A 57,671-nucleotide genomic window follows, 5' to 3' on the forward strand; every position below is an offset into this window, starting at 1 on the left:
GCGGCGGCGCGGCTGTACGGTAACGGACGATTGATCGGACATGACAGGTCTCCATTGCTACGAGAAGCAAGATAGCCCCGCCGCCGCGTGCCCGCCCGTTAGTTGGCGTGATCTGGTGTGAGCGGCAGCAGAACTTCGCTTCGTGCGTCAGGCCCATGGAACAGGCGCTGCGTGGCCTTGACGTAATCTCCAGGCGCAGCACGGAGCACATTGGCGACGTAGCTCTGCGGGTTGCGGTCGTAGAGCGGGAACCAGCTGGACTGTATCTGCACCATGATCCGGTGCCCCGGCAGGAAGACGTGGTCCGCATCGGGCAGGACGATATCGTAGCGCTCTACCCGGCCGGGGATGATGGGTTCGGAATGCGCGGGGTCCTTGCGGTAGCGTCCGCGCAGGATGTTCATCGAGATCGGCAACTGGTAGCCGCCCATGGCGGGCTGCTCGGGCACGGCGTCCGGATAGACGTCGATCAGCTTGACCACCCAGTCGGCATCGCTGCCGGTGGTCGAGGCGTAGAGATGGGCGACCGGCTGCCCGGCAAGATGCTGGGGCGCCGTGAGCACGGGCGAGGTATAAGTCAGGACATCGGGGCGTGACGCAGCAAAGCGCTGGTCGTCCACCAGCCAGGTATCCCAGCTCGAATCCGGGCCATAGATGGAAAGGTCGGGCTGCGGGCGATAGGGCACCGGCTTGGCCGGATCGCTGATATATTCGTCGTAGCCCGGCGATATGTCCTTTCCACCGATGGACAGCCTGCCGCCCGCATCGAGGTAAAGCGGAAGCGAAGCGCCTCCCGCTGCAGGCCAGTCCGGCAGATCCTCCCATCGATTGTTACCGCTGGCGAAGGCGACGACCCGCGCGATATCGGCTTGCGGTGCACCGTCCTTGAGGTGTTCGTCGAGGAAAGGGATCAGGACATGCGCACGAAACCACTCGGCGGTGCGCTGGCCCCAGTCGAGCGGGCCAAGGCGCGCTCCCGAGCCGTTCTGCTGCCCGTGATACCACGGCCCCAGCACCAGATGCACTTCGCGGGCCTTGGCCTTGACCGCCTGATAGACCGCCGGTGCACCGTAATTGTCTTCCTGATCCCAGAGCCCGTCCACGAGCATGGTCGGTACCGTTAGCGGCTTGCGCGCCAGAATGCGGTCGAGCGCCTGATCCTGCCAATAGGCGTCGTAATCCGGGTGTGCCGCCAGCCGGTTCCAGAATGCCAACTGGTCCATGCCCATGGCCTTGGCCAATGCTCCCGCCGAACCGTAATGCAGGAACGTCTCATAATCGTCCCGCGCGGAGACCGGCCAACGCACTGCAGAATGCCTGTCCGCCGTCTGGTTGTAGATGTAGCTCAGCATCTCCTGGCGGAAGGCGCCGTTGTGGAACCAGTCATCGCCTTTCCAGGTGTCCACCATCGGGTTCATAGGCACCGAAGCCTTGAGAGCCGGATGCGGATCGACAAGGCTCATCAGTGCGGTGAAGCCATCGTAGCTGCCGCCGATCGTGGCGACCCGTCCGTTGCTTTCGCGAACGTGCCGGATCAGCCAGTCGATCGTGTCCCAGGCATCGGTCGAATGATCGGTCTGCGCCGGGTTCAAGGGGCCGCGCAGGGGCCGATTGAGCACATAGTCGCCGCCGGAGGCGAACTTGCCGCGCACGTCCTGCGCCACGATGATGTAGCCGTGCCGGGCAAGGTCGGCATAGCTCGGAAACAGGATATCGCCGAGCTTGGCGCCGTCCTGCTGCGTCGTCATCGCATCGGCACCATAAGGCGTGCGGTCGAGCAGCATCGGCGCCGACGTCAGCCCGTTCGGGACGATGACGACCGTGTGCAGCGTGACGCCGTCACGCATCGGGATTTCGTAAGTGCGGCGCTGATAGTCACGCTGGATCGCAGGCGGAACGAAGGCCGCGGGAATGTCGGAGGCGGACGCTCGCGCCTGCGCGATGGTCGGCAGGCCGGTCACCGCGACCGAAAGGGCTGCACCGAACCCGAGAAGGCCCCGGATATTGGCTTGATTGGGCCTGTGCATGGATTGCCTTTGCTGCTGTGGTGGCTGAGGCCTGCCAACTTGGCAAAGGACGGGTAAAAGCGCCCGTTATGGTCTGTTAGAAGCTGCGACGGCCTCTGCATCCACCGCCCGGGCCATGCTGCGGACCGCATCGACCAGAGCCAGCAAGGCCGAAGAGGTGTTGCGGTTATGGGGGTAGTAGAGGGAGAGAGGCGGTGTCTGCGGCATCCAGCCCTCCAGCACGCTGCACAGACGGCCGGCCGCCAGCGATTCCTCGCACACCGATCGGGCCAGATAGGCTATGCCCAGGCCCTTGCGAGCAGCTTCGAGAAGCAGCAGCTGGTCATCCAGCACCAGCGTTCCGGGCACATCGAGAGCCATGGCTTCACCTCCGCGCTCGAACTCCCAGCGATAGATTCCCCCGCCGGGCAGCATGGCCCGGAGACAAGGATGGTGCATCAGCTCGGCCGGATGCGTGAGCGCGGAGTGCATGGCCAGATAGTCCGGCGCCGCCACCACGCAGAAATCGAGGCCGAATGGCAAGGGCACCGAAACCATGTCGGCAGGCACCGAATCGGCGATCCTTATCCCCGCATCGCATTGCCCGTTCACGATATCGATCAGGCGCGTTTCCGTCGTGAGTTCGATGGCGATCTTCGGATATCGCTTCAGAAACGGCCCCAGGATCGATGAAAGAATCTGATAGGCACCCGTCACCGAACTGTTGATCCGCAGCACGCCCGAGGGTTCGGCGGCGTGATTGCTTGCCTCTTCGGCAGCACGCTCGATCTCCGCCAAAGCCGGAGAAACCCGCGCCAGGAAGGCCTTTCCCGCCGGTGTCAGCGCCACACTGCGCGTGGTGCGATTGAACAGCCGGACACCGAGCCGATCCTCCAGCGATCGTATGGTACTGCTGAGCGCCGTGGGCGAAGTTCCCAACGCTTCTGCCGCCGCCCTGAAGCTGCTCCTGCCGGCGACTTCGAGCGCGGCCTGGATTTCGCCCAGACTGTTCCGACCGATTATCCCGTTATTTCGCACGATGCATCCTGATTGAGCGGACTAATCAAGACAGTCTTTTGCGTCCATTTCCCTGTCCTCAGCAAGAGGCAGGACACTTACTCATGAAGACGAATCTGAATTCCCGCCGCGCCCTCGTGACCGGGGCATCATCCGGCCTTGGCGAAGCGATCGCTCGTATGCTCGCCGAGGAAGGGGCGGCCGTTGTCGTCCATGGCCGGGACGAGGCCCGAACGCACAGCGTCGCCGACGGCATCAGGGCCGCTGGCGGCCGGGCCGATATCGCGATCGGCGACCTTGTCACGGATGAAGGTGCCGACCGCGTTCTCGCCCAGGCGCTTGCCGGTGGCGAAGTGGATATCCTCGTCAACAATGCCGGCGCCTATCATCATCATGACTGGCACACGGCCATGCCCGACAAATGGAGCGAAGCATATGCCGTGAATGTCCTGTCCGGCGTCCGCATGATCCAGCGGATCGTCCCGGCGATGGTTTCGCGCGGGTGGGGCCGGGTGATCCAGATCGGCGGCGGACTGGCCGAACAGCCCACGGCGATGCTCCCGCATTATCAGGCCTCGCTGGCCGCGCGCCACAATCTGGCGGTATCGCTGGCACGCAGGCTGAAGGGCACGGGCGTTACCTCGAACGTCGTCGCGCCGGGCGCCATTCTGGTCCCGGCGGTGAAGACCTTTCTGGAGAATATGGCTCCGCAGCAGGGATGGGGAGAAACCTGGGACGAGATCGAGCAAGGCTGCGTTGCCGATATCGTGCCAAATGACGTCGGTCGGCTTGGACGGCCCGAAGAAATCGCCGCCGCTGTCACTTATCTTGCAAGCGGCTTGGCGGACTACGTGACTGGAGCAACTATCCGCGTCGACGGAGGAACCGTGAGATCGGCCTTCTAGGGCGGGAACTTCCACACGGCACCTTTGAGGTCCTGGCCAGCGATCGGGTGCCGGAAGGGACGTCACGAATGCAGCAGCTCCATCATGGCCAGGCTGTCCGACGAGGTCAGGAACAGCACCTTGCCGCCCTGCCCTATGCTGCAATTGGCGATGGCCTTGCCGGTCTCGATGATGCCGAGCACACGGGCATCGGCCGTGCAGACATGGACGCCGCCGGGGCCTGTCGCAAATACGTGGCCAGAGGCACCGACCTTGATGCCGTCCGGCAATCCGGGCCGGCCGGTGTCGAACTGCGCTTTCATGTCGAGAAACCGGCGGCTCGCGGTCGGCATGCCGTCCGCGCCAAGCGAATAGGCCAGCACTTCCGGCTGCCTTTCATCGGACAGCGAGAGATAGAGCATGCGTTCGTCGGGAGAAAGCGCCACGCCGTTGGGGCGGCGATGGCTGCGGTCGAGCAGATCCACCTTTCCTTCCGGAGAGAGCCGGTAGAGGCCGCAGAATGCCAGTTCGCGCAGCGGGGATTCGTCCCCTTCGGCAAGTCCGTAACTGGGGTCGGTGAAATAGATCGCACCGGACTTCGCCACGCAGACGTCGTTGGGGCTGTTGAAACGCTTGCCTTCGAAGCGGTCCGCCAGTGTCGTGCGCTTGCGGGATTTCAGGTCGATCCGCACAATCGCCCGCGATCCGCTGTCCGCGCCGATCAGGGCACCGCTGCCATCCAAAGCAAGGCCGTTGAGGCCCGGTTCCCGGATACTCGCAGGCACAGGCGTCTGAAGACCGGACGGGCGCAGGAACACTTCCACGCCCTTTGCCTTGCTCCAGCGATGGACCGTGTTCGCGGGGGGATCGGTGAAGAGCAGGCAATTCTCGCTGGGAACCCAGACCGGCCCTTCTGCCCAGCGGAATCCGGAGGCGAGGCGGCGGATCGAAGCGCCCGGCGCCACGATACGGTCCAGTTCCGGATCGAGGCGGCGCACGCTTCCGAAATCGGGCGCGTTTGCAGCAGCCCGTACCGAGTACTGCAAAGGCGCGATAGCGAGACCGGCCAGCATGGTGCGACGATCGATCATGCGGTCAGCCCGATCTCGCGCCGCTCCGCTGCCGAACGATAGATTGCCTCGATGATCCGCATGTCCGCCAACCCTTCCTCACCGGCGACGATCGGCGTCGCGCCGGTCATCACGCATTCCGCCAGATGGTCGAGCTGCGCGGCGAACTGGTTGCGGGCAGGCGACGGCAGAACTCTCGGCGCTGTCACGCCGTCCTTGCGGATCGTCATCGTCTGCCCTGTATAGGAGGTGGCCGGTTCCATCGCGATCCAGCCCTGCGTTCCGTTCACGCGGTAGCCGTTATGCGCCGAACTGTAGCTGGAGATGCAATTGGCCTGAATGCCCGACGGAAACCGCAGCACGAAACTCACGCGGTCCTCGACCCCGGCGAAGCGAGGATCGGAGCGGTCGGTCGTTTCCACCGCGCTTACTTCTGCCGGTTCTTCGCCCGCCAGATAGCGGGCCGCGTTGAGGCTGTAGATGCCGATATCCATCATCGAGCCGCCGCCGGAAAGCGCCTTGTCCAGCCGCCATTGGTTCGGCTGGATGGGAAAGCCGTGCTCGGCGGTGATCAGCCGTGTCGGGCCGACATGGCCGCCGCGCGCCAGTTCGATGGCGAGCCGGTTGTAAGGTTCGAACCGCGAGCGATAGCCGATCATCAGCTTCTTTCCGGCCTTGCTGCTGGCGGCGATCATCGCCCGGCATTCCGCCACCGAGGTAGCCATCGGCTTCTCGCACAGGACATGCTTGCCCGCCTGCGCCGCGCGAATGGAGTATTCGGCATGGAGGCTATTGGGCAGGACTATGTAGACCGCATCGATATCCGGGTTGTCGCGAAGGGAGTCGAACTGGGCGTAACTGTAGCGATGGGTCTTCGGGATGCCGTATTGCGCGCCGTACTGCTCCAACTTGGCAGGCGTCCCGCTAACCAACGCGACCAACCGCGAGTGTTCGCATCCGGCGAAGTTGGGCATGATCTGGCGGGTGGCGTAATAGCCCAGTCCGACGACGGCATAACCGATCTTGCGGCCGCTGCCGCCTTCCGCCGCGAAGGCTCTTGAGGCGAAGCCGGGCGCCAGACCCGCCACCGCCATGCCCGCACCGATGCTGAGGATTTCCCGCCGCGATCCCATGGCCCGTTCCCCCCTGCGAGATCAGGCGCGCGCCAATTGTCCAGCGGCGATCGCCACCTGGGTGCGGTTGCGCACGTTGAACTTGCGCATCAACGCCGTCATGTGAACTTTCACCGTCGCTTCGGCCATGCCGAGTTCGTAGGCGATCTGCTTGTTCAGCAGCCCCGAACGAACGCAGCGCAGGACCTTGAGCTGGGTAGGCGTGAAATGGAGCGTCGTGGCCAATGCCTCGCGCGCGCCTTTATCCTGACTGACGGGAACCGTGCACAGATCTGCAACGAGGTGCATCCCTTTTCTCCCTGACTGACTCGATTCTTGTGGTGCCGCACTGAACCGAAGACCCGCCGCACCGGAGTTCGTTACAGGCTGTGATAAGGGAATCAGTCAGACAGGTTCAAGCAAAATCTGCATCTACGACCTAATTCTTGTAGAATATGTCGATCTTCCAGCTATAACCTGTCCAACAGATTTCGGGTGGCACGACCAACCCGATGACAAGGCAAAGAAGGGAGAGGCGAGGGATGACGCCGTCATTTCGTCGAGCGCAGATGCTCGACCAGCGCAATCGTGCCGCTATTAACGGGTCTGCATCGGCCGATTCCGGATTTCCCCGTCGATGACGCCGGAGGATATCAGGCTCGTCCTGTCCGCGGTGGTCGGTATCGCGCTGTCCATCGCGCTCATCGTAAGATGCCGCTTCCACCCCTTCGTCGGCTTGCTCTGCGGCGCCTTCACGGTGGGCATTCTCGCCGGGATACCGCTGGAGGAGACCGCCAAATCCGTCGAAAAGGGAGCGGGCACGATCCTGGGCGGAACCGGGCTGGTGGTCGCGCTGGGGCTGGGACTCGGCGCCATGCTGCAACTTTCGAACGGCGCCGCCGGTCTGGCCCATGCTGCGCTGCGCATCTCGGGCGTGAAAGGAGCGCCCTGGGCCAGCCTGTTCACCGCATTGCTGATCGGGTTGCCGCTGTTCTTCGAGACCGGCCTCGTGCTGCTGCTGCCGATCGTGGCCTCCGCCGCCGCCGCCCTGCCCAAGGGCATGGATGACGACGAATCCAAACTGCGGCTCATGCTGCCCGCCCTATCCGGTCTCTCGGTCGTCCATGCGCTGGTGCCGCCGCATCCGGGGCCGCTGCTGGCCGTCAATGCCCTCGGCGCGAACCTTGGGCTGACCCTTGCCTATGGCCTGCTAGTCGGTATTCCCACGGCGATCATTGCCGGTCCCGTGCTCGCCCGCTTTACCGCGCGCGGGGTCAAGCTCAGCCCTCCCCTGCTCGCGCCCGAGACGGTCGATGTGCCGACACCCTCGGTTGCTCGCGCACTGACCGCCGTGCTGCTGCCGGTGGTGCTGATCGCCGCCGGGCAGGCCGTCGCGATCGCCCCTCCCGGCATCGCTGCCGGACTGGTCTGGCTCACCTGGATCAGCGATCCGGTGATCGCTCTGCTGCTCGCCAACCTCGCCGCCTTGCCGCTGTTGTTCGGCGGACGCTTGGGCGAGCGCCGCATCCAGGACGCGATCTGGCTGGAAGCCATGGCGCCTGCGGGCGGCATCCTGCTGGCGATCGGTGCAGGCGGCGCACTCAAGCAGGTTCTGGTGACGGCAGGTCTTTCGGAGATGCTGGTCCGCCTCGCAGGTGACGGCGCAATCTCCCCGATCCTGCTGGCCTGGGGCGTGTCGGTCTGCATCCGTCTCGCGACCGGATCGGCCACCGTCGCCACGATCACCACGGCGGGCGTGATGGAAGGCCTCGTCGCCACCTCCGGCGTCGCGCCCGAGTGGATGGTGCTCGCCATCGGCGCCGGATCGCTGTTCTTCTCCCACGTCAACGATCCCGGCTTCTGGCTGGTGAAGAGCTATCTCGGCACCGACATGCCCGGCACCTTCCGCACCTGGTCGATCATGGAGACCGTCGTTGCGGTGGTCGGCCTGCTGCTGGTGCTTGCGGCGAGCAGCGTCATCTAACAAAGGGGTGACATGATGGGCAGGCAGAAGCATCGATGAACCAGGCACGGCTTTCCGACCATGCCTATGCGGGCATCGTCGAGATCATCAAGTCGAAGGATCTGGAGGTCGGCGCGCGCCTGCCTTCGGAGGCACGGCTGGCTGAAATGTTCGGCGTGTCGCGCGCCATCGTGCGCGAGGCGCTGGTGCGGCTGGCCTCCGACGGCATCACCGAGGCGCGGCGCGGGGCAGGCTCGTTCGTCAAGAGCCGCCCTTCCGACCGGCTCGCCGCCTTCATGCCGATGAGCGAGCTTCCGGCGACGCTGGGCAGCTACGAAGTGCGCTTCGTGCTGGAGGCGGAAGCCTGCCGTCTCGCCGCGACCCGGCGTACGTCGATGGAGATGGCCCATGTCGATGAAGGCATGGCGATGCTGCGCGAGGCGCTGCTCTCCAATGCACCGGCCCATGCCGAGGACATGGAACTGCATCGCCGCATCGCCGCCGCGACAGGCAACCCCGCGTTCCTGATCGCATTCGATGCGCTCTGGTCGGATGTAGAGAAAGTCATGCGCGCGGGCGTCGACATCTCGCGCTCGCGCCCGCCGGAGATCATCGCCACGATGCTGCGCGAGCATGAGGTGATCGTCGACGCCATCCGTGCGCAGGACGCCGAAGGCGCGGCGCTGGCGATGCGCTGGCACTTGTGGGAAGGCCGCCGCCGCCTGATGCCCTGAGGGCGTTTCAGTCCGAGCGCAGTCTCCGCAGCACGGTGTCGCGCAGGATTTCAGGCGGCTGCTCGCTTGCCAGCACCACGGCCTGCTCACCGTCCAGCGGCACTTCGAGCGTGGCGAGCTGGCTGTCCAGCAGGCTTGCGGGCATGTAGTGGCCGGGGCGGTTCTCCAGCCGCGCGAAGAGGTTCTCGCGGCTCGTTTCCAGCAACACGAAATGCGCACCCGCACCTATCGCACTGCGCAGCCGGTCGCGATAGGCCAGCCGCAGCGCCGAGCAGGCGACGACCACCCGCCCCTTCTCCGAAACCGAGGCTGCTGCCGCCGCGCCCAGCCGGTCCAGCCAGGGCCAGCGGTCCTCGTCGGTCAGGGGATGGCCTGCACGCATCTTCGCCACCGCTTCGGGTGCATGGAACGAGTCGCCTTCGAGAAAAGCGCAGTCCAGCGCTTCGGCCAGCAATGCCCCGAGGGTCGACTTGCCGCAGCCGCTGACGCCCATGACGATGATCGCGCCGCGCGAAAAAGCGGCGCTTCCTGAGGATCTTGGCAAAACGGGGTCCTTGCAGCCCGGCGACGGCGCTAAGGCCCATCGCGATGATGGGCGAGCTATAGAAGCCCCGACCGCCCGCTGGGAACTACGACCTTTGTCGCAAGTGCCAAGCCCCTCCGCTCACATTAGCAAAAGGCGCGAGAACGAACCGACAGGGAGGCGGCAATGATCGGACGCAGCGGAATTACGGCGGCTCTGCTGGCAGCGAGCGCACTTGTTCCGCTTGGCAGCGCGCAAATTGCCAAAGCCGCGTCCGGCCCCTCGGTCTTTCCCGTCCCGCCTGCCGAACCCCGCGCCGTCACCGTGAAGGCTACCGGCGACGGTCGCACCGACGATACCGCGGCCATTCAGGACGCTCTGGACAAGGCTCGCGATGCAGGCGGCCACGGCATGGTGTTCCTGCCCTCCGGCCGCTACCGCATCACCCGCACGCTGGTGGTTCCCGCAGGCGTAAGGGTCTACGGCGTCGGACAGGAGCGCCCGACTATCGTTCTGGCCCCGCGCACACCCGGCTTCCAGAAGGGCGTCTCGACGATGGTCGTCTTCGCCGGGGACGACCAGTACACGGTCGGCCAGGTCCCCGTCCCGGTGCCGACCATCGTGCCGCGCGACAAGACGGTGCGGGACGCCAATTCCGGCACTTTCTACTCGGCCATGAGCAATCTCGACATCGAGATCGGCGAAGGCAATCCTGCCGCCGCGGGGGTCCGCTTCCGCATGGCCCAGCATGCCTTCCTCAGCCACATGGACTTCCGCCTCGGCACCGCCTTCGCCGGGGTCTATCAGGCCGGAAACGTCATCGAGAACGTCCAATTCCACGGCGGGCGCTACGGCATCGTCACCGAGAAGACCTCTCCCGCGTGGCAGTTCACCCTGCTCGATTCCAGCTTCAATGGCCAGCGCGATGCCGCCATCCGGGAGCACGAGGTCGGGCTGACCATGGTCAACGTCTCGATCCGCAACACGCCGGTCGGGATCGAGGTCGATCGCGGCTATGGCGACTCCCTCTGGGGCAAGGACGTGCGCTTCGAGAACGTCGGCAAGGCGGCCGTGGTCATCTCGAACGAGAACAACGTCTTCACCCAGATCGGCTTCGAGAACGCTCTTGCCAGCGGCACCCCGGTCTTCGCCCGCTTCCGCGACAGCGGACGCACGGTTGCGGGCAAGGGTGCGGCCTACAAGGTCTCCGACTTCTCCTACGGCCTTGCGGTTCCCACGCTCGGCAGCGACGGCGCCTACGCGACCAAGGCCGAGATCGAGGGCCTCCCTGCCCTGCCCGCCCCGCGCAAGGGCGCAATCCGCGATCTGCCGCCGATGACGGACTGGGTCAACGTGCGCAGCCAGGGCGTGGTGGGCGACGGCAAGGCCGACGATACCGCCGCGATCCAGCGCGCCATCGACGCGAACCGGGTGCTCTATTTCCCCGCGGGCTTCTACAAGGTGGCAAACCGCCTGACCCTGCGGCCCGACAGCGTGCTGATCGGCCTGCACCCGGCTATGACGCAACTCTATATCCCGGACGGCAATGCCGCCCATGCCGGTCTCGGCGCGGTCCTGCCGATCCTCGAAAGCCCGCGCGGCGGCGATAACATCGTCTCGGGCCTCGGCCTGTTCACCGGGCGCGTCAACCCGCGCGCCGCCGCGCTCCTCTGGCGCTCGGGCGAGAACAGCCTTGTCGAGGACGTGAAGATCATGGGCGGCGGCGGCACGCCCACTTCCGACGGCAAGCCGCTGGGTTCGCTCTCCGCCCGTAGCGGCGACCCCGTCGCGGACGGGCGCTGGGACGCGCAATATCCCAGCATCTGGGTGGACGGCGGTGGCGGCACTTTCGCCGACGTGTGGAGCCCGAACACTTTCGCACAGGCCGGTTTCATGGTGACGGACACCGAGACCCCCGGCCATGTCTACGAAATGTCGGTCGAGCATCACGCCCGCAACGAGATCGTGCTCGACAACGTACGGAACTGGGAATTCCTGGCGCCACAGACCGAGCAGGAAGTGGGCGACGGCCCGGACGCCGTCTCGCTGGAAATCCGCAACTCGCACAATCTCCTTTTCGCCAATTACCACGCCTACCGCGTGACGCGCAGCTACCATCCAGCCCGCAGCGCCGCGAAGCTGTTCAACTCGGGCGAGATCCGCTTCCGAAACGTCCACGTCAATGGCGAGAGCGGCTACGCCACTTGCGACGACGAAGGCTGCGGCACCTTCCTGCGCGCCAGCAAGTATCCCTTCGACAATGCCATCGAGGACGTGACCGGCAAGAGCCTGGTGCGCGAGCGCGAGTTCGCCAGCCTCGATATCGGGAAAGGCAGCACCGCTGCCGCCGCTGCGACATCCGCCGTGCCGGTGGAAAAACTGGCCGACGGCTTCTGGTCGATCTCCGGCGCGGCGACAGACGCGAAGGGCGCGCTTTACTTCATCGACCGCCGCTTCCAGCGCATCCACCGCTGGACCGGCGAGCGCGGTCTCGAAGTTGTGCGCGACAATGCGCTCGATCCGGTGAACCTCGCGGTGGACGCTTCAGGACACCTGCTGGTGCTGTCCTCGCTGGGCGCCAAGGGCGGGGTCTATTCGATCGATCCCGCCGGTCCCAAGGACCAGATGACCGTGATCGCGCCGACGCCCGTTCGCGACAAGCCTGCCGCCGAAACGCTGGTTCCGGTCAACTGGTGGGTCAACGGCGAATTCCGCGACCAGCTCGACCACAAGACCTACCAGTTCGCCACGCTGGCCGAGCTGTTCGCGCAGGATGCCGGTTCGGCCAAGGCGCAGGAATATGTCTCGCCGGACGGCAGCCTCGCGCTTCCCGCGTTCCGCGTGTGGCAACAGGGGCCGGTCGATCATGTCGGCTGGCGCTGGTCGCACAGCCTCAATGCCAATGGGCTGATCTCGGGCCGTCCGGGGGAGCGGGTCTTCGTCACCAACGGCTCGGAGAACCGGACCTACAGCGCCACGGTCGGCAAGGGCGGCGCCCTGCTCGGCCTCAAGCCTTTCGCAGATCGCGGCGGCGAGAGCGTCGCGGTCGACCGTCAGGGCCGGGTCTACGTCGCCAACGGCCAGGTCTACATCTACGCGCCGGACGGCAAGCCGCAGGGCCGCATCGATGTGCCTGAGCGCCCGCTCCAGATCCTGTTCGGCGGCGCCGATGGCCGCACGCTGTTCATCCTGACGCACCACGCGCTCTACGCAGCAACCACAAGAGAATAGACGGCCGCCTCGAAAACGAGCGGCCCGCAAAGGAAGAGGGGAAGGATCGATGAAAATGAGGACAGTCATGCATCGCCAGCGCGCCGGGGCCAGCCTCGTCGCGCTTGTCGCCATGTCGCTTGCGGGCGCCGCTCATGCGCAGGAGCAGAGCGCGGAGCCGCCGGCAACGCCCGAACCCGTCTCCGAACGTCAGGCGGCGGAAATCGTCGTCACCGGCTCGCGCATCACCACCAGCGGCTTCAACGCGCCGACGCCGACGACCGTGATCGGCGAAGAGCAGATCACCGCCAACGCCCAGCCCAACATCTTCACCACGATCGCGCAGTTGCCCTCGCTCCAGGGTTCGACCGGCGCTTCGACGGGCACCTTCAGCACATCGAGCGGACAGCAGGGCCTCAGTTCCTTCTCGCTGCGCGGTCTCCAACCGATCCGCACCCTGACCCTGCTCGACGGGCAGCGCGTGGTCGGTGCCAATGTGACCGGCGTGCCCGACATTTCCATGTTCCCGCAGTTGCTCGTCAAGCGCGTGGACGTGGTGACGGGCGGCGCTTCCGCGTCCTACGGCTCCGATGCGGTCGGCGGCGTCGTCAACTTTATCACCGACACCCGGTTCGAGGGCTTCAAGGGCAATATCCTCGGCAGCATCACCAAGTACGGCGATGACGAGACCGCACTGGTGCAGGCGGCCTGGGGCAAGTCATTCCTCGACGACCGCCTCCATGTCGTCGTCAGCGGCGAATACGACCACGAAGGCGGCGTCGGCGCGGGCGACTTCGGCACCGACCTTGCGGGCAGCCGCGACTGGTATCGCGCCACCACGCTGATGAACACCGGCCAGACCAACAACGGCTTGCCGCAGTTCAACTACCGCGACTACGCGCAGCCCTACCAGTATGCCCGCTACGGCCTCATCAACAATGGCCCGCTTCAGGGCATCGCCTTCGACGCCAATGGCACGCCCTACAACTTCAACTACGGATCGAACGGCCAGCCACTGGGCAACGGGCAGGTCAGCAACTGCTATCGCGGCAACAGCTTCTGCGAAGGCGGCGATCTGTCCGGCGCGCCCGGCTCGGGCGCCTCGCTCAAGTCCGCGCTGGAGCGCATCAACGGCTATGGCCGCATCGGCTACGACTTCGCCGAGAACAACGAAGCCTATGTCACCGTCAACATCGCCCAGGTGAAGACCAACAACCAGCCCAGCCCCGGCTATGGCAGGCCCTCGCTGACGGTGCAGTGCGCCAATCCGTTCCTGCCGCAACTGGTGCGCGACCGCTGCGCCGCCGCCGGGATCACCAGCTTCGGCTTCGGCACCAGCAACGCCTCGTTCCCCGACCCGCACGTCTATACGAACCGCAAGCAGTACCGCTTCGTCGGCGGCCTCAAGGGCGCGTTCGACGCCGCCGGAACCTCGTGGAACTACGATGCCTACTACGAACACGGCATCACCATCTCGGATATCCGGGTCCGCGATATCGTGCTCCAGAACCGCTACGTCGCGGCGACCAATGCGATCACGCTGAATGGCGCGATCGTCTGCGCCGATCCGGTGGCGCGTGCCAATGGGTGCCAGCCGATCAATATCTTCGGCAATTTCGCACCGTCCGATGCCGCCCTCGCCTATGTCGCGCCGCATGACAACGGGCCGTTCCAGCATACCAAGCTGACGCAGGACGTCCTCAGCGCCAATCTCTCGGGCAGTCCCTTCGATTCCTGGGCAGGTCCGGTCTCGGTGGCGTTCGGCGGCGAATACCGCCGCGAGTTCTACCGCGTGAATGCCGATCCCTATGGCGCGGGCGTTTCCGACCTCAGCCCCAACAGCGCCGACTATCCGGCCGATCCCCTGCTGAACTCCACGCTCGGCAGCAACTGGGCGGCGGGCAACTACAAGAACGGCCGCGGCAAGTACGAGGTCTACGAAGGCTACGTCGAAGTCGACCTGCCGCTGCTGAACAGCGACAGCTTCGGCCGCGCCAACCTCAACGGCGCCGCGCGCGCGACGCATTACAGCACCTCCGGCACCGTCTGGACCTGGAAAGTCGGTGGCACCTGGGACACCCCGCTCGACGGCATCCGCCTGCGCGCCGTGACCTCGCGCGACGTGCGCGCGCCGAACCTTTCCGAACTCTTCGCCGCGCCGACCGTCACCACAGTGCCCAACTTCAACGATCCGTTCAGCAACCAGGCGGTGCAAATCTTCCAGAACACGATCGGCAACCCCGACCTCAAGCCGGAAGTCGCGCGCAACACCGAACTGGGCATCGTACTCTCGCGTCCCTCGTGGCTGCCGGGCCTCAGCCTTTCGTTCGACTACTACCATATCAAGCTCGACGGCGTGGTCTCCACCCTCTCCGCCGACCAGATCGTGCGCTTCTGCTTCGACGGCAACCAGGCCTTCTGCGGCGGCTTCCAGCTGGACGGTCCGCAAGGCATCAACTTCGTCAACGTCCAGCCTTTCAACCTCGCCTCGTGGAAGACCAGCGGCTTCGACATCGAGGCGAGCTACCAGTGGCAGCAGCCGCTGGGCCTGCCGGGCAGCTTCACTGTCCGCGCCCTCGCCACGCATATCCAGAAGTTCATCGTCAATGCGGGTATCGCCGGGGTCGATCCGGTCGATCAGGCGGGCAACAACGCCGGGGCCACGCCCGACTGGAAGTGGCTGGCGGTGCAGACCTACGACAGCGACCGCTTCAGCCTGACCGTGCAGGAACGCTGGATCAGCGACGGCACATTCGGCAACCAGTATGTGGTCTGCCAGTCGTCCTGCCCGGTCTCGACCGGCAACCATCCGACCATTGACTACAACACGATGAAGGGCGCCTTCTACGTGGACGTCGGCGCGACGATCAAGTTCGGCGACAACCTGCAACTCTACGGCAAGATCGACAACCTGTTCGACAAGGACCCCACGGCCTCGCCGCAGACCAACACGGGGCTGGACGTCAATCCGGCGCTCTACGACACGCTCGGGCGGATCTACCGCGCGGGCATCCGCTTCAACTTCTGACAAGGGATGTCGTCCCGGCGAAAGCCGGGACCAGCCCACCTGTCAGTGTAAAACACCGGGGACTTCGACAGGATCAGCCTGAGCGGGTTTAGAGCCTGTTACACTACTTCCGCTCACCCTGAGCCTGTCGAAGGGTCAGGCTGAGCTTGTCGAAGCCCCTGCAGCAAATGCTGAGTATTACGGAGAGAATACATGAAGCGCGCGATCCTGGCAGCCTCCACGGCGACGTTGACGCTGCTCGCCGCCGCGCCGGTCGCCGCATCGCCGTCGGTCTACACCGTCGCGCCGGACGAACCCGCCGCCGTCACTGTCACGGCCAAGGGCGATGGTCGCACCGACGATACCGCCGCGATCCAGCAGGCGATCGACAAGGCCGCGCAGGGCCCCGCGGGTAAGGGCGTCGGCGGCGGCATCGTGTTCCTTCCGCAAGGCACCTACCGCATCAGCCGCACGCTGTTCCTCTGGCCCGGCGTGCGCATCTTCGGGGTGGGCGAGAAACGCCCCGTCATCCTGCTCGGCGCAAAGACCCCCGGTTTCCAGCGCGGCGTGGCGCATATGCTCGTCTTCGCGGGCTCGGCGCGGGAACGCGATCCCAAGGATGTCCGTGAAGTCGCTTTCCCGCCGCCCGGCTCCGTTCCGTTCAACAAGAACGTGGCCGACGCCAACCCAGGCACTTTCTACTCGGCGCTCGGCAATATCGATTTCCGCATTCTGGACGGCAATCCCGCCGCCAGCGCGATCCGCTTCCACTCGGCCCAGCACAGCTTCGTCAGCCATGTCGATTTCGATATCGGCTCGGGCCTCGCCGGACTCTACCACGTCGCCAACGAGGCCGAGGACCTGCACTTTCGCGGCGGCCGCTACGGCATTCTCGCCGAGAAGCCCTCGCCCGCCTGGCCTTTCGCGCTGGTGGATTCCACGTTCGAGGGCCAGCGCGATGCCGCCATTCGCGAGCACGAGGCCGGACTGACCCTGCTCAATGTCTCGATCCGCGACACCCCGGTCGGCATCGAGATCGACAAGGGCTACGGCGACTGGCTCTGGGGACAGGACGTGCGGTTCGAGAACGTCTCGAAGGCAGGCGTGATCGTCTCCAACGAGAACAACGTCTACACGCAAGTCGGCTTCCAGAATGTGGCGGCCTCGCGCACGCCGGTCTTCGCCCGGTTCCGCGAGAGCGGGCGGACGGTCCCCGGCGCGGGAGAGAGCTACAAGGTCGCCGCATTCAGCCATGGCCTGACCTTGCCCGCCTTCGGCAAAATGGGCGAATATCGCACCCAGATCGACGCCGCGCCGCTTCCGGCCGTGCCCGCCCCATCCGCTCCCGCAATCCGCGCGCTGCCACCCGTCTCCGAATGGGTGAACGCCCGCAGGCTCGGCGTCAGGGGGGACAACCTCAGCGACGATACCGCCGCCCTTCAGAAAGCCATCGACACCCACCGCGTCGTCTACTTGCCCGCCGGGTTCTACAAGGTCAGCGAGACCCTGCGCCTGCGTCCGGATTCGGTGCTGATCGGCCTTCATCCCAGCCTGACGCAGATCGTCCTGCCGGACGGTTCGCCCGCCTATGCAGGCATCGGCGCGCCGAAAGCCCTGGTGGAAAGCGCCTCGGGCGGAGACGCGATCGTCGCAGGGATCGGCCTCGATACCAATGGCAACAACCCTCGCGCCACGGCCCTGCTCTGGAAGGCGGGCGCCCGCTCGATGGTGAACGACGTCAAGTTCCAGGGCGGCCACGGCACCAACCGTTTCGACGGCACGCGGACCGATCCCTACAACAACAACGCGACCGCCGACCCCGACGCCTCGCGGCGCTGGGACGGGCAATATGCCAGCCTCTGGGTGACGCAGGGCGGCGGCGGCACTTTCGCCAATATCTGGAGCCCGAGCACGTTCGCCAACCCCGGCATCCTGATCTCCGACACCCAGACCCCAGGCCGCCTGATCCAGGCTTCGGTCGAGCATCACGTCCGAACCGAGATCGGCCTCAACCGCGTCTCCAACTGGGAACTGCTCGCCCCGCAGACAGAAGGCGAGGCAGGCGAAAGCGGCGATGCCGTAGCGCTGGAAATCCGCGATTCCAGCAATATCCTGGTCGCCAACCTCCACGCCTATCGCGTGACCCGCACGCGCAAGGCAGCGCCCGCCGCCGTCACGCTCTACAACTCGCACGACATCCGCTTCCGCAATGTCCATGTGAATGCCGAGAGCGGTCTCGGCACGTGCGACGAGAACGGCTGCGCCACGTTCCTGCGCCTGACCAAGTTCCCCTACGAGAACGCCCTGCGCGATGTGACCCACGGCCTCGACGTGCGCGAACGCGAGTTCGCGGTGCTGGATGTGACCGCCTGGCCCGCGCCGGTAACTCCCGTGACATTCGAAAACGTTCGAGTCGAGAGGCTGGCGGATGGCTTCCACTCCATCGGCGGCGGCGCGGTGGATGCGGCGGGCAAGCTCTACTTCATCGACCGCCATTTCCAGCGCATCTGGAGTTGGTCGGACGATCGCAAGCTGGAGATCGTGCGCGATGCCGCCCTCGACCCCGTCAACCTGACCGTCGACCGTTCGGGCAACCTGCTGGTGCTGTCCTCTTTCGGCCGCAACGGCACAGTCTACAGCCTCAAGCCCGGATCGCCCGATACCGAACTGACGATGATTGCAGCGCGCCCCACCAAATCCGCAGCTACTGCCGCAACGGTGCTGCCGGTCAACTGGTGGATCAACGGCGAGTTCAGGGATCAGATCGATCCGAAGACTTACACTTTCACCACGCTGGCCGAGATGTTCACCCGCAACATGGCCAAGCCGCAGTCTCTGGAATATGCTTCGCCGGACGGCAGTGTAGTGCTTCCGGCCTGGCGGGTGTTCCAGCAGGGACCGTCCGATCACCGGGGCTTGCGCTTCTCGGACTCGCTGGATAGCTATGGTTTCATCCAGGCCAGACCGGGCGAGCGCGTGTTCCTGACCAATGCTTCCGAAAATCGCACTTATAGCGGCATCGTCGGTGCCGGCGGCAGCCTCACCGGCCTGAAACCGTTCGCCGAACGTGGCGGCGAAGGCGTGGCCCGCGATGCCGAAGGCCGCGTCTACGTCGCCAATGGCCAGGTCTTCGTCTATTCGCCCGAAGGCCGTGAGATCGGCCGGATAGACGTGCCGGAACGCCCGCTTCAACTCTTGTTCGGCGGCCCCGACCTGCGGACGCTCTACATTCTCGCCCATCACGCGCTTTACGCAGCGAGGCCGGTACAATGATGCGCGTGATCCGGACACTGCTGCTGCTGATAGCGCTGGCGATGCCGGGAAGCGCCTGGGCCGATGCCCAATACAGGCTGCTCGTCCTCGCCATCGCCAACAAGTACCACTACGAATACATACCCGTTGCCCGCGAAAGCCTGGAACACCTCGCCCGCCTCCACGATTTCGAGCTGACTTTCACCAACGATCCGAGCGTGTTCGAGGGCGATTTGCGCCGCTATGCGGCAGTGATGTTCCTCAACACGCCCGGCGAGGAGCTGAACCCGGCTCAGCGGCAGAAGTTCGAAAGCTACATGCGTGGCGGCGGCAATGCGATCGTGGTCCACCGCGCACTCATCATGCCGCCGGACAACTGGCCCTGGTACGAGAAGCTGGTCGGCCGGAACTTCGTCATTCATCCGATGTACCAGACCGGCGTCGTCACCCTCGCCGATCCGGGCTTTCCGGCGACATTCGGCCTGCCCCGCCGCTGGCTGTGGAGCGACGAGTTCTATGTGACCTCGAACCCGCACGGCGTGAAGATCGAGACCGTGCTGAAAGTCGACGAGACGAGCTACGATCCTACCCGCATCTGGCCGGGGCAAGTGGCCCGGCCGATGGGCAAGGACCATCCCGTCGCCTGGTATCATCGCTATGAACAGGGCCGCGTCTTCGTCACCACGCTCGGCCACAACGGCGATGCCTATCGCGACCCGCAGTATCTTGCCCACCTGATGGGCGGGATACACTGGGCCGCCACCGGACTTGGCCAGGAACACTGATCCCGCGAATAGCGTCGAGGCGCGACATCCTGCTCGACAGAAGCAATTGATAGCGGTACCAAAAGCCGCCTCTTCGTGATCGCGGACCGGGGCAAGAGTTCCGGCGGGCTCGAAGGGAAAATGAGGATGCTCGTCTGGTGATCTGCGAATTTACTGTTCCGGCCTTGCCGGTTTCCGGAATGATTGCGCGGTCAAGCCCAGGTCGAACCATCGAGGGCCACTCGGCCCGCTCATGAAAATCCATTGCGCATGGGCTGACGCCTGAAAACTGCGCGCTGCACCCGAATTTCGGGAAAATGGCAACAGAGGGAGGATTTCGGAATGAAGGACAAGGCAACCGTCGGCAGGCTCGCACGCAAGGCGACCATCGCGCTGGGCCTGTCATGGCTGGCGCTGGGCGCTGCCGAGGCCGTTGCGGAGCCGATGGCCCTGCTCGATCGCCACGGCAGCCGCGTTGCGGTCGAGCCTTATGCGCCCAACATCGTGCGGGTGACGATCGCGCTCGATCCGGCGCTCGCCAGCGCCGCGCCGGGTGACGGCCCCAATGCGAAAGCCGACGCCACCGGCTGGTCTCACCGCACCGATGCCTCGGGCGATGTGTTCGCTTCCTCCGCCCTGACGCTTACGATCGACGCCAAGCCCTACCCGCCCGCGCCGACGATGATGCAGCGCTATTTCGCGCCCTCGCTGCCGCCGGTCAGCCTTTCGGTGACCGGGGCGGACGGCACGCTGCTGACGAAGATGACCGGCTGGGAAATGGCCCCCGTCACCGTCAACGGCGAGAAGACCTTCAAGATGGGTGCCTCGTTCGATGCCCCTGCCGACGAACACTACTACGGTCTCGGCCAGAACCAGGAAGGCATGCTGGACCTTCGGGGCCGCCAGATCGACTGCGCGCACAATTACGACGCACCGGCGGGCGAAACGGTCTGCGTGCCCTTCATGGTCACCAACAAAGGGTACGGCATCGTCTGGGACAACCCGGCCCGCACCACCGTCTGGCCGGGCCTCCACGGCAGCACCCGCTTCCAGTCGCAAGTCGGCGAGCGCGTCTCGTTCTTCGTCATCACCGGCAAGACCACCGACGAGCTCTATGCGGGCTATGCGAAGCTCACTGGCCAGACCCCGCTGCCGCCCAAGGCCGCCTTCGGCCTGATCCAGAGCAAGGCCCGCTACGAGACGCAGAAGGAACTGCTCGACATCGCGCAGGGCTATCGCCAGCGCAAGTTGCCGATCGACGTCATGGTGCTCGACTGGTTCTACTGGTCGCGCATGGGCCAGCTCGATATCGACCGCACCTACTTCCCCGACCCCAAGGGCATGAACGACCAGCTCAAGGCGATGGGCATGCGCTCCATCATCAGCGTCTGGCCGCGCTTCGAACGGGAATCGCGCTACTTCGACATGCTCGACACCAAGGGCTGGCTGCTCAAGGACAAGGACGGCAATGCGGTGGACGGCCTGCCGGTCCGTTCCGATCGCGCGGGCGCCCTGATCGACAGCACCAATCCCGAAGCGCGCGAATGGTTCTGGGGCAAGCTGCGCGACAATATCGCTTCGGAAGGCTTCGACTGGTTCTGGCTTGACGAAACCGAACCGGACCTGGTGCCGGACGGTTACTTCTACTCGATCGGATCGGGCGACCGCTATCATAACCTGTTCCCACTGGTGCACACCAGCGGCGTGGCGGCAGGCTCGGAGCGCGACCGCCCCGGTTTCCGCAACCTGATCCTCTCGCGCGCCGCCTATCTCGGCTCGCAGCGCACGGGCGGCCTGTTCTGGTCCTCGGACGTCAAATCGACCTGGGATGCACTGCAGCGGCAGGTTCCAGCGGGCCTCGGCTTCACCGCTTCCGGCCTCGCCTACTGGGGCAGCGACATCGGCGGCTGGCAGTGGCCCAACGGTCCGAAGGCGCAGCATCCGGTGCTCGTCGATCCGGCGGGCGCGACGGCGATGGGGGCGGACTATACCGATTACCCCGAACTCTTCGTGCGCTGGTTCGAATATAGCGTCTTCACCCCGACCCTGCGCATTCATGGCCAGCGCCCCGGCACCGCGCTGTGGGAATACGGCAAGGCGGCCGAGCCGATCCTCGCGGACTGGCTGCGCCTGCGCTATTCGCTGATTCCGTACCTCTATTCGCTGGGACGCGGCACTTACGAGACCGGCGCGCCGTTCATGCGCGCGCTGTTCATGGACTTCCCGAACGACCCGAAGGCCCCGACCATCGGCGACGAGTACATGCTGGGCAAGGCCTTCCTCGTCGCCCCGGTGACCGAGCAGGGCCAGACCAAGCGCTCGGTCTATCTCCCCACCGGAACCGCCTGGTACGACTACTGGACCAACCGCCGTTTCGAAGGCGGCCAGACGGTCGAGGTCGATACCCCGATCGAGCGCATCCCGGTCTTCGTGAAGGCCGGATCGATCGTCCCCATCGGCGCCCAGGTCGAAAGCACGGCCACGAAACAGCCGATCGAGAGCGTCCGCGTCTATCCGGGGGCCAATGCCACCTTCACGCTCTACGACGACGACGGTACCACCAATGCCTATCGCAAGGCCGGGGGCAAGAAGGCGGAACTCGTGTGGGATGACGCTGCGGGCAAGCTCACCAGCCGCCAGCCGCTGCCGACCGGGCAGAAACTGGACGGCCTCGTCAGGATCATGGGCGGGCAGTGACCCGCCGCTTGCAAGACTTCGGGAGATTACCAGAAATGACCGGAATCAACCGCCGCCAGCTCGGCATGGGCCTTGGCGCCGCCGCTCTCGGCGCGGCGCTGGGCGGCAGGAGCGCGGCTGCACAGGGTGTGGCGGCCCCAATGGCATCGCCGACGCCCGCGAAGAGCGGCGACAGCGCCGCCGAAGCGCTGTCCTTCCCCGCCGACTTCCTCTGGGGCTGCGCCACCGCCGCCTACCAGATCGAGGGCGGCGTCAAGGACGACGGACGCGGGGAGACCAATTGGGACGTGTTCTCCCACACGCCGGGCAAGACCACCGATGGCGGCACCGGCGATGTCGCCTGCGACAGCTACCACCGCTATGAGGAAGACATCGCCCTGCTCAAGGCGCTGGGCGCCAAGGCCTATCGCTTTTCCGTGGCCTGGTCGCGCATCTTCCCCGATGGCCGCGGCAAGCCGAACCAGAAGGGGCTGGACTACTACAACCGCCTGATCGACGGTCTGCTGGCGGCGGGTATCCAGCCGCACATGACGCTGTTCCACTGGGACCTGCCGACCGGGCTGAAAGGCGGCTGGCAATCGCGCGACACCGCCTACGCCTTCGCCGACTATGCAGGCTACATGGCGGGCAAGGTCTCCGACCGCGTGAAGCACATCATGACGGTGAACGAACTGCGCTGCTTCACCGACTTGTCCTACATGACCGGCGGCAAGGCGCCCGGCCTCAAGCTGCCGATGGATCAGGTGAACCAGGTCCGCCACCACGGCGTCCTTGCCCATGGCCTCGGCGTCCAGGCGATCCGTGCCGCGGCCCGGCCCGGCACCGAAGTCGGCCTGGCCGACAATGCGACGATCTTCGTTCCCGCGATCGAGACTCCCGAGCACATCGAGGCAACCCGGAAGGCCATGCGCGAGGAGAACGCGATGTTCCTCACCGCGATCATGGAAGGTCGCTACATCGACAGTTACCTCGCCGCACAGGGCAAGGATGCGCCCAAGGTCAAGGCGGGCGACATGAAGGCGATCGGTGCGCCGCTCGATTTCGTGTCGCTCAACATCTACACCCCCAACTTCGTGCGCGCGGCGGACACGCCGAGCGGTTACGAGATACTGCCTCACCTCGCCAACTCGCCGCGCATGGCCTCGCCCTGGCTCTATGTCGGGCCGGAGGCGCTCTACTGGGGCGTGCGCACCGTCAGCGAGCTGTGGAAGCCGAAGAAGATCTACATCTCGGAGAACGGCTGCTCGGCCGACGATCCGGTGGCGCAGGACGGCAAGGTCTACGACGCGGATCGCGTCATGTACTTGCGCAACTACCTGACCCACCTCCAGCGCGCGGCGCGCGAGGGCTATCCGGTGGAGGGCTACTTCCTGTGGAGCCTGATGGACAACTTCGAGTGGGAAGACGGCTATACCAAGCTGTTCGGTATCCACCATGTCGACTTCAAGACGCTGAAGCGCACGCCCAAGCTCAGCGCCGACTGGTACCGCGAACTGATCCGCACCAACCGGCTGGTCTAAGGGGTAATGACGCCGTCCCGGACAGCATTCGGGACGGCGTCCGAAAAAAAGTTCACGGAGGGGAAGAATGCTCAGGATCGGCCTCACGGCTCTTGCAACCGTTGCGCTGGCGCAACCGTCCATGGCCGCAGAAACGCGCGAAATCGCGATCGACGCCGCCGCGCCCACCGGGCCGGTGGACCGGTTCTTCGACCTTTCCGTGGGCTCGGACTATCCCGGCACGCTGATCCGCGAAGACAGTCAGGCGCAGCTCAAGCAGGCGTCCGACGAACTGGGCTTCCGCTACATCCGCTTCCACGACATCTTCCATGACGTGCTGGGCACCGTGCGCAAGGTGGATGGCAAGATCGTCTATGACTGGACGAAGATCGACCAGCTCTACGACGGGCTTCTGGCCAAGCGCATCCGCCCCTTCGTCGAACTCGGCTGGACTCCGGCGGTCATGCGCACCTCCGACCAGCAGCTGTTCTACTGGAAGGGCAATACCTCCCACCCCGATCCGAAGATGTGGCGAGACCTGATCCAGGCCTTCGTCACCCACCTGCGCGCACGCTACGGCGCCGAGGAAGTGCGCAGCTGGTATTTCGAGCTGTGGAACGAGCCCAATCTCGACGGTTTCTGGGAAAAGGCGGACCAGCAGGCCTACTTCGAACTTTACGGGAATACCGCCGCCACCATCAAGGCGATCGACCCCAGGCTGCGCGTCGGCGGCCCAGCCACCGCAGGCGCAGCCTGGGTGCCCGAATTTCTGAAGTATGCAGCGGACCACAAGCTGCCGGTCGACTTCGTGGCGACGCATACTTACGGCGTCGACGGCGGTTTTCTGGACGAGCAAGGCAAGCAGGATACCAAGCTCTCGCCCTCGCCCGACGCCATCACCGGCGATGTACGCAAGGTGCGCGGCGAGATCGAGGCATCGGCCTTCCCCGGCCTGCCGCTGTTCTTCACCGAATGGAGCACCAGCTACACCCCGCGTGACTTCGTTCACGACAGCTACGTCAGCGCGCCCTACATCCTCAGCAAGCTGAAGGCGACGCAAGGCATGGTCCAGGGCATGAGCTACTGGGCCTATACCGATCTGTTCGAGGAACCCGGCCCGCCGCCCACCCCGTTCCACGGCGGCTTCGGCCTGATGAACCGGGAGGGCATCCGCAAGCCCGCGTGGTTCGCCTACAAGTACCTCAATGCGGTGCGCGGGCAGGCCCTTGCCACCGGCGATGCGCAGGCGATGGCCGCGCGCGACGGCAAGCGCATCGCCGCACTCGTCTGGGATTTCCAGCAGCCGGTGCAGACCGTCAGCAACAAGCCGTTCTACACCCGCCAAGTACCCGCCACACCCGGCAAGCCGGTGACGTTCCGGTTCAGCCACATGGCCAAGGGCAATTACCGCCTGCAGGTCCACAAGACCGGCTATCGCCTGAACGACCCGCTTTCGTCCTACATCGACATGGGCATGCCTGCCGCGCTTTCACCAGCGCAACTGGCGCAGCTTCAGCAGGAAACCGCCGACCGGCCCGCGCAGGACCGGCTGGTCCGCGTCGGCAAGGACGCCGCGATCACGGTGGAAGTGGCGATGCGCAGCAACGACGTGGCGCTGGTCACGCTCGAACCCGTCTCGAAGTAAGGACATCACGATGGACGTTACCCGCCGCACGATGTTCGGGGGCGCCCTGGCCGGAGCGGCCCTCACTCCCTCGCTGGCAAATGCCCTCACCGGCGCGAAACCCGCCCCCGCCCAGCAATGGGGCACCGGCGCCGAAGACCAGCGCAAGGCCGATCTCGGCAATGGGCTCTATCGCAATCCGATCATCTCGGGCGATCACGCCGATCCGACGATCCTGAAGGACGGCAGCGTCTATTACATGACGCATTCGTCGTTCGATTCCTATCCGGGACTGGTGATCTGGCGCTCGACCGATCTGGTCAACTGGGCACCGGTGGGACCGGCACTGCACCGCAATCTCGGCACCATCTGGGCGGTCGATCTGGTGAAGCACGAGGGCCGCTATTTCATCTACATCCCCGCCGATCCCAAGGGCGAAGGCTGGTCGATCTACGTGATCTGGGCGGATGACATCGCCGGGCCGTGGAGCGAACCGATCGACCTCGGCATTCGCGGCGCCATCGATCCGGGCCATGTGGTCGGGGAGGACGGCAAGCGCTATCTCTTCACCAACGGCATCCGCCGCATCCGCCTGACCGACGACGGCCTCGCCACCGACGGCACGCTTGAGCAGGCCTACAACCCCTGGCGCTACCCGGACGACTGGGTGGTGGAGAACTTCGCACCCGAAGGCCCCAAGCTGCTGCGCAAGGGCGAATGGTTCTATCTCGTCACCGCCATCGGCGGCACGGCCGGGCCGGTGACCGGGCATATGGTGATCGCGGCCCGCTCGCGCTCGATCGACGGGCCGTGGGAGCACTGCCCTCGCAACCCGCTGGTGCGCACGGTCAGCGTGGACGAGCCATGGTGGTCGCGCGGCCATGCCACGCTGGTAGAAGGCCCGGCGGGCGACTGGTGGATGGTCTATCACGGCTATGAAAACGGCATGCGCACGCTGGGACGGCAGACCCTGCTGGAGCCGATCGAATGGACGGCGGATGGCTGGTTCCGTGCGAAAGGCGGCGACCTTTCGCTGCCCTTGCCCAAGCCCAAGGGCGGAACTCCCAGCACCTCGGCGCCGGGCCTGTCGGACGATTTCGCGAAAGACCGTTTCGTCGTGCAGTGGAGCTTCCACGCCCCCAAGCGCGGCGAAGCTGAGCGCGCGCGCTACGAAACGGGCGGACTGACGATCGCGGGCAGCGGCACGTCGCCTGCGGATTCCTCACCGCTGACCTGCATTGTGGGCGACCGCAGCTACGAAGCCGAAGTCTCGATCGACCTTGTCGGAGACGGCGAGGCGGGCATCCTGCTGTTCTACAACCACAAGGCTTTCGTCGGACTGGGCTTCACGCCCGAAAAGCTGAAGATCTACGAATACTCGGAAGACCTGCCCTGGGCGGGGGTGCCGCACAAGGCCCGCAGCCTACGCCTGCGCGTCACCAACCATGAGAACGTGGTCACGTGGTACTATTCGTATGACGAGGGCCGGAACTGGCAGCGCCACGGCACCCGCATGGAAGTGTCGGGCATCCATCACAATGTCTTCGGCGGCTTCCTCAGCCTGCGCTTCGGCATCTATGTGGCGGGCAGCGGCCAAGCCCGGCTGCGCGACTTCCGCTATCGGGCGGTGAACGGTTGAACTTGGGCAGCGCGCCGGTTCAACCGGCGCGCTGCCCCTGTCTCATGGCGCCTAACGGATCGGATAGGTCGCCAGCTTCACATGCAGCACTTGCGGGGCAGCGGTGAAGTTCAGACCCCAGTCCACCTGATCGCCGTTCCATACGCGCTGGAACTGCCATTTTCCTGCGGTATCGTAAGTGCCCTCCTCCACCCGGTCGAGGATGAGATTGGCGGCCTTCGGATCGGCGAGCACGAATTCCACGCGGGTGAAGTAGCCGGTGACGAGGTATTCGTCCGGGCCGATCTCGGCGATGGCGACGCCGCCTGAGGGCTTGGCATTGCCTTTGGGATCGGTGGGGCCAAAGTCTCCATTGCCGAAATTGGCGGTGGCGACGTATTTGCCCAGCGGGATCACCTGCTTGTGGCCATCGGCGGCGTCTTCGGGTTCGGACGCGCCCCAGACTTTGCCTTCGAAGGCCAGCTTTGCCCAGACGCGGGCCATCGGTGCGAACAGGGCGTAATTGGCCGCGAAAGGCGCGATCGCCTCGTCATCCAGCTTCGATGCCAGCGGCAGGCTGGGGCGATAGCGCAGCGGGTCGATGCCGAAGGGCGACCAGCCGATCGCGCCCTTGCCCAGCGCTGCGAAGAAGTGACGCGCATATTCGGGGGCGTGGCCGGTCTCCGGCACGAACAACGGATTGTCCGCACGGCGATAGGCGTCGAGGAAGCCGAGATAGGCCTTGTGCTTCGGGTTGTAGATGTCCGGCGCCACCAGATCGAGATGCGGGGCGGCAGCCTTGTAGACGTCGATCACCGTATTGGCCGGGCCGCCGCTGGCGTAAGTATTCGGGTCGTGCCAGGTGAAGGGATCGCCGGGCAGCGCGGCGTTGACGTACATGGGCAGCGGCTTCACCGCCTTGCCCGCCGCCGCCACTTTGTCGATGTAGCTGGCGACCTGCCAGGCATGAAAATAGAGTTCGGCATCGCGGCCGAACAGCGCGGTCCAGTTACCGGCAGGCTTGCCGAAACGCTTGCGCAGCGCTTCGGGTACGGGCGCGGCGAAGGCGGCATTGGCCTCGGGCGAATGGTCGCGGGCAAGGCCGTAGGAACCAGCCTCGTTCTCCACCTGCATCATGATGACGGTATTCTGCCGGTCTACCTCGACCAGATGGGTCATCAGCGCGGCGAAGGCCTTGCTGTCCGCCGCCAAGGTTGCCTTGCCGAAGGTGGACAGGGCGTAATGCAGGGTGCCGTCCGCGCGGCGCATGCGCGGGAAGCGGGCATTGTCCAGCTTCACCCAGCGCGGGGCATATTGCGGGTTGGTGTTCTTCCAGGTGCCGAACCACAGCAGCACCAGCCGCACATTTTGCGCACGGGCCTGTTGGAGCAGCTGGTCGACGAACGTGAAATCGAAGCGGCCTTCCTCCGGCTCGATCTGCTCCCAGCCGATCGGCACTTCGACGGTGTTGACGTGCATCGCCGCCATCATGGGCCAGACTTTAGGAAGCGTCGCTGGCCATGCGCTGGAGTTGTTGATCTGCGCACCCAGCATCAGGAAGGGAGCGCTATCAACGATCAGCGCATGACGGCCATCGCGGGTGACGATATGGGGCACCTCGTCGGATGCAGCCGACGCTGGTAACGGAGCAGCGGCAAGCGCGGCGCAGAGCATCGCGAGGGTTTTCCAGGTGCCTCTCATGTCGCGTTAGGTTCCTCTAGGTATCGCTCTGGGCGTTTAGGTTCAGGCGATCCCGCGCCCTTCGATCTTCACGACCGGCACCGTGCCGAGCCCTTGCGGCAGGTCGATTTCCATCGCCTCCGCCCCTTGCCGGAACGACACCGCGCCGCCGCCGAGCAGCTTGACTTTTGCCACTTGCCCCTTGCCTGCCTGCGCCATCGCGCGGCGGCCCAGCGCCTTCACGGAAAGCGGCTTCTTCGGCGCGGCCAATGCGAACATGTAGAGCGCACCGTCCTTGACGGTGAAGCGCACGTCGCCCTCGACAAAGCCCTTGAATCCGCCCTCGTTCTGCATGCCGACCGAGAGCACTGTCGGCCCCTCGCCATAAGTATGCCAGGGGCGCGATCCGAACACAGCCTGCCCGTTCACCCCCATCCAGCGGGCAAGGTCGTCGAGGATCTTCTCCTCCTCGCTATCGATGGTGCCGTCACCGCGCTGGGGGATCGAGAGCAGCAGGTTGCCGTTCTTCGAAATCACATCGGCCAGCCGCTGCAGCACGCCCTCAGCACCGACATAGCTCTTCTGCGTGAAGCGGTCGCGGTTGTAGAACCAGTCGCCGATGCAGGTGTCCGTCTGCCAGGGTTCGTCCCAGAGATGGTCGGTAAAGCCGCGCTCCACGTCCTGCACCAGTCCGAAGCGGGCATAGGACTTGAGCTGCTTGGCGGTGAGCACCACGTCGATCTTGCCGTGCCATTCGATCGAGCGGTTGTAGTAGTCCGCCGCCGCCGCGAGGCCGTACTGCCCGAACGGCAGTTCGTAGTTGTCGAAATAGCAGAAATCGGGGCGATACTTGGCCACGAGGTCCATCTGGCGCAGCAGCCACTGGCGCGCGAAAGTCTCGTCCCCCGGCGGCGCGGTTTCGATCCACTGGCCGTCGTTCTTGTCGTGCCAGGCGTTCATCGCCGCGATGGAATCGATGCCGTCGGGGGCGACCATATGGCGGCCGGTGTAGAGTTCCTGCGGGTCCAGCCCGTCCCACCACTTGCCTGCGCCATCGGCCTTGGTGAGGCGGTAGGCATCGTAGCGCTCGCCCTTGCGCGGGCCTTCGGGATCATAGGCATAGGCCGGCTGATACCAGTGCCAGGCGTGCGAGATATGGTTGGAAACGCCGAACTTCAGCCCCGCCGCGCGCGCGACCTTCTCCCAGGTGCCGATGATATCGCGACCCGGCCCCACGCGCTGCGAATTCCAGGCGTGGTGCGAACTGTCGAAACAGTCGAGATTGTCGTGGTGGCAGGCGAGCGAGACGAAATACTTCGCGCCCGCCTTCACGAAGCGCTGCATCAGCGCTTCCGGGTCCCAGGCTTCCGCCTTCCAGCGGTTCTGGATCTCCATCATGCCGGTATCGGCCGGATGGCCGTAGGTCTTCAGGTGATGTTCGTACATCGGATGCCCCTGCATATAGAGGAAGCGTCCGTACCAATCGCCCTGCTCGGGCACCGCCTGCGGGCCCCAGTGCGACCAGATGCCGAACTTGGCATCGCGGAACCAGTCGGGATAGCGATAGTGCTCTACCAGCGAGGCCCAACTGGCCTGGACCGGACCTGCAGCCGCGCCGGTCGTGGCGGCGGCGGCAGCCAGCGGCCGCGCAGAGGCCCCTGCGGCAAGCGCGCCCGCCAGAAAGCGGCGACGATCCGGCCTCAACCCCTTCACGGATTGCACCTGCTGCGAAGGAGTGCGCCAGCCATCGTGATAATCCTCTGCCCCTCCAGGCGCATTACTTCGAATAGAAGCCGGTGGTGACCTTCAGCACTTGCGGCCGGTCGATCAGGTTGATGCCGTAGTCGGTCTGGTCGCCGTTCCAGACGCGCGTCGTCGCCCACTTGCCGTCCTTGAACGTGCCTTCCTCCACGGCGACGATCACGCCGTTTTTCTCCCCCTTGGCGGGCGAGAAATTGACGCGGACATGATCGCCCATGACGAGATATTCGGTGTCCGAAAGCTGGGCCACGGCCACGCCGCCCACCGGCTGATCGGCCCAAGGCGCGGGCTTGGTGGGTATCCAGGTCCAGTCCTTCTGGCCGAACTGCCACTGGCCCCAGTCGGCCGAAATCTTCCACTTGCCCATCACGGTTTCACGCACCGCACTGTCGTCCGGCTTGGCGGCGCCCCAGGTGGGACGGTCATAGGCGATTTTCGCCCAGTCGCTGGCGATCGGTGCCAGCGCGCCATAGGGCAATGCGAAGGCGGCCAGCGTCTCCTTGTCCAGCGCGGTCGCGCCGAGCGGGTAGTTGAAGTAGCCGGTGTCATCCATGCCGAAGGGCGCAAAACCGATGCCGCCACGCCCGATGGTGGCCCAGAAGAAGCGCGCGAATTCCTTCGCATTGCCGATTTCCGGCACCATCAGCGCATTGTCCGGGCGGGCATACTGGTCGAGATACTTGACGGCGTTGGCGCTGTTGCGGTCGTAGATATCGGGCGCGGCGAAGTCGATCGCCGGGGCGCCCGCTTTCCAGATGTCCAGCACGTCCCACTGCGGGCCGCCGCTGGCGACGCCGGTGGGATCAGGCACGTTGGAAGGCCCGGCGAGCGAGGCGTTGACGTACATCGGCAGCGGCTTCACCGCCTTGCCCGCCTCTGCCAGAGCATTCACGAATTGGGCGACGTACCAGGTGTTGAACGCGCGCGGAGCCTGTTTGCCGAAGGCGGCGTCCCACGAACCGGACTTGCCGACCTTCTTCGCCAGCGCGGCCGGGATCGGCTTGGCGAAGAGCGCATTCGCCTCTGCCGAAAAATCGCGCGGCACGCGGTAGGACCCGGTCTCGTTCTCAGGCTGGACCATGATAACGGTGTTTTGCCGGTCATGATCGCGCAAGTATTCCATCACCTTCACGAAGGCGCGGCGGTCCGCCGCCATGGTGTTCTGCGACAGCGGCGTCAGCACATAGTGGTCCGAACCGTCCGGCGCCTTCATCCGGGGAAAGCGCTTGTTGTCCAGCTTCACCCACGACGGCGTGTAGCTGGGGCTGGTGTTCTTCCAGGTGCCGAACCACAGCAGCACTACCCGCTTGTCATGCGCACGCGCAGCGTCGAGCAGGTTTTGCAGGTAGGTGAAATCGAACTTGCCCTCGACCGGCTCGACTTGTTCCCAGGCGACCGGGATTTCCAGCGTATTGGCATGCATCGCATCGAGCACCGGCCAGACCGCATCGAGCATCGCGGGATAGTTGCTGGAATTGTTCGCCTGCGCGCCCAGCATCAGGAACGGCTTGCCGTCCACGATCAGCGCGTGGCGGCCGTTCTTGCTTTCGAGGCGCGGTACTTGCGTTGCGGCGTCCTGTGCCTGAACCGGCGCGGCCACGCCGATGGCGGCCGCGAGCATGAGCGATGCGATGAAGTCCCTGCTTTTCATTCTGTCCCCTTCCCGGGCCTGTTTGCGGGATCGCCATAGACGATCCCCCGGCCATCGGTTCCTATGTAGATGCGCCCGAACTGGCGCGGGTCGCCGGAAATCACGCGGATGCGCAGGCCCCATTGGTGGGCCTCGTCATTGATCCGCTGCCATGTCGCGCCGCCGTCGATGGAGCGCCACACCGCGCGCAGCCCGCCGACCGTGCCCAGCGCATAGAGCGCCGCGCTATCGCGGCCAGGCGCGGCCTTGCCAAGCCCGTAGCGCTCGATGGCGATGGTCTGTCCGGTCCGCTGCCAGTTGGTCCCGAAGTCGGTCGAACGATAAAGCGCACCGCCCAGATTGAGCCACAAGGCCCCGGCGCGGTTCGGATCGGCGAGAATCGGCGCCGGCGCTTCGCGGTTGCTGCTCTGGGCGGCGGAAAGGTCTGCGGGCAGGGCCTTGCCGGCGAGCGCTTGGAACCGGGCACCACCATCGTCGCTGCGCACCACGCGGTTGTTCGCGAAGTCGATGGCGTAGAAGCGCCTGGCGTCCTGCTTGTCAGACGTAACGCGGGTGCGGCTCGGCAATCCGGTCACCGCCTGCCATGTCGCGCCGCGATCGCGGGTAATGCGCGGCTGGTCGGTCTCGACAAGGAAGGTCTTGCCATCGGCCGAGACGGTGATCGCGGCATTGCCGGTCTCTTCCGGCAGCGGCGTGCCATCGGCATGCGGCGTGCCCTTGGGCACGTGCAGAGGGCTCCACGTCGCACCGCCATCGGCCGACCATGCCAGCGAGGTATCGGGCACCACGCGGGCATGGGTATTGCCGCTGCGCACCATAACCAGCGGCGCGCGGCCGCCGTAATCGAGCGTGTTGGTGTTCGACAGGAACGGGTTGATATGCTGGTGCGCGGGCGAGACGGTGAAGTCGTCATGGCGGAAACCGCCGATGTCGCCGAAGCCCGAAACCAGATGCGCGCCGCCAGTGGGGCTAACCAAGGTGATGATCGCGGTCTGCTCGATCCCCTGCGTCCACGGCGCCCACTGCATGGTGCCCGGCTTCTGCAATTCGCCCGTCGCATAGACCGTGGCGCCGGTCACATAGGCGGTGTGGTTCGCGTCGAAGGGATCGATGGCAAGGCCCGCGATCCAGTGGCCGAAGTTCGCCTTACCGCCGAAATCGAGGAAGGGCGTTGCCGAAACATCGCGCACCGAACGCTTCCAGAGTTCGTCCCAATGCACGCCGCCGTCATGGCTGAGCCAGACGGTATCGACTGGATTGCCCCGGTCCACCGTGCTGACGGCGATGGTCTGCGGATCGCTCGCGGCCACCGCAACGCCCATGTACCCGCCAATGGGCGCCTGCGCGCCCTTGATCGGCGTGACATCGCGCCATGCCCCGCGCACGGGATCGAAGCGCCAGACCGCGCCGCGGATGATGCCGTTGGGGCCGATGCCGTCACAATAGGTGATCGTCAGCACGCCATCGCTGCCGATGAGGGCCTTCACCGGCAGCATGTCGGCCGCCGGGCCGCCAGCAACCGCGCTCCATGTCTTGCCGCCATCGTCCGAGCGGAACAGGTGCCGCTCGCCCGGATCGGCACTGCCCACGAAAATACGTCCGCGCAGTTTGGCGTCGAACACCACGAATGACAGCCCACCATGCGTCTCGCGCCGGTTAGTCGGCAGGCCCAGCCCGGCGAGCGGGAAGCCATCCAGCTTGCGCCAGTTCGCCCCGGCATCGTCGCTGGCCCACAGACCCTGATGGCGCGATCCGAACAGCAGGCGGTCATGCGCGAAAGGATCGATGGCAAGCCGCTCGCCCAGCCCGCGTCCGTTCTCGTTGCCGCCCATCGCGAACGGCACGCGCGTCTCGCGCCAGGTCTTGCCGTAGTCGGTCGAACGGAAGATTGCGGCCGGTGCAGACCAGTTCATCCCGGCGGCAAGGTAGACCGTGCCGCCATCGACGGGATCGGCAGCAATGCTCTCGATCCCCATGAAGCTGCCTTCGGATACGCGATCCTGCAGCGGCACCCACTGCTTTGCGGCGGCATCCCAGCGATAGGCCCCGCCCATGTCGCTGCGCAGCCAGACCAGACCGCGCTCGACCGGGCTGAAGACGATGCCGGGCGTGAAGCCACCGCCTCCCACGCGCACGCTGCGCCAATCGTAAGCCACTTCGCGAGTTCGCGAAACAGCGATGGAAGAGGACGAACCGGAAGCGGCGCCGCCATCCGCAAGGATCGGCGCAGCGCTTGCAGCAAGAGCTGCTGCAATCATCCTGGCGAGTGCCGCAAATGGCGCTCTCTTTGCCCCGCTGATGCCCACGGCCTCCCCTGTTCCCTCTCGATTTTCCCTTGCGACTGCCGGATTCAGTAACCCCGATCCGATGTCGCGCAGTTCGTTATCGATACCGCTAACATAGCGGAATAGTGGCTGCAAAATAAATAGTTCGCGCGCGGATCACAGCCTCAAGAGTTCGGGCAATGCCGTCAATCGCCGGGTTCGGGAAGCCTTGCCCTGCCGATGCTATCCACAGCATCGCCCTGCATATTCGCCAATGCAGTATCCGGACGCGGCGGGGCATCGGATTGCCGCCGGACGAGCTGGTATTCGATTTCGATTCGCTGTTGCCCGATCTCGTCGCCGCGCTTGTTGCGCAGCATGGTGACGAGCAGTTCGACCGCCCGGCGGCTCATCGTGCCGATCGGCTGCCGGATCGTGGTCAGTTCCGGCCAGATCGTCGTCGCCAGCGCGACATCGTCGAACCCGCAGACGGTAAGATCGCGCGGCACGTCAAGTCCGCGACGGTGCGCGATGGCCACGGCGGCAGCGGCCATATCGTCGTTGCTGGCGAAAATGGCCGAGGGACGATCCTCCCCCGAGAGCAGTTGCTGCGCCGCATCGAGGCCCGAACGATATGTGAAGTACCCCTGCGCCACCAGCGCTTCATCGAACGCGATGCCCGCCTCCGCCAAAGCCTCGCGATACCCCTCAAGCCGCGCGCCGCTGGCCGAGAGCGCCGGATGGCCGACGATGAAGCCGATCCGGCGATGGCCAAGTTCGATCAGGTGCTCCGTCATCTCGCGCGCCGCGCTGCGGTCGTCGATCATGATGGTGGCGATGCCTTCGTGGGGCACCGCCGTCGTTACCGCGACGGTGGGGACCTTCGCCTTGCGCAGCACCGCGAGGACCTCGTTCGCCTCGTTCAGCGGCGGCGGCAGGATCACGCCGTGGACACCGCCCGCCACCATGCGCTCGACGGCCACGCAGATATCCTCCTCGTCCTCCACCTTCTGCACGACGATCTGCACGTCCGACCGCCCGGCCTCCTCCAGGCTGCCGACCACGAACGCGCTGAGGAAAGCCTCGGACGGATTCGAATAGAGCAGCCCCAACCGCAATTGCGATGCCCCGGCCAGGCTGCGGGCCGCGCGGTTCGGCGCGTAGTTCAGCTTGGCGATTGCGGCGTTCACGGTATCGAGAGTGGATTGCCGGACCTTGGGCTCGGAATTGATCACACGCGATACGGTCATGATCGAGACGCCGGCCAGCGCCGCGACGTCAGCGATCGTGGGAGCCTTGTTCCGGCGAGGTTTCGAACTGCGGCGTTTGCGCTCATTCTCGGACATGGCGCATTCTCTAACACGTCTGCCGTTCCTGCAAAGCCCGAGCCGAATGCAAGATCGGCAAATCCGGACGGCTTTATGGTAGCGCAATCATTTTTCGTCGCATAAACAGGCGCGATAGGGAATGAAGAGGATGACATGAGGCCTATCCACCGCTTGCTGCAGACTGCCGCTCTGGCTTCATGCGCGTCTGTCGCACTTGCCCAGGCCGAAGCGCCGCAAACCGCCGCTACGCCGGTGCACCCGGATCGCTGGCCCGCCTCGAAAAGCCCCGGCCTCGTCGATGCCAGGACCGAGGCGCGGATCACCGCGATCATCGCGCGGATGAGCCTGCGTGAAAAGGTCGGCCAGATGATCCAGGCCGACACCGCCTCGATCAAGCCGGAAGACCTCAAGGACTATCCGCTCGGCTCGATTCTGGCCGGCGGCAATTCACCGCCGATCGGCGCGCCGGACCGTTCGCCCGCCTCGGCCTGGGTCGCAACTTCGCGCGCGTTCAACGCTGTCGCGCTGGAAAAGCGGACCGGGCACGAGCCGATCCCGATCATGTTCGGCATCGATGCCGTGCACGGCAACAGCAATGTCGTGGGCGCCACCCTGTTCCCGCACAACAGCGCGCTCGGCGCCATGCACGATCCGGCGCTGATGCGCGAGATCGGCAAGGCGACCGCCGCCGAAACCGCCGCCTCCGGCATAGACTGGGCATTCGGCCCGACGCTTGCGGTGCCGCAGGACGACCGCTGGGGCCGTGCCTACGAAGGATACTCGGAAGACCCCGCCGTGGTCGCCTCCTATGCCGGGCCGATGGTCGAGGGACTTCAGGGCGTGCCGGGCACGCAGACGACCGTTCAGGCAGGCCACGTCGCCGCCAGCGTCAAGCACTTCCTGGGCGACGGCGGCACGCACGACGGCATCGATCAGGGCGACACCCGCGTCGACGAAGACACACTGATCCGTATCCACAACGCCGGATATCCGGCCGCCGTCAAGGCCGGGACGATGACCGTCATGGCCTCGTTCTCAAGCTGGAACGGTACCAAGATGCACGGCAACAAGGCGCTGCTGACCGATGTGCTGAAGGGCCGCATGGGCTTCGAAGGCTTCGTGGTGGGTGACTGGAACGGCCACGGCCAGATCCCCGGCTGCACCAACACCGATTGTCCGGCAACCTTCAACGCCGGTCTCGACATGGCGATGGCGCCGGACAGCTGGAAGGGGCTGTTCGATACGACCCTCGCTGCAGCCAAGGCGGGCACCATCCCGATGAGCCGCATCGACGATGCCGTGCGCCGCATCCTGCGCGTGAAGATGAAGCTCGGCCTGTTCGATGCCGCACGCCCCTTCGAGAGCAAGCCGCAGGAGATGGGCTCCGCCGCGCATCGCGCCATCGCTCGTCAGGCCGTGCGTGAAAGCCTTGTCCTGCTGAAGAACGAAGGCGTGCTGCCGATCAACACCAGCGCTACCGTACTCGTTGCAGGCGACGCAGCGGACGACATCGGCCGCCAGTCAGGTGGCTGGACGCTGTCATGGCAGGGTGACGGCAATACCAATGCCGATTTCCCCGGCGCCACCTCGATCTACACAGGCATTGCCGATGCGCTGAAGGCAGGCGGCGGCAAGGCCGTACTCTCGCCCGACGGCAGCTTCACGACCAAGCCCGATGTCGCCATCGTCGTCTTCGGCGAGGAGCCTTACGCCGAACTGCGCGGCGATATCCGCTCGCTGGAATTCCAGCCGGGCAACAAGAAGTCGCTCGCGCTGCTGAAGAAGCTGAAAGCTGCCGGAATTCCGACGGTTTCGGTCTTCCTTTCGGGCCGCCCGCTCTGGGTCAATCCGGAACTCAATGCCTCCGATGCCTTCGTCGCCGCATGGTTCCCCGGATCGGAAGGCAATGGCGTGGCCGATGTGCTGGTCGGCGGCAAGACCGACTTCCACGGCACCCTCTCCTTCTCCTGGCCGAAGACTGCCGCACAGTTCGTGCTCAACAAGGGCCAGCCGGGCTACGATCCGCTGTTCCCGCTGGGCTATGGCCTGACTTATGCCAAGCGCGGTCATGTCGCCGCGCTTGGCGAAGAACCGGGTATCGACGCTTCGGCCTCCAATTCCAGCCTGTTCGTGGTGGACGGTATCGTCGCCAAGCCGTTCCGGCTGGAGACCGGCGGTTCCGTCAGCCAGAAGCTGGTCGATAGCGCCAACCGTCAGGAAGGCGCGATCCAGCTTGCTTTCGCGAACGGCGGCAAGGCTTCCGTACTTGGCCCCAACCTCACGCTGGAGCGTGAGGCCAATGCCGATATGAACGTGGAAGTGCTGTACCGCGTCGACAAGGCGGCAACCGGTTCGGTCACGCTGGCGCTCGGTTCGGGCGCAGTGCCTATCGACACGGTTCTTGCCCGGCCGGGCCAATGGGCGTCGCTGCGCATCCCCTTGAAGTGCTTCGGCAATCACGGCACCTATCTCGGCGGGATCAGCCAGCCTTTCACGCTGAGTGCCGCAGCGCCGTTCACGATCACGATTTCGGACTTGCGCATCGCCACCGACCCGAGCGGCGCGGTCTGCCCGCAGTAAACGCAACGCCTTCAAGCAACAGGGAAACATTGCCGTGAAAGACACAACCCCGACTTCGCGCCGTGCCCTTCTGAGCGGTATTGCCGCAGCGGGCATGGCAGCAGCTGTATCGTCGAGCAAGGCCGTCGCAGGTCCGACTTCGATCGCCTATTCCGGCCCGTCGATCGCGCTCTGGCCCGGCAAGGCACCGGGCGCGCCAGCCCGCCTCCCGGTGCGCAAGGTGCAGCAGCAGAGCAAGGATGCCGCCTGGGACGACCGCTGGATCACCGGGATCGCTGCCCCCGGCCTCGAAGTGCGCCAGCCCGCCTATCGCGACGGCTCTGCGGTGATCCTGCTGCCGGGTGGCGGCTACGGCTTCCTTTCCTGGGACAACGAGGGCGAGGAACAGGCCCGCTGGCTCACCGCGCGGGGCGTCACCTGCTTCATCCTGTCTTATCGCCTGCCCGGCGAAGGCTGGGCGAAGCGAGAGACGGTGCCGCTGCAGGACGTCCAGCGCGCCGTTCGCCTTGTCCGTTCGCGTGCCGCCGAATTCGGCGTCGATCCCCGTCGCGTGGCCGTGTTGGGTTTTTCCGCGGGCGGCCATCTCGCCGGATCGATCGCCGCCCGCTTCGACGAAAAGGTCTATACACCCGTCGACAAGGCCGACACCCTCTCGGCGCGGCCCGATCTTGCCGGCATGATCTATCCGGTGGTCAGCCTCTCGCAAGCCTTCACGCATGGCGGCTCGCGCGATAACCTTCTGGGCGAAGGTGCGAGCGAGGCGATGCAACAGGCCGGATCGGTCGAGAACCGGGTCACTGCGGATACTCCGCCGGTGTTCCTCACCGCTTCCAGCGACGACGGCCTCGTGCCGATCGGCAACAGCCTCGCCATGTACGGTGCCATGCTGGCGAAACAGCGGCCGGTGGAATTCCACGGCTTCGACAAGGGCGGCCACGGCTTCGGCGCGCGCCTTGGCAGCGACACGCCCGCGCATATCTGGCCGGACCTGTTCCACGCCTACGGCAAGCGCCACGGCATCTTCACCGCATGAAAAGGCCCAAGGCCCACCTGGCCCTGCTGCTGCCCGCTGCCGCTCTGCTGATCGGCGCGGGCGAGACGCAGCATTACCAGTCCAGCCCGGAACGCCGCACCGTCACCGACACGCGCGACTGGGGCCAATGGGCCGGGCCGTTCCGGGAAAAGCTGGTGCCTTCGATGATGCAGGACTTCGGCGAGCGCTATCTCTACGCGCCCGCCAATGCCGCCCTGCCCTCGCCTACCAAGGACGAGCAACGCGTCGTTTTCATGGGCGATTCGATCACCGACATGTGGAACCTCGCCGATTATTTCCCCGGCAAGGCTTATGTGAACCGGGGGATCGGCAGCCAGGTGACGGCGCAGATGCTGGTGCGTTTCCAGCAGGACGTCATCGCCCTGAAACCCCGCGCCGTCGTCATTCTCGGAGGGGTGAACGACGTATCCGGCTTCCTCCAGATCGAGAGCGAGGATGGCATCGTCTCGAACATCGAAGCGATGGCCGATATTGCCGAGCGTCACGGAATTCGCGTGGTGCTCTGTTCGATCCTGCCGGTCACCAATACCCCTGCCGCCGATTACGTCGTTAGGGAACGCAAGCCCGAGGTGCTTCGCCGTATCAACGCCAGGCTCGAAGCATTGGCCAAGGCGCGCGGCTATGCCTTTGCGAACTACGCCCCGGCTCTCAGCGATGCGCAGGGACTGATGGCCCAGTCCTTCACCACGGACGGCGTGCATCCCCTTGCCGCCGGATACGCCCGAATGGCCCCGATCGCCCAGGCTGCCATCGACCGCGCGCTGAAGCACCGAACACGCTGAAACCCGCCGCGAACGGCGGTTTCCGCAAGGTGGCGGGCTTTCTTACCTCGACAAATGATATCGCTCACATTTTCGTTGCTCGATTAAGAGAAGTCATTTAACAGAAACATTGAAGATCGCTTCGGGCGACGTATTTTGCGGGGAGCGTCAACTCTCCTTTGCAGTGTTCAGGAGGGGAATTATGCGCAAGTTGAGCTTCCGCACGCACGCCAGTGTCATGTGTCTGGGTCTGCTTTCGGCAGGAATCGCGCCGCAGGCGATGGCACAGGACGGTGCAACGCAAGAGCCATCCGTTGCCGAAACCGACGCCATCGTCGTCACCGGCCGCCGCGCCGCGCTTCAGTCCGCAGACGACCGCAAGAAGAACGCGATCTCGATCGTCGATTCGGTCGTCGCCGATGACGCAGGTAAACTGCCCGACAACTCGATCACCGAAGTTCTTCAGCGCGTTCCCGGCGTCACGATCGTCCGCTTCCAGTCGCTGAACGATCCCGACCACTATTCCGCCGAAGGTTCGGGCATCCAGATTCGCGGTATGTCCGGCGTCGCCTCGCGCCTGAACGGCCGCGACATCTTCAGCGCCAACGGCGGCCGCTCGCTGCAGTTCAGCGACGTCACCCCCGAACTGATGCAGGCCGTCGACGTCTACAAGTCGTCCACGGCGGACCAGATCGAAGGCGGCACCGGCGGTTCGGTCGATCTGCGCACCAAGCTGCCGTTCGACTACGGTTACGGCCTGCACTTTGCCGGCAGCAGCGACATCAGCTTCGGCGATCTCTCCCAGAAGACGGACTATTCCGCTTCCGGCCTGATCGCAGGCAAGTTCGACACCGGTATCGGCGACATCGGCTTCGTGTTCGACTATGCGCACAGCCAGTTGTCGACGCAGTCGCAGTTCGTCCGCATGGAAGAGTTCTACCGGACCAACATCCAGGGCAACGACTACTTCATCCCCGGCGGCTACACCTACGGCGAGGAAAACTACCAGCGCAAGCGCGACGGTATCTATGGCGCGATCCAGTGGTCGCCCAGTTCGGACCTGACGCTGACGGGTATCTATTTCCAGTCGAAGTACAGCAACACCGACTCCGAATACGGTTCCTTCGTCACCTCGCAGAGCCTCGCGGTCGATCCCTCGCAGAGCGTGTTCGACGACAACGGCGGCCTGATCTCCTCGCCTGCGGTATTCCAGCGCGATCCCTCGACCGGGCTGGCGAACGGCGCGTCGATCCAGAGCGGCGGCACGTCCGCCTACTGGGAAGGCAAGAACAAGACCGAGGACTTCTCGGGATCGCTGCACTGGACGCCTTCCAATCTGCCGATCACGGTCGATGCTTCGTACCAGCACACCAAGTCTACCGCGACCGTCGATCGCATTTCGGTGTTCCGCACCGTCGACTTCCCGACCAGCTACGGCCTCGACCTGAGCGGCAGCCTGCCCCAGATCTCGGTGCCGGCGGGAACGGACGCCGCCCTGCTCGACCCTGCCAACTACAATTGGCAGGCAGTGATGCCGCACAACAACAACAACTCCGGCAAGATGGACTCCGCCCAGGCGGACCTGACCTATGACGTCGGGGAAGGCTTCTTCAAGTCGGTCAAGGTCGGCGGACGCTGGTCCAAGCGTACCGAACGCGATCTCGATAACGGCTATGCCTGGTCGGCGCTGGGCCAGGGCTGGAACGGTTCGCCGATCGTCTCCTTCGCCGACGGGCGTCCGGGCGACTATGAAACGCACGTCTTCAAGAACTTCTTCCGCGGCGATATCCAGCTTCCGGGAACCCAGTACTTCCCGGCGCAGGACTTCATCCGCAGCACGAGCGTTCAGGGCTTCTTCGATCTCTACGGCGGCGCGCCGGGCCGCACACCGGGCTTTATCCTGCCGGCCGACCAGACCAACTACAGCACCCAGACGCTGGCCGGTTATGCCATGGTCAACTTCGGGACCAACTGGGGTGAGTCGCAGCTGACCGGCAACGTCGGTGTGCGCGTCGTCAACGTGAAGAACGCCAGCGACGGCTCCATCATCCAGTCGGTGACCTCGTTCGAGCGCGACGGCCAGATCTATACGCTGGCGGATACCGCCAATCCCATTGCCGGCAAGGCGGAATTCACCCGCGTTCTTCCTGCGATCAACCTGACCTATTCTCCGGTCGAACCGATCAAGATTCGCGCCGCCTACAATATCACGATGGACAATGCATCGTTCTATGATCTGCGTTCACGGCAGGTCGTCGGCGTCAATTCGTCGAACCGGACGGACGGCACGACCGGGCCCAACATCTTCAACAACTACACCATCGATGCGGGCGACCCGACCCTGAAGCCGACGATGTCGAACAACTTCGACCTCTCGCTGGAATGGTATCCCAAGCCGGGCACCACCCTGCACATCGCCGGTTTCTACAAGCGCATCACCGATCTGGTCGTCTACGGCGGCGCGCCCAAGGAGTTCACCGTCACCTTTGCCGACGGAACCACCGAAACCGGCCTGGCAACGACCAACACCGCCCGCACATCGGACAAGGCGGCGACGGTCAAGGGTATCGAGCTGGGCGCTCGTACGTTCCTCGACCAGCTTCCGGGCTGGCTCGCGGGCATCGGCGTGGAGGCGAACTACACCTTCATCGACAGCAAGAACCCGGGCGATCTCTATTTCGACATCGACGGCGTCCAGCGCAACGACGTCCCGCTCAAGGGGCTTTCGAAGCACAACCTGAACGCGGCGTTCCTCTACGAAAAGGACCCGTTCTCGCTGCGCGTCGCCTATAGCTGGCGTTCTAAATACCTGCAGTCGACCACGGCAAGCGGCACGAACAATACCTACACCTACTACGATGCTGCTGGTGTGGGCACGAGCATCGCGACCAACCTGCCGGTCTATGGCGCCAGCTACGGCACGCTGGACGCGGGCCTGACGCTGCGAGTCAACGAGAACATCAATGTCCAGCTTCAGGCGCAGAACATTCTCAACGCCACGCAGAAGACCTTGATGGGCGGCAACCCCAGCGGCACCCTCTACGGACGCAGCTGGTTCCAGAGCGACCGTCGTTACCGAATGGGTATCAACGTCACGTTCTGATAATCATAGTTCGGGCGGGCCAGACGGTCCGCCCGATCCACATCGGGGAGCATGTGGTTCGATGGTTGCCAAGGCGAAGCGGGTTCTCGTGGTGGGCGGCGGTACGGCGGGCTGGCTGACGGCCGGCTATCTCGCCAGGATGCTGGGCGCCGATCTTCCCGGCGGGATAACCATCACCCTTGTCGAATCTCCCGAAATCGGCATCATCGGCGTCGGCGAAGGTACTTTCCCGACCATCCGCCGCACGCTGGAACGCATCGGCGTGCGCGAGAAGGACCTGCTGCGCCGCTGCGAGGCGACCTTCAAGCAGGGCGTGAAGTTCGTCGACTGGCTCCATCCGGCCGGACATGGCGGCAGCGACAATTATCTCCATGGCTTCCAGGAAGCGGACGACCGCAGCGGAGGTCCCGAATATCTCCCCTACTGGCTGCTTGGCGAAGCGGGCGACATGCCGTGGGACGAGGCCAGTACCCCGCAAAAGCGCACGGTGGATGCCCTGCGCGGGCCGAAGCTGGCGACCCATCCCGAATATGCCGGGGTGCTGAACTACGCTTTCCATTTCGACGCCGCCGCGCTTGCGGAACTGCTCCGCGACCAGAGCGTCGCCAACGGCGTCACCCATATGGCCGATACCGTGCAGGAAGTGCTCTGCACGCCGGACGGAGCGATTGCCGGTGTTCTCACGCAGAAGAACGGCCTGCTGGAAGCCGATCTCTATATCGACTGCACGGGTTTCCGGGCAGAACTGATCGGCAAGGCACTGGGGCAGAAGTGGAAGAGCTGCACCGAAATCCTGTTCTGCGACAGTGCCATCGCCGCCCAGGTACCCTACGATGAACCGACGGCCCCGATCCAGTCCAGCACCCTGTCGACAGCGCGCGAGGCCGGTTGGATCTGGGACATCGGCCTGCAGACCCGGCGCGGCACGGGCTACGTCTATTCATCGGCTCACTGCGATCCCGAGCAGGCGGAGCGGACCCTGCGCAGCTATCTCGGCGCGCAGGGCGAAATGGCAACGACCCGCCGGTTGCAGTTCAACGCCGGATACCGCGAGGTGAACTGGCACAAGAACTGTGTGGCCGTGGGACTTTCCAGCGGGTTCTTCGAACCGCTCGAAGCGACGGGCATCGTCTTTTCCGAAATCGCTGCCGGTGCGATAGCCAACTTGTTCCCCTGGGCCGGAGACTACGAAACTTCCGCCCGCCAGTTCAACGCGGTGATGCTGGAACGCTACGAGCGGGCGCGCGATTTCCTGAAAATGCACTACAGCCTGACCCGGCGACGCGACACCGATTTCTGGATCGACAACGTGCGCGCCGAAACGATCCCGGACAGTCTGAACGAACTGCTTGACCGCTGGCGGCACCGCCCCCCGAACGAGAAGGATTTCAATCCGAATATCGACATCTTCCCGGCGACAAGCTGGCAATGCGTGCTCTACGGCATGGGTTGGCAGACGGATCTCTCGGCGAAAGCCAGTATCATGCGCCTTCGTTCCGAAGCCCGTCAGGCATTCGAGCAGGTCAGGCGTCAAAGCGACTTCGCGGTCGGCAATCTTCCCGAGAACCGGGAGCTTTTGCGTCAGATGCTCAAGGACGATGAACCCGCGACCATCAGAGCTTTTGCGAATACGCGGTGATGAGCGACGCAATCGGTTCGGAACGGTTGCGCGCCGAGTGCGCACGGGTTCACGTTGATCAGGCGTTGTTCATCACGGTGGGCTAGTCTCGATCCGCTACGGCAAAGGATCATTCCATGCTGATCGGGAACGCCCCTGACCTCCGAGACCGCGATGTCACGGATCATGGTCTTTATCTGAAAAGGCGGCAATTCATTGCCGGTGCGGCCGGTCTCGGTCTTGCGGCTTGCAGTGGAAGCGGCACGGCTTCGGCCGCGGCACTCAAATTCAGGCCAAACCGGATGCCCATCGACGAAGCCCGGACGCCGATGGACGATGTAACCGGCTATAACAATTTCTACGAATTCGGGACCGGCAAGGAAGATCCGGCGAAATTCGCGGGCATGATGCGCACCCGGCCCTGGACGGTCGTCATCGATGGGCTGTGCGACCGGCCCGGTCGCTACGCAATCGACGATCTCATCAAGCGCTTTCCGCTGGAAGAACGAATATATCGCATGCGCTGCGTCGAGGCCTGGTCGATGGTCATTCCGTGGGTCGGCTTTCCCCTTGCCAGCCTGATCAAGGCCGTCGGCCCCAAGAGCGGGGCAAAGTTCGTCGCTTTCGAAACCCTGCGCGATCCGCGCCAGATGCCCGGGCAGCGTGGCTCCGTGATCCAGTGGCCTTATCGCGAAGGCTTGCGGCTGGACGAAGCGCTCCATCCGCTCACGCTGCTGGCGGTCGGACTCTATGGCCAGACCCTGCCCAACCAGAACGGTGCGCCGATCCGGCTGGTGGTTCCCTGGAAGTACGGTTTCAAGGGGATCAAATCGATCGTGCGTATCCGCTTTACCGACAGCCGGCCGCAGACAAGCTGGCAGATGCTGGCGCCGCGCGAATACGGGTTTTACGGGAATGTGAATCCCGCCGTGGACCATCCGCGCTGGTCGCAGGCCAAGGAGCGCCGCATCGGCGAATTCTTCCGTCGCAAGACTCTGCCGTTCAACGGCTATGGCGAGCAAGTGGCGAACCTCTATCGCGGGCTTGACCCGCGCCAGCTCTTCTGATGGCTCGGAAAGAGCGGCCCGTCAGGCGGCCCGTCAGACTGGGGCTGGAATCGGTGCTTGTCTGGCTGCTGTGCGCTGCACCGCTGCTGCTGATCCTGTGGTGGGGCTTCACGGGCGATCTCACAGCCAATCCTGTCGAATTTGTGCTGCGCGAACTTGGGCTTTGGAGCCTGCGCTTCCTGTGCCTGACGCTGGCCGTGACGCTGGTTGCCAGGTACGCCGGGATGCCGCGCCTGATGCGCTATCGGCGGCGTATCGGTCTATGGGCGTTTGCCTATGTAACGCTTCATCTTTTGACTTATGTCGTGATCGCCCACGAATTCGACTGGGCTGAAATCGCCACCGACATCGCCAAGCGTCCCTACATCACCATCGGCATGGGCGCCTTCGCTTTGCTGGTGCCTCTCGCCGTGACTTCGGCGAATGCAGTACGCCGCAAGATGACGCCGCGAGCATGGCGACGGCTTCACCGCTTGGTCTACCTCATCGCCGTGATGGGGGTGATCCATTATTTCCTGCTGGTAAAGGCAGATACCAGCAGTCCTTTGCTTTACGGTGGAATTGTGGCCGCTCTCTTGGCCGCACGGATATCGTCAAGGACTCCCGCCAAGGCCGTGCGAAGCCATCTTTTCCAGCAATAGTTGAATATCGCGCGTTCATGGCCCTGCCTGCGGTTTTACTGCGGGCAAGGCTCGCCTCGGGGCAATATGCGAGAGCGAAGGAACCTGCAGTCCGACGGCAGCAGCCCGATGATCGTCAGTGCGATCGACTGCGGGTGACACTTGCCGGAAACCGCCCGATAAGCCGCCAGGATGGCCGGCTCTGCGCCAATCATTCCATCATCGCGAAAAGCGCCCAGGCGAGCGCGGTGGCCCCGCAGAACAGCGGCCAGGACCAGTAGAGTTCATGCCCCTGATAGAATGTATGCGTGATCGCCAGAACGCCGCCGCTCGAACCTTGCGCACCGATGACCGTGGAAACGATCCAGGTCAGCAAAAAGCCTGGGATCAACGCCTTGATAGCCGACATGATGGTGCCCGATTTTTGGATAGCCCTGTCGGAATTATCGCAACGAGAAGTAAATTTCCTCTTATGCCGCCACGGGACAAGCCTGTGGATAACGATGGCACATCCTGTGCAGTCCCGGAGGATAGTTTGCGGACGGTATCGGGATAGCTTCGCGAGCAGACCAAGAAAAAGGGGAGCGCGATGGCTCCCCTTTCCTGTTCGCGATGAGACGTCCGATCAGACCGGCGGAACCGGCTGCGGCGGCGCGTCGGCATCGACCTCGTGGGTTTCGACCACCCCGCGGCCGACGTGGCTGCGCGACCGGCTGTAGCTGTAATAGACGATCAGACCGAGGATCGCCCAGCCCACGAACAGGCCGATGGTCTGCGCGGAAAGGCTGAAGAACAGGTAGACGCAGCCGAGGATCGCCAGCGGCGCGGTCAGCATGATGCCCGGCGTGCGGAACGGGCGCTTGCGCGCCGGATCGGTCTTGCGCAGCACCATGACTGCGATCGACACGGCCGCGAAGGCAAACAGCGTGCCGGAGTTCGACACGTCCGCCAGCAGGCCGACCGGGAAGAACGCGGCGAACAGCGTGACGAACAGGCCGGTCAGCAAAGTGATGACATGCGGCGTGTGGAAGCGCGGATGCACCTTGGAGAAGAACTCGGGCAGCAGACCGTCGCGGCTCATCACGAAGAAGATGCGGGTCTGGCCGAACATCATCATCAGGATGACCGAGGGCAGCGCGATGATCGCCGCTGCACCGACCAGCCAGCCGACGAAGGGATAGCCGACCTGGCGCAGGGTCCAGGCGAGCGCCTCCTTCGAGCAGACGACGGCATTCTCGTGAATGGCGGCGCAGGCCTGCGACAGCTCCGGCGTGCCCGGAGAAAGTGCCTCGCCGTGGGCGCCGAGCACCGGCTGTGCGCCGACGGTGCCGATCACACCCGAGGCGACCAGCATGTAGAAGATCGTGCAGATGCCAAGGCTGCCTATCAGGCCGATCGGCATGTTGCGCTGCGGATTCTTGGTCTCTTCGGCAGCGGTCGAAACCGCGTCGAAACCGACATAGGCAAAGAAGATCGACGCTGCGGCGCTGGAAATGCCCGCGAATCCGAGCGGTGCGAAGGGCGTGAACTGGCCGCTCTTGATGACCGGAATCGTCAGGACCACGAACATGACGAGTGCCAGGATCTTGATGCCCACGAGCACCGCGTTGACTGTGGCGCTTTCCTTGGTGCCCTTGATCAGCAGCGCGGTGACCGCCGCCGCGATCAGCATCGCCGGAATGTTGATGATGCCGCCGTCGAACGGTCCGCGCACGAAATCGAGCGGGATGTTCATTCCGAAGCTGCTGTTCAGCCAGCCCACGAAGTACCCCGACCAGCCGACCGAAACCGCGCCTGCGGCGATCGCGTATTCGAGGATCAGAGCCCAGCCGACCATCCAGGCGACGGTCTCGCCCATGACGGCGTAGCTGTAAGTATAGGCGGAACCCGAAACCGGGACCATCGCCGCCATTTCGGCGTAACAGAGTGCCGCCACGCCGCAGACGAACCCGGCGATGACGAAGGAGAGCATCATGCCGGGACCGGCCTTCTGCGCGGCTTCGGCGGTGAGAACGAAAATACCCGTACCGATAACGGCACCGATTCCGAGCATGGTGAGCTGGAAGGCGCCGAGCGACCTGTGAAGAGATTTCTTTTCCGCCGTCGCCAGAATGGCGTCGAGCGGCTTTACGCGTCCGAACATGCGGTGGACCCCCGAATTTTGTATGGCGCGACGCTAGCGGGCTGCGTCGGCATGGCAAGCCCTATTGCCATTGGTTCTTCACAATTACGGAAACTGGACCAGCCGACGGGCCCAATCGGCCATCTGGTTTCGTTATTTTCACGGCCCGCAATGAAAATGCGCTTTTGCGCATCTTCCAACCCCACGCTAGAAGCCTTCCCCATGTCCACGACCTTCCAGCTCGACACCGCGACCAGTCGCGCGAACCCCACCCCGACGCCGATGAAGCGCCTGACGGTCCCCGCCATCCAGCGCCGCAAGGTCGAGGGCAAGACGGCCGAGCCGCTGGTCATGCTGACCGCCTATACCGCACGTCAGGCCCAGATTCTCGACGAACATTGCGACATGCTGCTCGTCGGGGATTCGCTGGCCCAGGTAATCTACGGACTGCCTTCCACCCTGCCCGTCACGCTCGACATGATGATCGCCCACGGCGCCGCGGTCGTGCGCGGCAGCTATCATTCGCTCGTCGTCGTCGACATGCCTTTCGGTTCCTACGAACAAAGCCCGCAGCAGGCCTTCGCTTCGGCCTCGCGCCTGATGGCCGAGACCGGCTGTGCCGCAGTGAAGCTCGAAGGCGGCGTCGCCATGGCCGAGACCATCGCCTTCCTCACCCAGCGCGGGATTCCCGTCATGGCCCATATCGGCCTGACCCCGCAGGCGGTGAACGCGCTCGGCGGTTACGGCGCGCGTGGCCGCAGCCAGGAAGAGCATGCCAAGATCATCTCGGACGGCAAGGCCGTGGCGGGTGCAGGCGCCTTTTCGGTCGTCGTCGAGGGCGTGCTCGAACCGATCGCGGTATCGCTCACCCACAGCCTCGACATTCCGGTGATCGGTATCGGCGCCTCGGCCCAGTGCGACGGCCAGGTCCTCGTCGCCGAGGATATGCTGGGCATGTTCGACCGCGTGCCGCGCTTCGTGAAGCGCTATGCCGACATGGCCGGGCTGGTCTCGGAAGCGGCAGCGAAATATGCCGAGGAAGTGCGCGCCCGCAATTTCCCCGGACCGGAACAGACGTACCAGCCTAAGTAAGGGCGACAGCGTGAGAGCCTCCGTATCCAGGAGGCTCTCCGCCCGTTCAGTTCTGAAGATCGTACTGCTTCAGCAGGTCGTAGAGCGTCGGCCTGCTGATCCCCAGCATCTTGGCGGTGCTGGAAATATTGCCCTCGCTGCGGGCAAGGGCATGGCGGATGACCTTGCGGTCGGCCTGCTCGCGCGCGGTCTTGAGGTTGAGGGCATTGGCCACCTGCTCGTCCGGATCGGCGAGATCGAGGTCGGCGGCGCCCACCAGCTTCTCGTCCGCCATAATGACCGCGCGCTTCACCCGGTTCTCCAGTTCGCGCACATTGCCCGGCCAGCCCCAGGCGTCGATCGCGGCCAGAGCATCGGCGGCGAAACCGCGCACGCCGGGGTTCATCTCCTTGGCGTAGCGGTGGAGGAAGGCCTTCGCCAGCAGCGTCGCATCACCCGGTCTTTCCGCCAGCCCCGGAATGCGCACGACGATTTCCGCCAGACGATAGAACAGATCCTCGCGGAAACGCCCTTCGGCTATCATCGCTTCGAGGTCCTGATGGGTCGCGCAGACGATGCGCGTATCGACCGGGATGGATTCGCGCGAACCGACGCGCTCGATCACCCGCTCCTGCAGGAAACGCAGCAGCTTGACCTGAAGCTGGAGCGGAATGTCGCCTACTTCGTCGAGGAACAGGGTCCCACCCGCCGCCTGCTCGATCTTGCCGGAAGTGGTCTTGACCGCGCCGGTAAAAGCACCCTTCTCGTGGCCGAACAGCTCGCTTTCGAGGAGGTTTTCCGGGATCGCCGCGCAGTTGATCGCCACGAACTGGCCCTTGGCCCGCCCGCTCGCCTCGTGCAGCCCGCGCGCCAGCAGTTCCTTGCCGGTGCCGCTGGCGCCGAGCAGCATGACCGAGACATTGGTATTGGCGACGCGCTCGATCGTGCGCGCGACGCGGATCATCTCCGGCGCGGCGGTGATCAGGCGGCCGAGTACCTTCTCGTCCTTCTCCACGCGAGAAGCGAGACGACGGTTCTCGTCCTCCAGCCGGTGAAGCTGCAAGGCGCGGCGCACGATATGGCCGAGCGCATCGATATCGACGGGCTTTTGGTAAAAGTCGTAGGCCCCGCGCGCGATCGCCTGCAAGGCCGATTCCCGCGCGCCGTGGCCAGAAGCGACGATCACCTTGGTATCGGGCTTGAGCGCCATGATCTCGTCAAGCACCGCAAAGCCCTCGGTCGTGCCGTCGGGATCGGGCGGCAGGCCGAGGTCGAGCGTCACCACGTCCGGCATTTCCGAACGCAGCAGGGCCAGCGCCGTGGGCCGGTCTCCCGCCAAAACCACCTCGAAGTCCTCGTAGGCCCACTTGAGCTGCGCCTGCAGACCGGCATCGTCCTCGATGACGAGAAGCTTGGGTCGGGTCTCGGTCATCTCAGGCTACCTTCTGGTCCTTGCGGACGCTGTCTTGCTGTATCTCTGCGGAAACGGCGAGCGGGATGCGGACGATGAAGCGCGAGCCCAGTCCTTCGCGCGATTCCACGTCGAGCCGCCCTTTCATGCCCCGCACCAGTTCGCGCGCCTCGAAGGCGCCGATGCCGAAACCGCCGCTCTTGGTGGACACGAAAGGCTTGAACAGGCGGTGGCGCACGAATTCGGCGGACATGCCGCAGCCGGAATCGACGATCTCGAAGCGGGCATGAAGGCCCTCGGCGGCCAATGTCAGGAACACCGGACTGCCCGGCGCCCCGGCATCGACGGCATTCTGGACGAGATGGACCAGCACTTGCTCCAGCGAATGGGCATTGGCGGTCGCGGTCAGGTCTTGCGCTTCGGTGAGGACCACCTGCCCGCCGAAGCGCAGGGCGACGCCGCGCGCGACATCGGCGGCGCGGACGGGTCCGAGGCGGTCCACTGCGCCGGTTCCGTAACGCGAAAGCCGGGTCAGCAGCGCGTTCAGCTTGTCCGAAGAATTGCGCAAGGTGACGAGCATGTCGGCGCGGAATTCCGGCTTTTCGGCATGAAGCTCGGCATTGCGGGCGAGAAGGCTGAACTGGCTGGCGAGGTTCTTGATATCGTGCATCACGAAGGCGATGCGGCGATGGAAATCCTCGAATCGGCTGGATTCGGCCAGCGCCTCCTGGCTGGCGTTCTCGGCGAGATAGCTGGCAAGCTGCTGGCCGATCACGCGCAGCAGGTCGAAGTCCTCCCAGTCGAACTTGCGCGCCATCGGCGGGCGGGCGAGCACGACCATGCCGACCAGACGCTCGTAATGGACCAGCGGCACCAGCGCCCAGGCGCGGCGCTCGCCGCCGAGCCATTCCGGCACTGCGAGATCGAGACCGCGAGTGACGCGGCCTTCACGTAGGTCATCGAGATCGGCGATATGGCCGGACTGCTCGAAGGGCGCGAGGGCGGTCAGCGGATAGGCAGTCGCGGGCACTTCCACGTCCGGCCAGTTCCAGCGCGCGGCCAAGGTGAGATCGCCCTGCTCGTACGGCGTCAGCAGAAGTCCGGCGGGACTGTCGGTGATATCGGCGACCGACTGGACCACGCGCTCGCCCAGCGGCAGGGCTTGACCGTCATTGCTGCCGATGGTGCGGGTGAAGCGCAGCCATTCCTCGCGGTAGTCGTAGCGATGCTGGAAGAAGTGCTTGGCGAGGATCACCTTGAGCCAGCTTCTCACCCGGCGCGAGGGCAGCACGACGAGGGCGAAGGCGCTGGCGAGCGTCAGGAAGGCCATCTCGATCAGCCGCGCGAAATCGCCGCCCGCATAGGAAAGCCACTGCGCCACCGCCACCATCGCCACGAGATAGACGCCGATGACGAGCAGCGAAAACGTCTGGAACGTCACCGCGCGCGAGGGCTTCAGGCGCAGTTCGTCGCGGTTGCGCGAGGCGGCGATGGCGAGGCAGGCAGCCAGCACCAGCGCGGCGCCGCCCCGCAGTGCGGCGATCTCGCCCGGCCAGCTGCGCGCCAGATAGGCGACCGTGTAGAGGTTGAGGTCGAAGGACCAGAGCACGGCCAGACCGACTGCGGGCCAGCGCAGACCGACACGCATCTCGCGCGGGGCGCCGGCATAGAGATTGTGCACCAGCACCAGCCCGCCGACCGTCACCAGCAGGCGCAGCATCACCTCGATATCGAAGCCGAGGCTGACCAGCCCCCGCCCCATCGCCGCCGAGGACAGGGCCAGTATCATGCCGAGATGCAGCAGTTCGACGAAGGCCAGCGCAAAGATCACCGGCCGGATCGGCGCAAGGCTGGAATGGCGCCCGTCGCCTGCGAAGAAGCGATGGATCACCACCAGCCAGGCGAGATTGCGCAGGCTTTCCGCCACAGAGGCGAAGATCGGCGCTTCCGCCGTTACGGAGGCAGCGGCGGCGATGCACCAGCCCGCGGTGAAGAACAGCGCGGCGACGGTGGCGGCCCCCGCCTCCGCCAGACGCGCGCGTCGGGGCCAGAGCCACAAGCCGACACTGGCAGCGCCGATCGCGCCGGTCAGGTCGAGAACGACGCCCACCGTACCCCAGAGGCCGAAACCGTCGGAAAGGCTCATCGTGCCCCTTCGCTCCACAGCACGACGCGCAAGGTCTGGAGGATGATGATGAGATCGAGGAACGGCGTGTAGTTCTTGGCGTAGTAGAGGTCGTATTCCAGCTTGTGCCGGGAGTCCTCGATCGAGGCACCGTAGGGGTAGTTGATCTGCGCCCAGCCGGTGATGCCGGGCTTCACCATATGACGCTCGGCATAATAGGGCAGCTGTTCTTCGAGTTCCGACACGAACTGCGGGCGCTCCGGGCGGGGGCCGACGAAACTCATCTCGCCCTTGAGCACGCTCCAGGACTGGGGCAGTTCGTCGATACGGACCTTGCGGATGAAGCGGCCGATGCGGGTCACGCGCGGGTCATCCTTCGATGCCCACTGCGCGCCCGCCACTTCGGCATCGGTGCGCATCGAGCGCAGCTTGATGACGTCGAACGGCTCGCCGAACAGGCCGACGCGCTGCTGGCGGTAGAAGGCCGGGCCGCGGCTGTCGATCTTCACCAGCAGCGCAAAGAGCAGGATCACCGGCGCGGTCAGGCAGAGCGCCACGCCGCTGACGACGATGTCGAACAGTCGCTTGGCGGCGCTGGAAATCGCGCGGCCCGAGGAAAAGCCGTCGGAAAAGATCAGCCAGCTCGGATTGACGGTGTCGAGATCGACCCGGCCCGTCTCGCGTTCGAGGAAGCTGGAGAACTCGTTGACGTGGACGCCCGTGGTCTTGATCCGCAGCAGGTCCTTGAGCGGCAGGGCGTTGCGGCGTTCTTCCAGCGCCAACACGACTTCGGTGACGCCGAGATTGTCGACGAAGCGCGTCAGGTTGTTGATCGCCGCGCGCGAGATCGCTTCCTCGACGACCGGCGTGCCATCGCTCATGGCCACGTAGCCGACGATCACGAAGCCGCTTTCGCGCCGCTCCGCCAGATCGCGCAGGCGCTGGGCGCGCTGTCCGGCCCCGAGCACCAGAACCCGCCGCCGGAATGCCGAAGTGCCCAGGAATCCGCCCAGCACGAGGCGATTGGCCACCAGCAACACGACCGCGAAGGCCATTGCGTAAGCCAGGGTAGAGCGCCAGAAATTCTGCGCGGCGAAGATGAAATCGACAAAAGCCAGCGCGATCACGCCGAGCGAAACCGCCACCAGCAGGCGGGCGGCAGCGAACCGCATCGAACGCAGGGCGTCGGCACCATAGACCCCCACCGCGACCATCGACAGCGAGATCACGAGGGCAAAGCCCCCGTGCAGCGCGAGGCGGGTGACGAGATCGCCGGGGTCCATGCCGATCTGATCGGCCCTGAGCCGCCACGACAGCTCGTTGGCCCCGACCAGCAGGAGCATGTCCACCAGCCATAGCAGCGCCACGGCATGGGGGATGTAGTGTTTGAACAGGCGAATCATCGTCGCTTGGCGCCACCCTCCGTGCCGAAAACCGGCAATGCCGTCAGTCTAGGTCCAAGGCGTAAACTGTCGGTGAATCTGACAACTGCGCGCCGATCACCGCTTCGGCATCAGGCGCAGGGCCGTCAGGGTCAGCGCCTCGCTGCCCGAGGCGATTACCTTGTCGGCCTGCGGCGCCCAGAACGGGCTGTGCAGCGAGGGCAGCGGCGCTCCTCCGGCCTTCGCTGCCGCAATCTTCTGCGGATCGGCGCCGCCGACCCAGAAGATCACTGACTTGATGTGGTCCTCGTCGGCGCGGCGGAACTCGCCGAAGTCCTCGCCGCCCATGACCGAAGGGGTGACGACGACATTGCCGTCTCCCATCTTCGACTTGAGATCGGCCACCGCTTCCTGGGTAAACTCGGGCGAGTTCCAGGTCGCGCGGGTGTAAGGCTCCTTCACCGAGACTTCAGGCATCAGGCTGTCCGGCACGCCGGAGGCGATCGCCTCACCCCGCGCGATCCGCCTGATCCCGTCGAGCAGGTGGGCGCGGGTCTCGTCGGAATAGCTGCGGACTGTCAGTTCCAGCTTGGCCTGATCGGAAATGATGTTGCTCTTGGCCCCTGCGTGGAACGATCCCACCGTCACCACAGCCGGGTCGAGCGGGCTCGTCTCGCGGCTGACGAGCGTCTGCAGCTTCATGACGATCGAACTGGCCAGCACGATCGGGTCCTTGGTCGCCTGTGGATAAGCGCCGTGGCCGCCCAGCCCTTTCACGAGAATATCGACGGTGTCGACATTGGCGAGCGCCCAGCCCACCGCAGCACCCACCTGTCCGGCGGGAAGATCGGCCGAATCGTGGAAGGCCAAAGTATAGTCCGGCTTGGGAAAGCGTGTGTAGAGGCCGTCCTTGAGCATGCCCACCGCGCCAGTGCCGACTTCCTCGGCAGGCTGGCCGATCATCACCAGCGTGCCCGACCATTCGGCCTTGCGCTTGGCCATGAGCCGCGCGGTCTCGATCCAGGCCGTCATATGGGTATCGTGGCCGCAGGCGTGCATGATGCCGCTCTCGACCCCGGCGGTGGAAACCCCGCGCTTCTTCGAGGCGAAAGCAAGGCCGGTCTGCTCGACGACCGGCAATCCGTCCATATCGGCGCGGATCAGCACCGTCGGCCCCTCACCGTTCTTCAGCACTGCAACAATGCCGGTCTGGCCGACTTTCTCGGTTACGGTGAACCCGGCCTCCCGCGCGGCCTTGGCCATGATCGCAGCGCTGCGGACTTCCTGATAGCTCAGTTCAGGATTGGCATGGAGATCGCGGTAGATCGTCATCAGCCCCGGCAGGTCGCGCGCGATGCTGTCGGTCACCGGCTCGGTCTGAACGGCCATGGGAGATAGGGCAATGGCCAGGGCGGAAACGGTGACGAGCGTTTTCATGGCGCACAGACTATGGAGCCGCGCCTCCGCCGACAACAGATTTCGTGAAATCTCAAGACCCAAGCAGCCCCTGCGCCTCAAGCGGGGCGACGGCGAAATCCGGGAAGCGCAGTTCCTTCACCACTTGTCTCCGGTCTTTCGGAAGACCGGGATAGGCGCGACCGGCCGCGTCCAGCTCCGCCTGCGCCTCCCTGCCCTGCCCGCCCAGCGCATAGGCGGAGGCCAGCAAGTAGCGGGACATCAGCCCGCCATCGGCAACACAGAGGCGCGCGGTGCGAACGGCTTCCGGCGCATCCCCACGATGAAGCGCATCCAGCACCAGCCCGGTCCAGTACCACGGCGGATGACCGGGATTGAGCCGGATCGCCTTGCGTCCGAGCGCCGGGGCGACCTCGCTCTCCCCTAGCGCACCGAGGACGCGGCTGGCATTGGCCAGTATCTCCGCATTGTTGGGGCCGATCTCCAGCGCCTTGCCGATCGCCTCGCGCGCGGCGTCGTCCTCGCCGTGGCGATAGAGCGCCAGCGCAAGGTACTGATAGGCAACGGCAACGGCATTGGTGGCGTTGGCGGCCACGGCCTTGCGCGCGGCTTCCAGCGCCTCGGGCGAATCGCCAATCCCGCGCGCCTGCGCCTCATAGGCATGGACCCAGGACAGCAGCGCCCAGGCGTTCGAATAGTTCGGCCGGTCGTAGACCGCGCGCTCCAGGCATTCCTTCACCGGCCCGAGTTGCCCCTCGCCCCGGCTCCGCATGAATTCGTAGGCTTCCAGTTCGCAGAGGTAACGTTCCATGCCGAGATCGCGGTGGTTCTCCAGATCCTGCCGCATGGTCTCGTGGATCACCCCGTAAGGCTGGCCGAGCCGCGACGCTACGCCCAGCGCGATCTTCGACTGGACCTGGAGTATCTGCTCCGGATCGTAGGCAACCGGGGCATTGCGCCCGGACCAGACGACGACACCGCCAGGCATGCGCACGAGGCTGGAGGTGATCCGCAGAGTGGTCCCGCTGCTTTCTATCACCCCCTGGAGCACGAAAGTCGGTGGCAGCGATTTTCCGCCTGGCCTGGATTGCGGCGGGGGTTGCGGCATCGTGGCATTCGAAGCCAGAACCGCAAGATTGGGAAGCTGCGCCAGGTTGTTGACGAGATCGAGCTGAAGCCCGTCGCGCAGGCGCGCGAGCTGCGGATCGCTGCCGGTCACGGTATAGGGGGCGACATGGACCACCGGGCCAGTCGGCATCTCCCCAGCGCGAACCAGCACCGCATCCCGCTCGCTGCCCGGCCAGTAGACGATGAGCAGCGCGGCCACCAGCGCGAGCGCGGCCAGCAGCCCCCAGGCGCGGCGGCGAAGACTGAGCGCACTTTGCGAGCGGACGATATCCTCGCCGGGACGGGCGGGCACAGCCTGATCGCCGGTAGCGGGTCGATCGGCCCGCTCCAGTCCAGGCACATAGGAGCCGCGCGGAATGACGATACGCCAGGCGTCTCCCTGCCCTTCCCCGGCGTAATGTTCCGCCAGCGTCCGGCGCAGGCGCGTCATCTGCACGCGCACGATCGAATCGGACGAGGCATCGAAATCGGCATCGCGCCCGAAGACGTCTAGAGCAATCGCATAGCCCTTGAGGCGGTCGCCGTGTCCGGCCAGCTTTTGATCGATGA

At 65.0% G+C, this 57,671-nt stretch carries 38 protein-coding genes (2 of these 38 cut by a window edge); 19 read left to right on the top strand and 19 right to left on the bottom strand.

Translation table 11 applies throughout. From position 1 onward, the window contains the following. The 3 genes from ACZ1II_RS16960 to ACZ1II_RS16970 form a co-directional block, all read right to left on the bottom strand. Window positions 1-42: the 5' portion of an alpha/beta fold hydrolase gene (locus ACZ1II_RS16960; RefSeq protein WP_465144793.1), read on the bottom strand. It extends 999 nt beyond the left edge of the window; only the first 42 of its 1,041 coding nucleotides appear in the window; it begins with the start codon at window positions 40-42; its stop codon lies beyond the left edge, outside the window. 56 nt (window positions 43-98) lie between these two features. Continuing rightward, window positions 99-2,027 carry a CocE/NonD family hydrolase gene (locus ACZ1II_RS16965; RefSeq protein ID WP_465144794.1) on the bottom strand — a complete coding sequence of 643 codons (1,929 nt, stop codon included), beginning with the start codon at window positions 2,025-2,027 and terminating at the stop codon, window positions 99-101. 66 nt (window positions 2,028-2,093) lie between these two features. Continuing rightward, window positions 2,094-3,044, bottom strand: coding sequence for a LysR family transcriptional regulator (locus tag ACZ1II_RS16970; protein WP_465144795.1), 951 nt, complete (start codon window positions 3,042-3,044; stop codon window positions 2,094-2,096). 83 nt (window positions 3,045-3,127) lie between these two features. On the opposite strand from ACZ1II_RS16970, the gene ACZ1II_RS16975 reads away from it, so the two are divergent. Further along, entirely contained in the window at window positions 3,128-3,928 is an 801-nt protein-coding gene (locus ACZ1II_RS16975) for an SDR family NAD(P)-dependent oxidoreductase (protein WP_465144796.1), read from the top strand. Between the two features lie 62 nt (window positions 3,929-3,990). On the opposite strand, the gene ACZ1II_RS16980 is transcribed toward ACZ1II_RS16975, so the two are convergent. From ACZ1II_RS16980 to ACZ1II_RS16990, 3 genes are read right to left on the bottom strand one after another with little or no spacing between them, the layout of a single operon-like run. Beyond that, on the bottom strand, window positions 3,991-4,998 hold the full coding sequence (locus ACZ1II_RS16980) for an SMP-30/gluconolactonase/LRE family protein (protein ID WP_465144797.1): 1,008 nt from the start codon (window positions 4,996-4,998) through the stop codon (window positions 3,991-3,993). After that, window positions 4,995-6,110, bottom strand: coding sequence for a Gfo/Idh/MocA family protein (locus tag ACZ1II_RS16985; protein WP_465144798.1), 1,116 nt, complete (start codon window positions 6,108-6,110; stop codon window positions 4,995-4,997). Before ACZ1II_RS16985 ends, ACZ1II_RS16980 begins: the two co-directional genes overlap by 4 nt. Window positions 6,111-6,131: 21 nt before the next feature. Then, on the bottom strand, window positions 6,132-6,398 hold the full coding sequence (locus tag ACZ1II_RS16990; protein ID WP_465144799.1) for a response regulator transcription factor: 267 nt from the start codon (window positions 6,396-6,398) through the stop codon (window positions 6,132-6,134). A 328-nt stretch (window positions 6,399-6,726) separates the two neighbouring features. Here ACZ1II_RS16990 and ACZ1II_RS16995 point away from each other — a divergent pair, with 328 nt between their 5' ends. Then, window positions 6,727-8,073, top strand: a complete 1,347-nt coding sequence (locus tag ACZ1II_RS16995; RefSeq protein ID WP_465144800.1) for a GntP family permease — start codon at window positions 6,727-6,729, stop codon at window positions 8,071-8,073. A gap of 35 nt (window positions 8,074-8,108) precedes the next feature. Beyond that, window positions 8,109-8,786 (top strand): FadR/GntR family transcriptional regulator, encoded by a 678-nt coding sequence (locus tag ACZ1II_RS17000; protein WP_465144801.1) that lies wholly within the window; start codon window positions 8,109-8,111, stop codon window positions 8,784-8,786. A 7-nt stretch (window positions 8,787-8,793) separates the two neighbouring features. On the opposite strand, the gene ACZ1II_RS17005 is transcribed toward ACZ1II_RS17000, so the two are convergent. Beyond that, window positions 8,794-9,279 carry a gluconokinase gene (locus ACZ1II_RS17005; protein ID WP_465147323.1) on the bottom strand — a complete coding sequence of 162 codons (486 nt, stop codon included), beginning with the start codon at window positions 9,277-9,279 and terminating at the stop codon, window positions 8,794-8,796. Between the two features lie 216 nt (window positions 9,280-9,495). Between ACZ1II_RS17005 and ACZ1II_RS17010 the strand changes: the two genes are divergently transcribed. The 8 genes from ACZ1II_RS17010 to ACZ1II_RS17045 all read left to right on the top strand — a co-directional run bounded on the left by ACZ1II_RS17010 (window position 9,496) and on the right by ACZ1II_RS17045 (window position 27,001). Next, a complete protein-coding gene (locus ACZ1II_RS17010) occupies window positions 9,496-12,540 on the top strand; it encodes a glycosyl hydrolase family 28-related protein (RefSeq protein ID WP_465144802.1) in 3,045 nt (1,014 codons plus the stop codon). Between the two features lie 55 nt (window positions 12,541-12,595). Continuing rightward, entirely contained in the window at window positions 12,596-15,547 is a 2,952-nt protein-coding gene (locus ACZ1II_RS17015) for a TonB-dependent receptor plug domain-containing protein (protein WP_465144803.1), read from the top strand. A gap of 192 nt (window positions 15,548-15,739) precedes the next feature. Then, complete coding sequence (locus ACZ1II_RS17020; RefSeq protein ID WP_465144804.1) at window positions 15,740-18,799, top strand: glycosyl hydrolase family 28-related protein; 3,060 nt, start codon at window positions 15,740-15,742, stop codon at window positions 18,797-18,799. Next, on the top strand, window positions 18,799-19,563 hold the full coding sequence (locus tag ACZ1II_RS17025) for a ThuA domain-containing protein (protein ID WP_465147324.1): 765 nt from the start codon (window positions 18,799-18,801) through the stop codon (window positions 19,561-19,563). The genes ACZ1II_RS17020 and ACZ1II_RS17025 overlap by 1 nt, the downstream gene beginning before the upstream one ends. A 321-nt stretch (window positions 19,564-19,884) precedes the next feature. Next, window positions 19,885-22,239 carry a glycoside hydrolase family 31 protein gene (locus ACZ1II_RS17030; protein ID WP_465144805.1) on the top strand — a complete coding sequence of 785 codons (2,355 nt, stop codon included), beginning with the start codon at window positions 19,885-19,887 and terminating at the stop codon, window positions 22,237-22,239. A gap of 35 nt (window positions 22,240-22,274) precedes the next feature. Beyond that, a complete protein-coding gene (locus ACZ1II_RS17035; protein ID WP_465144806.1) occupies window positions 22,275-23,759 on the top strand; it encodes a GH1 family beta-glucosidase in 1,485 nt (494 codons plus the stop codon). Between the two features lie 121 nt (window positions 23,760-23,880). Next, window positions 23,881-25,383 (top strand): GH39 family glycosyl hydrolase, encoded by a 1,503-nt coding sequence (locus ACZ1II_RS17040; protein WP_465144807.1) that lies wholly within the window; start codon window positions 23,881-23,883, stop codon window positions 25,381-25,383. A 10-nt stretch (window positions 25,384-25,393) separates the two neighbouring features. Further along, window positions 25,394-27,001: a family 43 glycosylhydrolase gene (locus ACZ1II_RS17045; RefSeq protein WP_465144808.1), complete on the top strand. Its 1,608-nt coding sequence runs from the start codon at window positions 25,394-25,396 to the stop codon at window positions 26,999-27,001. A 51-nt stretch (window positions 27,002-27,052) separates the two neighbouring features. On the opposite strand, the gene ACZ1II_RS17050 is transcribed toward ACZ1II_RS17045, so the two are convergent. From ACZ1II_RS17050 to ACZ1II_RS17070, 5 genes are all read right to left on the bottom strand, one after another. Continuing rightward, window positions 27,053-28,681 carry a DUF5597 domain-containing protein gene (locus ACZ1II_RS17050; protein WP_465144809.1) on the bottom strand — a complete coding sequence of 543 codons (1,629 nt, stop codon included), beginning with the start codon at window positions 28,679-28,681 and terminating at the stop codon, window positions 27,053-27,055. Between the two features lie 42 nt (window positions 28,682-28,723). Then, window positions 28,724-30,373, bottom strand: coding sequence for an alpha-L-fucosidase (locus tag ACZ1II_RS17055; protein ID WP_465144810.1), 1,650 nt, complete (start codon window positions 30,371-30,373; stop codon window positions 28,724-28,726). A 64-nt stretch (window positions 30,374-30,437) separates the two neighbouring features. Further along, window positions 30,438-32,072, bottom strand: coding sequence for a DUF5597 domain-containing protein (locus ACZ1II_RS17060; protein ID WP_465144811.1), 1,635 nt, complete (start codon window positions 32,070-32,072; stop codon window positions 30,438-30,440). After that, window positions 32,069-34,330: a WD40/YVTN/BNR-like repeat-containing protein gene (locus tag ACZ1II_RS17065; RefSeq protein WP_465144812.1), complete on the bottom strand. Its 2,262-nt coding sequence runs from the start codon at window positions 34,328-34,330 to the stop codon at window positions 32,069-32,071. The genes ACZ1II_RS17060 and ACZ1II_RS17065 overlap by 4 nt, the downstream gene beginning before the upstream one ends. A gap of 212 nt (window positions 34,331-34,542) precedes the next feature. Further along, window positions 34,543-35,682: a LacI family DNA-binding transcriptional regulator gene (locus tag ACZ1II_RS17070; RefSeq protein ID WP_465144813.1), complete on the bottom strand. Its 1,140-nt coding sequence runs from the start codon at window positions 35,680-35,682 to the stop codon at window positions 34,543-34,545. Window positions 35,683-35,817: 135 nt separating this feature from the next. Between ACZ1II_RS17070 and ACZ1II_RS17075 the strand changes: the two genes are divergently transcribed. The 7 genes from ACZ1II_RS17075 (at window position 35,818) to ACZ1II_RS17105 (ending at window position 46,488) form a co-directional block, all read left to right on the top strand. After that, on the top strand, window positions 35,818-38,244 hold the full coding sequence (locus ACZ1II_RS17075; protein ID WP_465144814.1) for a glycoside hydrolase family 3 protein: 2,427 nt from the start codon (window positions 35,818-35,820) through the stop codon (window positions 38,242-38,244). A 94-nt stretch (window positions 38,245-38,338) separates the two neighbouring features. Further along, window positions 38,339-39,277: an alpha/beta hydrolase gene (locus ACZ1II_RS17080; RefSeq protein WP_465147325.1), complete on the top strand. Its 939-nt coding sequence runs from the start codon at window positions 38,339-38,341 to the stop codon at window positions 39,275-39,277. Further along, the gene (locus tag ACZ1II_RS17085) at window positions 39,274-40,080 is read left to right on the top strand and encodes a GDSL-type esterase/lipase family protein (protein WP_465144815.1); all 807 of its coding nucleotides are present in this window, start codon (window positions 39,274-39,276) and stop codon (window positions 40,078-40,080) included. The genes ACZ1II_RS17080 and ACZ1II_RS17085 overlap by 4 nt, the downstream gene beginning before the upstream one ends. A gap of 181 nt (window positions 40,081-40,261) precedes the next feature. Continuing rightward, window positions 40,262-43,162 carry a TonB-dependent receptor gene (locus ACZ1II_RS17090; protein ID WP_465144816.1) on the top strand — a complete coding sequence of 967 codons (2,901 nt, stop codon included), beginning with the start codon at window positions 40,262-40,264 and terminating at the stop codon, window positions 43,160-43,162. A 61-nt stretch (window positions 43,163-43,223) separates the two neighbouring features. Further along, window positions 43,224-44,801, top strand: coding sequence for a tryptophan halogenase family protein (locus tag ACZ1II_RS17095; RefSeq protein ID WP_465144817.1), 1,578 nt, complete (start codon window positions 43,224-43,226; stop codon window positions 44,799-44,801). Window positions 44,802-44,917: 116 nt separating this feature from the next. Next, window positions 44,918-45,847 carry a protein-methionine-sulfoxide reductase catalytic subunit MsrP gene (gene msrP, locus ACZ1II_RS17100; protein ID WP_465144818.1) on the top strand — a complete coding sequence of 310 codons (930 nt, stop codon included), beginning with the start codon at window positions 44,918-44,920 and terminating at the stop codon, window positions 45,845-45,847. A 53-nt stretch (window positions 45,848-45,900) separates the two neighbouring features. After that, complete coding sequence (locus ACZ1II_RS17105; RefSeq protein ID WP_465144819.1) at window positions 45,901-46,488, top strand: protein-methionine-sulfoxide reductase heme-binding subunit MsrQ; 588 nt, start codon at window positions 45,901-45,903, stop codon at window positions 46,486-46,488. A gap of 190 nt (window positions 46,489-46,678) precedes the next feature. Here the strand turns inward: ACZ1II_RS17105 and ACZ1II_RS17110 are convergent, their stop codons facing one another. After that, complete coding sequence (locus ACZ1II_RS17110) at window positions 46,679-46,876, bottom strand: hypothetical protein (RefSeq protein ID WP_465144820.1); 198 nt, start codon at window positions 46,874-46,876, stop codon at window positions 46,679-46,681. 216 nt (window positions 46,877-47,092) lie between these two features. Beyond that, window positions 47,093-48,610, bottom strand: coding sequence for an amino acid permease (locus tag ACZ1II_RS17115; protein ID WP_465144821.1), 1,518 nt, complete (start codon window positions 48,608-48,610; stop codon window positions 47,093-47,095). A 201-nt stretch (window positions 48,611-48,811) separates the two neighbouring features. Between ACZ1II_RS17115 and panB the strand changes: the two genes are divergently transcribed. After that, window positions 48,812-49,681 carry a 3-methyl-2-oxobutanoate hydroxymethyltransferase gene (panB, locus tag ACZ1II_RS17120; protein WP_465144822.1) on the top strand — a complete coding sequence of 290 codons (870 nt, stop codon included), beginning with the start codon at window positions 48,812-48,814 and terminating at the stop codon, window positions 49,679-49,681. Window positions 49,682-49,727: 46 nt separating this feature from the next. Here panB and prsR read toward each other — a convergent pair whose 3' ends face one another. From prsR to ACZ1II_RS17145, 5 genes are all read right to left on the bottom strand, one after another. Next, entirely contained in the window at window positions 49,728-51,092 is a 1,365-nt protein-coding gene (prsR, locus tag ACZ1II_RS17125; protein WP_465144823.1) for a PEP-CTERM-box response regulator transcription factor, read from the bottom strand. Window position 51,093: 1 nt separating this feature from the next. After that, on the bottom strand, window positions 51,094-53,217 hold the full coding sequence (gene prsK, locus ACZ1II_RS17130) for an XrtA/PEP-CTERM system histidine kinase PrsK (protein ID WP_465144824.1): 2,124 nt from the start codon (window positions 53,215-53,217) through the stop codon (window positions 51,094-51,096). Then, entirely contained in the window at window positions 53,214-54,599 is a 1,386-nt protein-coding gene (locus ACZ1II_RS17135; RefSeq protein WP_465144825.1) for a TIGR03013 family XrtA/PEP-CTERM system glycosyltransferase, read from the bottom strand. Before ACZ1II_RS17135 ends, prsK begins: the two co-directional genes overlap by 4 nt. 96 nt (window positions 54,600-54,695) lie before the next feature. Further along, a complete protein-coding gene (locus ACZ1II_RS17140; protein ID WP_465144826.1) occupies window positions 54,696-56,015 on the bottom strand; it encodes an amidohydrolase in 1,320 nt (439 codons plus the stop codon). 52 nt (window positions 56,016-56,067) lie between these two features. Then, window positions 56,068-57,671: the 3' portion of a hypothetical protein gene (locus tag ACZ1II_RS17145; protein ID WP_465144827.1), read on the bottom strand. 100 nt of this gene lie beyond the right edge of the window; the window shows 1,604 of its 1,704 coding nt (coding positions 101-1,704); its start codon lies beyond the right edge, outside the window; the stop codon is at window positions 56,068-56,070.

It is taken from the genome of Novosphingobium sp. BL-S-20, from assembly GCF_055521635.1.

Excerpts from the sequence above, each read along its gene's own strand:
- ACZ1II_RS17040 (WP_465144807.1), top strand. The coding sequence starts at position 23,881 with ATGGCCGCAGAAACGCGCGAAATCGCGATCGACGCCGCCGCGCCCACC.
- ACZ1II_RS17115 (WP_465144821.1), bottom strand. The coding sequence starts at position 48,610 with ATGTTCGGACGCGTAAAGCCGCTCGACGCCATTCTGGCGACGGCGGAA.
- ACZ1II_RS17095 (WP_465144817.1), top strand. The coding sequence starts at position 43,224 with ATGGTTGCCAAGGCGAAGCGGGTTCTCGTGGTGGGCGGCGGTACGGCG.
- ACZ1II_RS17005 (WP_465147323.1), bottom strand. The coding sequence starts at position 9,279 with ATGGGCGTCAGCGGCTGCGGCAAGTCGACCCTCGGGGCATTGCTGGCC.
- ACZ1II_RS17140 (WP_465144826.1), bottom strand. The coding sequence starts at position 56,015 with ATGAAAACGCTCGTCACCGTTTCCGCCCTGGCCATTGCCCTATCTCCC.
- ACZ1II_RS17075 (WP_465144814.1), top strand. The coding sequence starts at position 35,818 with ATGAGGCCTATCCACCGCTTGCTGCAGACTGCCGCTCTGGCTTCATGC.
- ACZ1II_RS16995 (WP_465144800.1), top strand. The coding sequence starts at position 6,727 with ATGACGCCGGAGGATATCAGGCTCGTCCTGTCCGCGGTGGTCGGTATC.
- panB (WP_465144822.1), top strand. The coding sequence starts at position 48,812 with ATGTCCACGACCTTCCAGCTCGACACCGCGACCAGTCGCGCGAACCCC.
- ACZ1II_RS17090 (WP_465144816.1), top strand. The coding sequence starts at position 40,262 with ATGCGCAAGTTGAGCTTCCGCACGCACGCCAGTGTCATGTGTCTGGGT.
- ACZ1II_RS16980 (WP_465144797.1), bottom strand. The coding sequence starts at position 4,998 with ATGATCGATCGTCGCACCATGCTGGCCGGTCTCGCTATCGCGCCTTTG.
- ACZ1II_RS17000 (WP_465144801.1), top strand. The coding sequence starts at position 8,109 with ATGAACCAGGCACGGCTTTCCGACCATGCCTATGCGGGCATCGTCGAG.
- ACZ1II_RS17065 (WP_465144812.1), bottom strand. The coding sequence starts at position 34,330 with ATGATTGCAGCAGCTCTTGCTGCAAGCGCTGCGCCGATCCTTGCGGAT.
- msrP (WP_465144818.1), top strand. The coding sequence starts at position 44,918 with ATGCTGATCGGGAACGCCCCTGACCTCCGAGACCGCGATGTCACGGAT.
- ACZ1II_RS17010 (WP_465144802.1), top strand. The coding sequence starts at position 9,496 with ATGATCGGACGCAGCGGAATTACGGCGGCTCTGCTGGCAGCGAGCGCA.
- ACZ1II_RS17045 (WP_465144808.1), top strand. The coding sequence starts at position 25,394 with ATGGACGTTACCCGCCGCACGATGTTCGGGGGCGCCCTGGCCGGAGCG.
- prsR (WP_465144823.1), bottom strand. The coding sequence starts at position 51,092 with ATGACCGAGACCCGACCCAAGCTTCTCGTCATCGAGGACGATGCCGGT.
- ACZ1II_RS16965 (WP_465144794.1), bottom strand. The coding sequence starts at position 2,027 with ATGCACAGGCCCAATCAAGCCAATATCCGGGGCCTTCTCGGGTTCGGT.
- prsK (WP_465144824.1), bottom strand. The coding sequence starts at position 53,217 with ATGAGCCTTTCCGACGGTTTCGGCCTCTGGGGTACGGTGGGCGTCGTT.
- ACZ1II_RS16990 (WP_465144799.1), bottom strand. The coding sequence starts at position 6,398 with ATGCACCTCGTTGCAGATCTGTGCACGGTTCCCGTCAGTCAGGATAAA.
- ACZ1II_RS17015 (WP_465144803.1), top strand. The coding sequence starts at position 12,596 with ATGAGGACAGTCATGCATCGCCAGCGCGCCGGGGCCAGCCTCGTCGCG.
- ACZ1II_RS17135 (WP_465144825.1), bottom strand. The coding sequence starts at position 54,599 with ATGATTCGCCTGTTCAAACACTACATCCCCCATGCCGTGGCGCTGCTA.
- ACZ1II_RS17085 (WP_465144815.1), top strand. The coding sequence starts at position 39,274 with ATGAAAAGGCCCAAGGCCCACCTGGCCCTGCTGCTGCCCGCTGCCGCT.
- ACZ1II_RS16985 (WP_465144798.1), bottom strand. The coding sequence starts at position 6,110 with ATGGGATCGCGGCGGGAAATCCTCAGCATCGGTGCGGGCATGGCGGTG.
- ACZ1II_RS17060 (WP_465144811.1), bottom strand. The coding sequence starts at position 32,072 with ATGAAAAGCAGGGACTTCATCGCATCGCTCATGCTCGCGGCCGCCATC.
- ACZ1II_RS17025 (WP_465147324.1), top strand. The coding sequence starts at position 18,799 with ATGCGCGTGATCCGGACACTGCTGCTGCTGATAGCGCTGGCGATGCCG.
- ACZ1II_RS17080 (WP_465147325.1), top strand. The coding sequence starts at position 38,339 with ATGGCAGCAGCTGTATCGTCGAGCAAGGCCGTCGCAGGTCCGACTTCG.
- ACZ1II_RS17070 (WP_465144813.1), bottom strand. The coding sequence starts at position 35,682 with ATGTCCGAGAATGAGCGCAAACGCCGCAGTTCGAAACCTCGCCGGAAC.
- ACZ1II_RS17020 (WP_465144804.1), top strand. The coding sequence starts at position 15,740 with ATGAAGCGCGCGATCCTGGCAGCCTCCACGGCGACGTTGACGCTGCTC.
- ACZ1II_RS17030 (WP_465144805.1), top strand. The coding sequence starts at position 19,885 with ATGAAGGACAAGGCAACCGTCGGCAGGCTCGCACGCAAGGCGACCATC.
- ACZ1II_RS16975 (WP_465144796.1), top strand. The coding sequence starts at position 3,128 with ATGAAGACGAATCTGAATTCCCGCCGCGCCCTCGTGACCGGGGCATCA.
- ACZ1II_RS17035 (WP_465144806.1), top strand. The coding sequence starts at position 22,275 with ATGACCGGAATCAACCGCCGCCAGCTCGGCATGGGCCTTGGCGCCGCC.
- ACZ1II_RS17050 (WP_465144809.1), bottom strand. The coding sequence starts at position 28,681 with ATGAGAGGCACCTGGAAAACCCTCGCGATGCTCTGCGCCGCGCTTGCC.
- ACZ1II_RS17110 (WP_465144820.1), bottom strand. The coding sequence starts at position 46,876 with ATGTCGGCTATCAAGGCGTTGATCCCAGGCTTTTTGCTGACCTGGATC.